The sequence below is a fragment of the Catenibacterium sp. GCM10023432 genome (genome assembly GCF_042651925.1).
Classification (GTDB): Bacteria; Bacillota_I; Bacilli_A; order Erysipelotrichales; family Coprobacillaceae; genus Catenibacterium; species Catenibacterium mitsuoka.
In genome coordinates, this window is the sequence record NZ_JBHSEB010000002.1 from 1 (window position 1) to 57671 (window position 57671).

The 57671-nt window shown below is 34.8% G+C and carries 63 protein-coding genes, 8 tRNA genes and 2 other annotated features (1 of these 73 running past the window's edge); of the genes, 16 read left to right on the top strand and 55 right to left on the bottom strand.

The features are described 5' to 3' along the window. Positions 1–146 precede the first annotated feature (146 nt). From ACFOZZ_RS00780 to ACFOZZ_RS00850, 15 genes are all read right to left on the bottom strand, one after another. Positions 147–1151, bottom strand: coding sequence for a ComEC/Rec2 family competence protein (locus ACFOZZ_RS00780; protein ID WP_376814507.1), 1005 nt, complete (start codon positions 1149–1151; stop codon positions 147–149). Between the two features lie 73 nt (positions 1152–1224). Continuing rightward, the gene (locus ACFOZZ_RS00785) at positions 1225–2910 is read right to left on the bottom strand and encodes a DUF2207 family protein (RefSeq protein WP_320803493.1); all 1686 of its coding nucleotides are present in this window, start codon (positions 2908–2910) and stop codon (positions 1225–1227) included. Further along, positions 2910–3458: a LemA family protein gene (locus ACFOZZ_RS00790; RefSeq protein ID WP_278780284.1), complete on the bottom strand. Its 549-nt coding sequence runs from the start codon at positions 3456–3458 to the stop codon at positions 2910–2912. Before ACFOZZ_RS00790 ends, ACFOZZ_RS00785 begins: the two co-directional genes overlap by 1 nt. Before the next feature lie 99 nt (positions 3459–3557). Next, the gene (carB, locus tag ACFOZZ_RS00795; protein ID WP_278780283.1) at positions 3558–6755 is read right to left on the bottom strand and encodes a carbamoyl-phosphate synthase large subunit; all 3198 of its coding nucleotides are present in this window, start codon (positions 6753–6755) and stop codon (positions 3558–3560) included. A 1-nt stretch (position 6756) separates the two neighbouring features. After that, complete coding sequence (locus ACFOZZ_RS00800; RefSeq protein WP_055233218.1) at positions 6757–7824, bottom strand: carbamoyl phosphate synthase small subunit; 1068 nt, start codon at positions 7822–7824, stop codon at positions 6757–6759. Between the two features lie 224 nt (positions 7825–8048). Then, the gene (locus tag ACFOZZ_RS00805; protein WP_055233220.1) at positions 8049–8915 is read right to left on the bottom strand and encodes an ROK family protein; all 867 of its coding nucleotides are present in this window, start codon (positions 8913–8915) and stop codon (positions 8049–8051) included. A gap of 86 nt (positions 8916–9001) precedes the next feature. Then, a complete protein-coding gene (ilvA, locus tag ACFOZZ_RS00810; RefSeq protein WP_376814508.1) occupies positions 9002–10204 on the bottom strand; it encodes a threonine ammonia-lyase in 1203 nt (400 codons plus the stop codon). 110 nt (positions 10205–10314) lie between these two features. Then, positions 10315–11517 (bottom strand): threonine ammonia-lyase, encoded by a 1203-nt coding sequence (gene ilvA, locus ACFOZZ_RS00815; protein WP_055233222.1) that lies wholly within the window; start codon positions 11515–11517, stop codon positions 10315–10317. Positions 11518–11620: 103 nt separating this feature from the next. Beyond that, complete coding sequence (locus ACFOZZ_RS00820; RefSeq protein WP_055233223.1) at positions 11621–11800, bottom strand: DUF4250 domain-containing protein; 180 nt, start codon at positions 11798–11800, stop codon at positions 11621–11623. Next, positions 11793–12611 carry a Cof-type HAD-IIB family hydrolase gene (locus ACFOZZ_RS00825; protein WP_055233224.1) on the bottom strand — a complete coding sequence of 273 codons (819 nt, stop codon included), beginning with the start codon at positions 12609–12611 and terminating at the stop codon, positions 11793–11795. Before ACFOZZ_RS00825 ends, ACFOZZ_RS00820 begins: the two co-directional genes overlap by 8 nt. Next, positions 12601–13029 carry a YaiI/YqxD family protein gene (locus ACFOZZ_RS00830; RefSeq protein WP_376814509.1) on the bottom strand — a complete coding sequence of 143 codons (429 nt, stop codon included), beginning with the start codon at positions 13027–13029 and terminating at the stop codon, positions 12601–12603. The genes ACFOZZ_RS00825 and ACFOZZ_RS00830 overlap by 11 nt, the downstream gene beginning before the upstream one ends. Next, on the bottom strand, positions 13026–13595 hold the full coding sequence (locus tag ACFOZZ_RS00835; RefSeq protein WP_215656883.1) for a rhomboid family intramembrane serine protease: 570 nt from the start codon (positions 13593–13595) through the stop codon (positions 13026–13028). Before ACFOZZ_RS00835 ends, ACFOZZ_RS00830 begins: the two co-directional genes overlap by 4 nt. Next, positions 13592–14368, bottom strand: coding sequence for a DUF5011 domain-containing protein (locus ACFOZZ_RS00840; RefSeq protein WP_055233227.1), 777 nt, complete (start codon positions 14366–14368; stop codon positions 13592–13594). The genes ACFOZZ_RS00835 and ACFOZZ_RS00840 overlap by 4 nt, the downstream gene beginning before the upstream one ends. 117 nt (positions 14369–14485) lie before the next feature. Further along, positions 14486–14965 carry a 2-C-methyl-D-erythritol 2,4-cyclodiphosphate synthase gene (gene ispF, locus ACFOZZ_RS00845; RefSeq protein ID WP_055233228.1) on the bottom strand — a complete coding sequence of 160 codons (480 nt, stop codon included), beginning with the start codon at positions 14963–14965 and terminating at the stop codon, positions 14486–14488. Positions 14966–15022: 57 nt separating this feature from the next. Continuing rightward, the gene (locus ACFOZZ_RS00850; RefSeq protein WP_055233229.1) at positions 15023–16624 is read right to left on the bottom strand and encodes a CTP synthase; all 1602 of its coding nucleotides are present in this window, start codon (positions 16622–16624) and stop codon (positions 15023–15025) included. Positions 16625–16780: 156 nt separating this feature from the next. On the opposite strand from ACFOZZ_RS00850, the gene ACFOZZ_RS00855 reads away from it, so the two are divergent. Both ACFOZZ_RS00855 and ACFOZZ_RS00860 read left to right on the top strand, forming a co-directional pair. Then, the gene (locus ACFOZZ_RS00855) at positions 16781–17476 is read left to right on the top strand and encodes a response regulator transcription factor (RefSeq protein WP_022424738.1); all 696 of its coding nucleotides are present in this window, start codon (positions 16781–16783) and stop codon (positions 17474–17476) included. Beyond that, complete coding sequence (locus ACFOZZ_RS00860) at positions 17473–18597, top strand: sensor histidine kinase (RefSeq protein ID WP_270467968.1); 1125 nt, start codon at positions 17473–17475, stop codon at positions 18595–18597. Before ACFOZZ_RS00855 ends, ACFOZZ_RS00860 begins: the two co-directional genes overlap by 4 nt. A gap of 37 nt (positions 18598–18634) precedes the next feature. On the opposite strand, the gene ACFOZZ_RS00865 is transcribed toward ACFOZZ_RS00860, so the two are convergent. Further along, positions 18635–19219 carry an MBL fold metallo-hydrolase gene (locus ACFOZZ_RS00865; RefSeq protein WP_055233231.1) on the bottom strand — a complete coding sequence of 195 codons (585 nt, stop codon included), beginning with the start codon at positions 19217–19219 and terminating at the stop codon, positions 18635–18637. Between the two features lie 217 nt (positions 19220–19436). Between ACFOZZ_RS00865 and ACFOZZ_RS00870 the strand changes: the two genes are divergently transcribed. The 7 genes from ACFOZZ_RS00870 (at position 19437) to ACFOZZ_RS00900 (ending at position 20058) form a co-directional block, all read left to right on the top strand. After that, positions 19437–19512, top strand: a tRNA-Val gene (locus ACFOZZ_RS00870). A 25-nt stretch (positions 19513–19537) separates the two neighbouring features. Further along, a tRNA-Thr gene (locus ACFOZZ_RS00875) sits at positions 19538–19613 on the top strand. Between the two features lie 2 nt (positions 19614–19615). Then, positions 19616–19700 (top strand) — tRNA-Tyr (locus tag ACFOZZ_RS00880). A 6-nt stretch (positions 19701–19706) separates the two neighbouring features. Beyond that, positions 19707–19780, top strand: a tRNA-Gly gene (locus ACFOZZ_RS00885). A gap of 16 nt (positions 19781–19796) precedes the next feature. After that, positions 19797–19871 (top strand) — tRNA-Asn (locus ACFOZZ_RS00890). Positions 19872–19873: 2 nt separating this feature from the next. Continuing rightward, a tRNA-Glu gene (locus ACFOZZ_RS00895) sits at positions 19874–19949 on the top strand. A 35-nt stretch (positions 19950–19984) separates the two neighbouring features. After that, positions 19985–20058, top strand: a tRNA-Gly gene (locus tag ACFOZZ_RS00900). A gap of 76 nt (positions 20059–20134) precedes the next feature. On the opposite strand, the gene ACFOZZ_RS00905 is transcribed toward ACFOZZ_RS00900, so the two are convergent. The 3 genes from ACFOZZ_RS00905 to ACFOZZ_RS00915 all read right to left on the bottom strand — a co-directional run bounded on the left by ACFOZZ_RS00905 (position 20135) and on the right by ACFOZZ_RS00915 (position 21597). After that, entirely contained in the window at positions 20135–20380 is a 246-nt protein-coding gene (locus ACFOZZ_RS00905; protein WP_055289517.1) for a hypothetical protein, read from the bottom strand. After that, positions 20350–20535, bottom strand: coding sequence for a hypothetical protein (locus ACFOZZ_RS00910; protein WP_286696824.1), 186 nt, complete (start codon positions 20533–20535; stop codon positions 20350–20352). The genes ACFOZZ_RS00905 and ACFOZZ_RS00910 overlap by 31 nt, the downstream gene beginning before the upstream one ends. 198 nt (positions 20536–20733) lie before the next feature. Further along, positions 20734–21597: an aldo/keto reductase gene (locus ACFOZZ_RS00915; protein ID WP_376814510.1), complete on the bottom strand. Its 864-nt coding sequence runs from the start codon at positions 21595–21597 to the stop codon at positions 20734–20736. 106 nt (positions 21598–21703) lie between these two features. Between ACFOZZ_RS00915 and ACFOZZ_RS00920 the strand changes: the two genes are divergently transcribed. Together ACFOZZ_RS00920 and ACFOZZ_RS00925 are read left to right on the top strand one after the other, a co-directional pair. Beyond that, complete coding sequence (locus ACFOZZ_RS00920) at positions 21704–22102, top strand: hypothetical protein (protein WP_022425527.1); 399 nt, start codon at positions 21704–21706, stop codon at positions 22100–22102. A gap of 48 nt (positions 22103–22150) precedes the next feature. Beyond that, positions 22151–22226 (top strand) — tRNA-Glu (locus ACFOZZ_RS00925). Positions 22227–22292: 66 nt separating this feature from the next. On the opposite strand, the gene ACFOZZ_RS00930 is transcribed toward ACFOZZ_RS00925, so the two are convergent. The 11 genes from ACFOZZ_RS00930 to ACFOZZ_RS00980 all read right to left on the bottom strand — a co-directional run bounded on the left by ACFOZZ_RS00930 (position 22293) and on the right by ACFOZZ_RS00980 (position 33216). Beyond that, positions 22293–22841 carry a DJ-1 family glyoxalase III gene (locus ACFOZZ_RS00930; RefSeq protein WP_006506239.1) on the bottom strand — a complete coding sequence of 183 codons (549 nt, stop codon included), beginning with the start codon at positions 22839–22841 and terminating at the stop codon, positions 22293–22295. A 4-nt stretch (positions 22842–22845) separates the two neighbouring features. Continuing rightward, entirely contained in the window at positions 22846–23529 is a 684-nt protein-coding gene (locus ACFOZZ_RS00935) for a tRNA threonylcarbamoyladenosine dehydratase (protein WP_006506238.1), read from the bottom strand. Further along, a complete protein-coding gene (locus ACFOZZ_RS00940; protein ID WP_331900065.1) occupies positions 23529–24368 on the bottom strand; it encodes a tRNA 2-thiocytidine biosynthesis TtcA family protein in 840 nt (279 codons plus the stop codon). The genes ACFOZZ_RS00935 and ACFOZZ_RS00940 overlap by 1 nt, the downstream gene beginning before the upstream one ends. A gap of 118 nt (positions 24369–24486) precedes the next feature. Further along, positions 24487–25380 carry an N-acetylmuramoyl-L-alanine amidase gene (locus ACFOZZ_RS00945; protein ID WP_279068099.1) on the bottom strand — a complete coding sequence of 298 codons (894 nt, stop codon included), beginning with the start codon at positions 25378–25380 and terminating at the stop codon, positions 24487–24489. A gap of 71 nt (positions 25381–25451) precedes the next feature. After that, positions 25452–26306, bottom strand: a complete 855-nt coding sequence (gene argB, locus ACFOZZ_RS00950; protein WP_376814511.1) for an acetylglutamate kinase — start codon at positions 26304–26306, stop codon at positions 25452–25454. Next, positions 26306–27520: a bifunctional glutamate N-acetyltransferase/amino-acid acetyltransferase ArgJ gene (gene argJ, locus ACFOZZ_RS00955; RefSeq protein ID WP_055233247.1), complete on the bottom strand. Its 1215-nt coding sequence runs from the start codon at positions 27518–27520 to the stop codon at positions 26306–26308. The genes argB and argJ overlap by 1 nt, the downstream gene beginning before the upstream one ends. A gap of 10 nt (positions 27521–27530) precedes the next feature. Further along, a complete protein-coding gene (gene argC / locus ACFOZZ_RS00960) occupies positions 27531–28559 on the bottom strand; it encodes an N-acetyl-gamma-glutamyl-phosphate reductase (protein WP_055233250.1) in 1029 nt (342 codons plus the stop codon). Continuing rightward, on the bottom strand, positions 28552–29934 hold the full coding sequence (argH, locus tag ACFOZZ_RS00965; RefSeq protein ID WP_055233248.1) for an argininosuccinate lyase: 1383 nt from the start codon (positions 29932–29934) through the stop codon (positions 28552–28554). Before argH ends, argC begins: the two co-directional genes overlap by 8 nt. A gap of 11 nt (positions 29935–29945) precedes the next feature. Continuing rightward, positions 29946–31169: an argininosuccinate synthase gene (locus ACFOZZ_RS00970; protein ID WP_006506230.1), complete on the bottom strand. Its 1224-nt coding sequence runs from the start codon at positions 31167–31169 to the stop codon at positions 29946–29948. A gap of 116 nt (positions 31170–31285) precedes the next feature. Next, positions 31286–31491 (bottom strand) — a binding site (T-box leader). Between the two features lie 98 nt (positions 31492–31589). Then, positions 31590–32018: a hypothetical protein gene (locus ACFOZZ_RS00975; protein WP_270469047.1), complete on the bottom strand. Its 429-nt coding sequence runs from the start codon at positions 32016–32018 to the stop codon at positions 31590–31592. A 157-nt stretch (positions 32019–32175) separates the two neighbouring features. Beyond that, positions 32176–33216 carry a transposase-like zinc-binding domain-containing protein gene (locus ACFOZZ_RS00980; protein ID WP_376814512.1) on the bottom strand — a complete coding sequence of 347 codons (1041 nt, stop codon included), beginning with the start codon at positions 33214–33216 and terminating at the stop codon, positions 32176–32178. Between the two features lie 274 nt (positions 33217–33490). Here ACFOZZ_RS00980 and ACFOZZ_RS00985 point away from each other — a divergent pair, with 274 nt between their 5' ends. Next, positions 33491–33922: a hypothetical protein gene (locus ACFOZZ_RS00985; protein ID WP_376814513.1), complete on the top strand. Its 432-nt coding sequence runs from the start codon at positions 33491–33493 to the stop codon at positions 33920–33922. A gap of 57 nt (positions 33923–33979) precedes the next feature. Then, positions 33980–34201 carry a hypothetical protein gene (locus tag ACFOZZ_RS00990; RefSeq protein ID WP_100054592.1) on the top strand — a complete coding sequence of 74 codons (222 nt, stop codon included), beginning with the start codon at positions 33980–33982 and terminating at the stop codon, positions 34199–34201. Positions 34202–34271: 70 nt separating this feature from the next. On the opposite strand, the gene ACFOZZ_RS00995 is transcribed toward ACFOZZ_RS00990, so the two are convergent. From ACFOZZ_RS00995 to ACFOZZ_RS01020, 6 genes are all read right to left on the bottom strand, one after another. After that, positions 34272–34388 carry a rubredoxin-like domain-containing protein gene (locus tag ACFOZZ_RS00995; protein ID WP_022425517.1) on the bottom strand — a complete coding sequence of 39 codons (117 nt, stop codon included), beginning with the start codon at positions 34386–34388 and terminating at the stop codon, positions 34272–34274. A 102-nt stretch (positions 34389–34490) separates the two neighbouring features. Continuing rightward, complete coding sequence (locus ACFOZZ_RS01000; protein WP_329966940.1) at positions 34491–34682, bottom strand: FeoB-associated Cys-rich membrane protein; 192 nt, start codon at positions 34680–34682, stop codon at positions 34491–34493. Positions 34683–34711: 29 nt separating this feature from the next. Beyond that, positions 34712–35059 (bottom strand): heavy-metal-associated domain-containing protein, encoded by a 348-nt coding sequence (locus ACFOZZ_RS01005; RefSeq protein WP_376814514.1) that lies wholly within the window; start codon positions 35057–35059, stop codon positions 34712–34714. Between the two features lie 6 nt (positions 35060–35065). After that, entirely contained in the window at positions 35066–37189 is a 2124-nt protein-coding gene (gene feoB, locus ACFOZZ_RS01010; RefSeq protein ID WP_376814515.1) for a ferrous iron transport protein B, read from the bottom strand. Between the two features lie 2 nt (positions 37190–37191). Next, positions 37192–37413 carry a FeoA family protein gene (locus ACFOZZ_RS01015; protein WP_022425513.1) on the bottom strand — a complete coding sequence of 74 codons (222 nt, stop codon included), beginning with the start codon at positions 37411–37413 and terminating at the stop codon, positions 37192–37194. A gap of 12 nt (positions 37414–37425) precedes the next feature. Then, positions 37426–37635: a FeoA family protein gene (locus ACFOZZ_RS01020; RefSeq protein ID WP_006505528.1), complete on the bottom strand. Its 210-nt coding sequence runs from the start codon at positions 37633–37635 to the stop codon at positions 37426–37428. Positions 37636–37798: 163 nt separating this feature from the next. Between ACFOZZ_RS01020 and ACFOZZ_RS01025 the strand changes: the two genes are divergently transcribed. After that, positions 37799–38161 carry a metal-dependent transcriptional regulator gene (locus ACFOZZ_RS01025; protein WP_278780524.1) on the top strand — a complete coding sequence of 121 codons (363 nt, stop codon included), beginning with the start codon at positions 37799–37801 and terminating at the stop codon, positions 38159–38161. Positions 38162–38339: 178 nt separating this feature from the next. Here the strand turns inward: ACFOZZ_RS01025 and ACFOZZ_RS01030 are convergent, their stop codons facing one another. The 3 genes from ACFOZZ_RS01030 to ACFOZZ_RS01040 all read right to left on the bottom strand — a co-directional run bounded on the left by ACFOZZ_RS01030 (position 38340) and on the right by ACFOZZ_RS01040 (position 42275). After that, positions 38340–40919, bottom strand: coding sequence for a cation-translocating P-type ATPase (locus tag ACFOZZ_RS01030; RefSeq protein WP_279147262.1), 2580 nt, complete (start codon positions 40917–40919; stop codon positions 38340–38342). A gap of 193 nt (positions 40920–41112) precedes the next feature. Next, complete coding sequence (locus ACFOZZ_RS01035) at positions 41113–41232, bottom strand: zinc ribbon domain-containing protein (protein WP_376814521.1); 120 nt, start codon at positions 41230–41232, stop codon at positions 41113–41115. Positions 41233–41276: 44 nt separating this feature from the next. Beyond that, positions 41277–42275, bottom strand: a complete 999-nt coding sequence (locus ACFOZZ_RS01040) for an RNA-guided endonuclease InsQ/TnpB family protein (RefSeq protein ID WP_376814516.1) — start codon at positions 42273–42275, stop codon at positions 41277–41279. An 831-nt stretch (positions 42276–43106) separates the two neighbouring features. On the opposite strand from ACFOZZ_RS01040, the gene ACFOZZ_RS01045 reads away from it, so the two are divergent. Beyond that, positions 43107–44486, top strand: a complete 1380-nt coding sequence (locus tag ACFOZZ_RS01045) for an ISNCY family transposase (protein ID WP_376814522.1) — start codon at positions 43107–43109, stop codon at positions 44484–44486. 73 nt (positions 44487–44559) lie between these two features. Then, entirely contained in the window at positions 44560–44703 is a 144-nt protein-coding gene (locus ACFOZZ_RS01050) for a hypothetical protein (RefSeq protein WP_158546305.1), read from the top strand. Between the two features lie 7 nt (positions 44704–44710). Here ACFOZZ_RS01050 and ACFOZZ_RS01055 read toward each other — a convergent pair whose 3' ends face one another. The 16 genes from ACFOZZ_RS01055 to ACFOZZ_RS01130 all read right to left on the bottom strand — a co-directional run. Next, positions 44711–45205, bottom strand: coding sequence for a COG2426 family protein (locus ACFOZZ_RS01055; RefSeq protein WP_022425509.1), 495 nt, complete (start codon positions 45203–45205; stop codon positions 44711–44713). Positions 45206–45249: 44 nt separating this feature from the next. After that, the gene (locus tag ACFOZZ_RS01060) at positions 45250–45726 is read right to left on the bottom strand and encodes a DNA-deoxyinosine glycosylase (RefSeq protein WP_006505532.1); all 477 of its coding nucleotides are present in this window, start codon (positions 45724–45726) and stop codon (positions 45250–45252) included. After that, entirely contained in the window at positions 45723–46505 is a 783-nt protein-coding gene (locus ACFOZZ_RS01065; protein WP_278860503.1) for an SDR family NAD(P)-dependent oxidoreductase, read from the bottom strand. Before ACFOZZ_RS01065 ends, ACFOZZ_RS01060 begins: the two co-directional genes overlap by 4 nt. Before the next feature lie 28 nt (positions 46506–46533). Further along, positions 46534–47439: a hypothetical protein gene (locus ACFOZZ_RS01070; protein ID WP_055233482.1), complete on the bottom strand. Its 906-nt coding sequence runs from the start codon at positions 47437–47439 to the stop codon at positions 46534–46536. A gap of 53 nt (positions 47440–47492) precedes the next feature. Continuing rightward, the gene (locus tag ACFOZZ_RS01075; protein ID WP_055233483.1) at positions 47493–48434 is read right to left on the bottom strand and encodes an Ig-like domain-containing protein; all 942 of its coding nucleotides are present in this window, start codon (positions 48432–48434) and stop codon (positions 47493–47495) included. A gap of 64 nt (positions 48435–48498) precedes the next feature. Continuing rightward, positions 48499–49245, bottom strand: coding sequence for a ZIP family metal transporter (locus tag ACFOZZ_RS01080; protein WP_055233484.1), 747 nt, complete (start codon positions 49243–49245; stop codon positions 48499–48501). A 198-nt stretch (positions 49246–49443) separates the two neighbouring features. Then, on the bottom strand, positions 49444–49884 hold the full coding sequence (locus tag ACFOZZ_RS01085) for a hypothetical protein (protein ID WP_055233485.1): 441 nt from the start codon (positions 49882–49884) through the stop codon (positions 49444–49446). Positions 49885–49965: 81 nt separating this feature from the next. Further along, entirely contained in the window at positions 49966–52311 is a 2346-nt protein-coding gene (feoB, locus tag ACFOZZ_RS01090; RefSeq protein WP_278779940.1) for a ferrous iron transport protein B, read from the bottom strand. 63 nt (positions 52312–52374) lie between these two features. Beyond that, on the bottom strand, positions 52375–52881 hold the full coding sequence (locus ACFOZZ_RS01095; RefSeq protein ID WP_376814517.1) for an RNA 2'-phosphotransferase: 507 nt from the start codon (positions 52879–52881) through the stop codon (positions 52375–52377). Continuing rightward, a complete protein-coding gene (locus ACFOZZ_RS01100) occupies positions 52857–53318 on the bottom strand; it encodes a GAF domain-containing protein (RefSeq protein WP_055233479.1) in 462 nt (153 codons plus the stop codon). The genes ACFOZZ_RS01095 and ACFOZZ_RS01100 overlap by 25 nt, the downstream gene beginning before the upstream one ends. 2 nt (positions 53319–53320) lie before the next feature. Beyond that, positions 53321–53848 carry a nitroreductase family protein gene (locus ACFOZZ_RS01105; protein WP_055233478.1) on the bottom strand — a complete coding sequence of 176 codons (528 nt, stop codon included), beginning with the start codon at positions 53846–53848 and terminating at the stop codon, positions 53321–53323. Between the two features lie 84 nt (positions 53849–53932). Beyond that, positions 53933–54754 carry a MetQ/NlpA family ABC transporter substrate-binding protein gene (locus ACFOZZ_RS01110; protein WP_055233477.1) on the bottom strand — a complete coding sequence of 274 codons (822 nt, stop codon included), beginning with the start codon at positions 54752–54754 and terminating at the stop codon, positions 53933–53935. A gap of 19 nt (positions 54755–54773) precedes the next feature. Further along, positions 54774–55445 carry a methionine ABC transporter permease gene (locus ACFOZZ_RS01115; RefSeq protein ID WP_055233476.1) on the bottom strand — a complete coding sequence of 224 codons (672 nt, stop codon included), beginning with the start codon at positions 55443–55445 and terminating at the stop codon, positions 54774–54776. Beyond that, positions 55435–56472, bottom strand: coding sequence for a methionine ABC transporter ATP-binding protein (locus ACFOZZ_RS01120; RefSeq protein WP_055233475.1), 1038 nt, complete (start codon positions 56470–56472; stop codon positions 55435–55437). The genes ACFOZZ_RS01115 and ACFOZZ_RS01120 overlap by 11 nt, the downstream gene beginning before the upstream one ends. Positions 56473–56514: 42 nt before the next feature. Next, positions 56515–56750, bottom strand: a binding site (T-box leader). 147 nt (positions 56751–56897) lie between these two features. Further along, positions 56898–57407: an NUDIX domain-containing protein gene (locus ACFOZZ_RS01125; protein WP_055233474.1), complete on the bottom strand. Its 510-nt coding sequence runs from the start codon at positions 57405–57407 to the stop codon at positions 56898–56900. Beyond that, positions 57407–57671, bottom strand: the 3' portion of a protein-coding gene (locus tag ACFOZZ_RS01130; RefSeq protein WP_055233473.1) for an iron-containing alcohol dehydrogenase. Its footprint extends 950 nt past the window's final position; 265 of the gene's 1215 nt are visible here — the last part of the coding sequence; its start codon lies beyond the right edge, outside the window; its stop codon occupies positions 57407–57409. The genes ACFOZZ_RS01125 and ACFOZZ_RS01130 overlap by 1 nt, the downstream gene beginning before the upstream one ends.

Sequence of the window (57671 nt, forward strand, 5' to 3'; positions counted from 1 at the left end):
TTCTGTCTCAGCCCGTCTCCCGGACTGCCTGTCTATAATACCTAAAATACTGACACTTGTAAAGTGTTTTATGAAGAAAATTCAAAAAAATTATTTTTCTTATTTTATACCCTTTTTTTATCCCTGAATATTATAAAAAGCATGCATTAAGGATTGCATGCCTTACAAGGAATATAGCCTTCTTTTTGTGCTACTTGTGAAGAACTAAAATAGACTTTATTCTTATCACTGATAGTTTTTACATACTGACAATCTTCTCTATGATACTTCTTAGTATTTCTAGATCCTATATATTGTGTTGTTTGAGTAGTCGTGATTTCTTCTTTACCATTAAAGGTCAATTTATTCTTCTTAGAAACACAACGGATTGTACCTAATTCATCCGTACGATAGACCACCATATCATATCTAGAAAATCTTTGTAATGCTTCTTTATGAGGATGACCATACATATTGTCTTTACCACAAGACACTACGACATAACTTGCCTTCATTCTAGATAACAGATTATCGCTGTTTGAATAAGCTGAACCATGATGACCTGCTTGGAATACATCACATTGTACTTTGTTTAGTTTCTTTTCCATTGATTCTGCAGCATCACCAGTAAAGACAAAACGATGATAACCATCATCATATCTCATACATAAAGATGAGTCATTATTGTTCTGTGCCCCTTCACCGACACCAATAAACTCAATAGAACCTGCACCTACCTGAAAGGTATCTCCTACCTTAGGCACAGTAATATTCTTTTTCTTCTCTTTAATTGCATTTAATAGTTTCATATATGTATAGGAAGAAGAGGTTCTACTAGACATATATATCTTTTTTACATTTAACTGATAAATAATATTCTTTGCATCATTTATATGATCCGCATCACAATGCGTTAGGATTAATGCATCAAGTGTATTGATATAGTGTTCTTTTAAATAATTCAAGCTGGCATTTTCATATCCATCACCATGTCCAGCATCAATAAGAACTGTTTGGTTATTATTTTGAATAAGTGTTGAATCCCCCTGCCCTACATTAATATAAGTGACTTGAGATTTAATATTGTTTGATACTTCTTTATCCGGTGTAGAAGTTGTACTACAACCCGTGATAAGTATCATTGATAAGAATATACTAAATAGCTTCTTCATAAATTCCTCCTGTCACTCATTATAGACAACTATTTTTCTTCTACAAGAAAAAAAGGCAGGAAAAATCCTGCCTCTAACGGACACCGCCGCCTCCGCCACCGGAGAAGCCGCCTCCACCACCACTAAATGATGACGAACCACCTTGTCCTGCGCTTGCAGCTGAAGAAGCTGCACTCATACTATTATGTGCAAATGTATGGGTATAGTAATAAATTGGGAAATTATTGTAAGTTGTTGTTTCTTCATAACGAGGAATCACAACCTTCAATTGTTTTTCTACACGATCTGCAATGCCAAGTACTGCTGCAAAGATGAGATATTCATCCCAAAGTTTAACTTCAATGGCTGCTTTTTCTTTCATATTGTCTTCATCATCAAGGAAGTTATTAAATCCCCATACATAAAGGCATTGATCGTACGCTTTATCTGTCCATACCGTACGATCACGTGGAATATTCCAGAATAAGAAGCGTTTATAAATAGTCGCTGTTTTTGCGTAACCATTCTCATTCATAAAATTTTCTGTGACATTATCCACTTTAGCGAACCAATCATCTATCTTCTTATAATGTTTGCTGCACCATTTCTGAAATGTTTTTGTTTGAAGAACACCCTCTTTAGACGCAAGAATAAACATCTTATAAAGTGCTGTTTCCTGCTTATTCTCAAACTTTGCATCTATATCAAGATACATATCATAATTCTTTTTCTTGACAATTGCGCCGCTTTCCTTTTCTCTAATTGTGATTATACCATCACGTACCCATTTCAAGATAAATCCAGACACCAGGTTTTCACGACTCTCATCATCACCGATAATATCCAGCTTTTTAGCTAGATAATAGAACAAGAATATATCTTTATTACATGGAATTTCTCTAAATGGAGTTGCTTCTTTACCTTTGATTGTACGTCCATTCTCAAATACAACACCCGAATCCGTGAATACAATAACAGCAGCTATAACAAAGATAACCATTACAATCACAAAGATGATGAAAATAAAGAGCATAATCTTCGCTACTTTTGACATGCCACCAGAATAACTAGATCCTTCTTTTGCGTCCTTCACAACATCTTCAAACTTTTCACTTGCATGACGTTTATTAGGTGATGTATAAGAATTACTTTCAAGACCCATTAATAACTGCATCTTATTACTACCTAACGAGTCTGTTTTTAAAATAACACCACCATTATCAAAATTCACACTACCTGAATAACCAAATGCCCAGATTTTCGCATTCTCTTTACTATAGGGTGTAATACCAGTCACATGAATTGTGACATCTGCAACATCCAATGACATATCACTAATAAAAGCATAGTTAATACCCTGTTGGTCCTTATACTGATTCACAAAATGCTCAATCTGATAAACCATTGTATAAGAACGTGTCCCATAATCACCTAGACCAAAGCACAACTCATAGTGGCCGCCATCTTTAATCAAACCACATTTATTAATCTTAGATTCTCTAGAAACATCAGAATCCCATGTACCGATATTTTTGTATGTTACCCCACGATCATCAGTGACACCAATAAGTGTCAATGGCTGATCATCCATACCATTGAATATTTTGTAGCCTTCTGTCCCTTCCGATACATCCATATCCCATTTCTCTACAAATGTTGCTGTACCATTTTGATCAATCTGGCAGGTAATGCCAATATTGTTTACTTTTGTGCTTGATGCATCAACTGTCGTTGGCATTAACAGCAATAAAACTGTAAGAAATGATAATAAGCGTTTCATTAGAATTGTACCTTTGGTACTTCTTTAGATGCTTCATCCACTTCAAAGAAGTTCATCTTTTCAAAGTGGAACATTGAAGCAATGATATTAGAAGGGAACATTTCTAACTTATTCACATACTGTTTAACATCATCATTATAGAACTGTCTTGCATAACTGATCTTATCTTCAGTTTCCTTTAAATCATTCTGTAGAGACATGAAGTTTGTATTAGCCTTTAAATCAGGATAACTTTCCTGAAGCATCATTAAACGACTTAATGATCTTTCTAATTCACCAGCATTCTTAAGCTGTTCTTCTGGTGTAGAAGCAGTTACATAACTGTTTCTTGCACGAATAGCTCCTTCAAGTGTTTCCTTTTCATGCTTTGCATAACCTTTTACAGTTTCTACAATATTAGGAATCATATCTGCACGTCTTTTTAATTGAACATCAATCTGTGCCCATGCCCCGCGACACTTATTTCTAGACTTAACAAGTCCATTATATGTTGTGATTGTATATAAAACAATTAATACAACCACTACTACAGCAATAATTAAACCCATAATTATTTCCTCCTTTTATACATAATCAATTATATCAACAATTACATTTAAATACATCAAAAAAGGCTATGATGTAAAATCATAACCTTAAGGTGTTTATTACTTTAATTTTGTAATATCAACTAATGAAGTTGGACCCTGATGTCTCTTTTCTAGACAGTTGATTAATGCATGTGCTGTATCTAATGATGTATAGATAGGGATACCTGCTTCAACTGCAAATCTTCTGATTAAGAAACCATCCTTTAAGTTATCATTTCTTGTAGGAATATCGATAACTAAGTCAACAGTATCAGTTAACATTAAGTCAAAGATTGTGTTAGACTTTTCCGTAATTCTGTTAACTCTATGAACTGGTACATCATGTTCCTTTAAGAAGTTATAAGTACCTTCTGTTGAATAAAGATCATATCCAAACATATAGAACTGTTTAGCGATTGGTAAGAATTCTTCTTTAGAGCTGTCCTTGATTGTACAGATGATATTCTTCTTCTTTGGTAAGTTGATACCTGTTCCAATGAATGCCTTATAGATTGCTTCATCAAATGTCTTTGCGATACCTAATACTTCACCTGTAGATTTCATTTCTGGGCCAAGTGAAATTTCAGCACCCTTGATCTTTTCAAATGAGAAGACTGGCATCTTAACTGCAACAGTTTCTTTTTCTGGCTGTAAACCATATTCATAACCCTGATCTTTGATTGAATGACCCATGATAACCTTAGTTGCAACATCTACTACTGGAATATCTGTTACCTTTGAGATATATGGAATTGTACGAGAAGATCTTGGGTTTACTTCGATTACATAAACTTCATCTTCATATACGATGAACTGGATGTTGATTAATCCAATAACGTGTAGTGCTTTAGCTAAGCGCTGAGTATAGTCACAGATAACTTTCTTGATTTCAGGCTTGATCTTCTGTGGTGGATATACTGAGATACTGTCACCAGAATGAACACCAGCTCTTTCAACGTGTTCCATAACACCAGGAATAAGTACGCCGTTTTCATCGCATACAGCATCTACTTCTACTTCCTTACCTGATAAGTACTTATCGATAAGAATTGGATGTTCCTGGAACTGACGGTTGATGATCTTCATGAACTTCTTGATATCACCATCATTTAAGGCTATTTCCATACCTGCACCACCTAGTACATATGATGGACGTACAAGTACTGGGTAACCTAATTTATTCGCAACTTCTAATGCTTCATCTACTGTAAATACTGTTGCCCCTCTAGGACGATCGATTTCACATTTTTCTAAGACTTCATCAAAACGTTCTCTATCTTCTGCAGCATCTACGCTATCAGCTGAAGTACCAAGGATAGGAACTCCCATATCCATTAAGTCCTGAGTTAACTTAATAGCTGTCTGACCACCAAACTGAACGATTGCGCCATCTGGTTTTTCAAGTTCAACAATGCTCTGAACATCTTCCTGAGTAAGTGGTTCAAAGTATAATCTATCAGCAATGTCGAAGTCAGTAGAAACTGTTTCTGGGTTGTTGTTGACGATGATTGTTTCATAGCCAGCAGCTCTTAATGCCCATACACAATGTACTGAACAATAATCGAATTCGATACCCTGTCCAATACGGATTGGGCCTGAGCCTAATACCATAACCTTCTTACGAGTGTTATCTGGTTTAATTTCATGTTCTCCACCATATACTGAATAGAAATATGGAGTTTCAGCATCAAATTCTGCAGCACAAGTATCAACTGTCTTGAATGCGGCAGTGATATTGTTTTCTAAACGATAATCATGAATTTCATTCTTATCTTTACCAGTTAAGTCTGCAATAACTCTATCTGGGAATTCAACTCTCTTAGCAGCCTTTAATAATTCTGGAGTTAATTCCTCTGTCTTTAATTTATTTTCAATTTCTACAAGATGTTTGATCTTATCAATAAACCATGAATCAATCTTAGTGATATTATGGATTTCTTCTTCAGTAATGCCCTGTCTTAATGCTTCGGCTACTGCGAAGATTCTCTGATCATCTACATCTTTTAATTTAGTTCTTAAGTATTCTGTATCTTTACCTTCCATTTCAGGAATTGATAAATAGAATACATTCTGTTCAAGTGAACGTAATGCTTTCATTAAAGCACCTTCGAAGTTATTACAAATTGCCATAACTTCACCAGTTGCCTTCATCTGTGTACCAAGTTTTCTTGATGCACCATAGAACTTATCGAATGGCCATTTAGGAATCTTACATACAATATAGTCTAATGTTGGTTCATAAGAAGCATATGTCTTACCTGTTACAGCGTTCACGATTTCATCAAGTGAATAACCTAATGCAATCTTAGCAGCTAACTTCGCAATAGGGTAACCAGTTGCTTTAGAAGCTAAAGCTGAAGAACGGCTGACACGTGGGTTAACTTCGATAACACAATATTCAAAAGAATTTGGGTTTAATGCGAACTGTACGTTACATCCACCCTTGATATTTAATGCAGTGATGATGTTTAAAGCAGAGCTTCTTAACATCTGATATTCTTTATCACCTAAAGTCTGAGAAGGAGCTACTACGATAGAGTCACCAGTATGAACACCTACTGGGTCAACGTTTTCCATATTACATACTGTAATACAGTTACCATTGCCATCTCTCATTACTTCGTATTCGATTTCCTTCCAACCGGCAATACATCTTTCAATTAAGCACTGAGATACACGTGATAATCTTAAACCATTAGAACAGATATCATGTAATTCTTCAGGAGTTTCAGCAATACCTCCGCCAGTACCACCAAGTGTATATGCTGGTCTTACTACTACTGGATAACCAATCTTTTCAGCAAATTCTAATGCATCATCTACATGGTTAACAACTGTTGAAGCAGCCACTGGTTCATGGATTCTTTCCATTAATTCCTTGAATTCAAGACGGTCTTCTGCAAGCTTGATTGTAGTTGTATCAGTACCGATAGTACGTACATTATGTGCTTCTAAGAAACCTTCATCAGCAAGTGCCATTGCAATATTTAAGGCATTCTGACCACCAAGTGTTGGCAAGATTGAATCTGGTTTTTCTTTTAAGATTAAGTTCTTAACAACAGGAACTGTTAAAGGTTCAATATAAACATGATCTGCAATATCCTTATCAGTCATGATTGTTGCAGGGTTAGAGTTAATAAGAACGACTTCAATTCCTTCTTCTTTTAATGCACGACAAGCCTGAGTACCTGCATAGTCGAATTCAGCTGCCTGTCCAATAATAATTGGTCCTGATCCAATAACAAGAACCTTTTTTATATCTTTATTCTTAGGCATTCTACTTTCCCTCCATCATCTTAATAAACTCATCAAATAAATATTCAGTATCTCTAGGTCCAGCATTTGCTTCTGGGTGGAACTGAACAGTTTTGATATTCTTATTTAAATATTCAACACCTTCAATAGTGCCATCATTTACGTTTCTAAACCAAGCCTTAGCCACTGCAGGATCAATTGAATCATCCTTGATAACATAGTTATGGTTCTGTGTAGAGATATAAACACGGTTAGTGTCTAAATCCTTAACTGGATGGTTTGCACCATGATGTCCATATTTTAATTTTTCTGTCTTGAAGCCATGAGCAAGAGCCATTAACTGATGTCCAAGACAAATTGCGAAAATTGGCATACCGCTTTCTGATAATTTCTTCACTTCTGCGATAATATCAGTTACTTCAGCTGGGTCACCAGGACCGTTACTTAACATAATACCATCAAAGTTACCTTCTAATACTTCAGAAGCAGGTGTAGTAGCTGGGAATACTGTCACTTCACAGTTTCTCTTTGCTAATTCATTCGCAATATTATGCTTAGCACCAAAGTCATATAAAGCAACTTTCATTCTGCCTGTACCAACAGTATGTTTTTCTTTACATGTACATGCCTTTACAACACCCTGTACCTTGAATGCTTTAATCTTGTCGATGACTTCGCTTACTTCATACTTATGAGTAGTGATCATACCATTCATACAACCATCATTACGAAGTAACTTAGTAAGTGCACGTGTATCAATTCCCTGGATACCTGGAATATGATTACGTACTAAATAATCATTTAAATCTTCATTCTTTCTAAAGTTAGATCCTAAACGTGATAATTCGTTTACTACAAATCCTTCAACATATGGGTGTTCAGATTCCTGATCTTCTAAACATACACCATAGTTACCAATAAGTGGGTAAGTCATTACAACACTCTGACCTGCATAAGATGGGTCTGTCAACACTTCTACATAACCAGTCATTGAAGTATTGAAGACAAATTCGCTTATGACTTCTTTTTCATATCCAAAGCTTTCCCCTTCAAACACATGTCCGTCTTCTAAAATTAAATAAGCTTTCATAGTCAACCTCCTCAATTATGAAAAAGACATATCACCAATAGATGATATGTCCTTAAAATAAGAAATCTAAAAAATGAAAATAAGAACCCTTAAGAAACACGTTTGCGAAAACTGAAGTTGTCATAATTGTGTTTGCGTTCATATTCTCACTCCTTCTGTTGTAGTATAAACGATATTAAGATTGTAAGCAAGCAAAAAATGAATACTCAAAAATTTTTATTTTACTATTTTGAAGTTGTCAAATAGTGGTAGATTGCACCTATAATATTGGCATCATTCGCAAAAGCACATTTCTTTACAACAGGCTTAATACGTGCTGGTTCAACCTTGTCTATAATGATATCTAAACGATTATTGATTTCATCAATCATATCTTCTCTTACAGAGATGCCCCCACCAATAATAATCACTTCTGGATCATAAGAATATTGAATATTATAGATACCTACTGCAAGAGCATAATAGAAACGATTGACATACTTCTTAAATACTTCATTTTCGTTGGCATGATCAAAGATATAACGTCCATCATATGTCTCACCTAGTTCTTTTTCTACACCCTTGACGATTGCAACTGTAGAATCAAGAGACCAATTGTTAAACTCAAGTGAATCTGCATCAAAGTTATTGATCATATAACCAAATTCACCGCCATGAAGATGCTGTCCCTTATGAATCTTCTTATCTTTAACCACAGCACCACCAATACCTGTACCACATACGACAAAGCAGCAATCCTGATTATCTTTAGCGGCACCTAGCCATACTTCTGCAAGTGCTGCACAGTTGGCATCATTTTCTAATTCTACACGTGTCTGTAATCTTTCTTCTAGATCCTTCTTTATATTAGGACCATGAATATAGTCAATAGCAGACGCACCATAAATCACACCTTCATCACTTGCAACAGCCCCAGGCATACTTAACGCAATACCATCAACATCTCTTTCTTTATAAATAGTTTCAATAGCCTGATACATGTCTTCTAAAGTATCAGGTGTTTTAAATGACCCCTTATCAAATAAATGACCCTTTTCATCGCATGTTGCGTATTTGACAGAAGTACCTCCTACATCAATTCCTAGTAACATATGCATCACCTCCTATCTATAGGATATCACAAAAGAAATGCAAAATAGTAAAATAGATAAAAAAAGGAATAACGTTACGTTATTCCCTAGTTAACACGATGAATATCTAAACCATTCTGTTTAAATGTTTCAATTATTGTATCGATATGTGCTTCACCATTTGTTTCACATGTCACTCTTAATTCTACTTCAGAGAATCTTGCGAAGTTCTTGAACTGGTTATGATCAACCGCTACAACATTCGCATTACATTCATTTAATAGATGTGCAACTTTTTCTAACTGTCCAGGAATATCTGGAAGCTGTACTGAGAATGAGAAGATTCTACCTCTTTCAATAAGTCCCTTATTAATCATGGAAGAAATAGAAAGTACATCGATGTTTCCACCTGATACAAGTGAAACAACCTTCTTATTCTTTTCATTGAGTTTCTTTAATGCAGCAAGTGAAAGAATACCTGAGTTTTCAGCTACAAGCTTATGTTTTTCTACTAATACTAAGAATGCATCCATTAACTCATAATCACTGACTGTGATGATACCATCTACATATTGTTTGATATATTCAAAAGGCTTTTCACCAATTGTCTTAACTGCAGTACCATCCGCAATAGTCACTGCTTCATTTAAGGAAACGATACGATCTTCATTAATGGCAGCAAGGGCGCTGGCAGCTCCTTCTGGTTCTACACCGATAATCTTAACTGTTGGTTTAATAAGTTTAGCGGCACAGGCAATACCTGAAATCAATCCTCCACCACCAACTGGTACAAGAATAATATCTGTATCTGGTAATTCTTCGAGAATTTCTAAGGCAATGGTTCCCTGACCTTCAATGACATCTTCATCATCGAATGGATGTACAAATGTATAGCCATGTTCCTTCTGCAATTCTACTGCCTTATTATATGCATCATCATAGACTTCACCATGAAGTACAACATCAGCACCTAATGCCTTAGTAGCATCTACTTTAATAAGTGGAGTATGGGCAGGCATAACAATTGTAGCCTTAACACCTAGCTGCTGTGCGGCATAAGCCACACCCTGAGCATGGTTTCCAGCACTTGAGGCAATAAGTCCTCGAGACTTGGATTCATCATCCATCTTCATGATCTTATTATAAGCACCTCTAATTTTAAATGCGCCTGTTCTCTGTAAGTTTTCTGGTTTGATATAAACAGTATTTCTACTTTCTTTAGAAAAAGCTGGGCTATAAATCAAAGGTGTAGGAAGAATGACTTCATTCACTCTCTTCTTTGCCTCTTCAAAATTCTTTAGTTCTAACACTTAAATCCCCCTCTCAAAAATCTGTTTTTCACATTATAGCACCATTATTATTCTATTAAAACTAAATATTTGCTTAATTTTATAAAAAAGGAATAGCTGATTGCTATTCCTTAGTTGATACGCTGTATTTCAAATCCATTCTTTTTAAATGTTTCAATAATAGATACAATATGCGCTTCACCATTTGTTTCACATGTCACTCTTAATTCTACTTCAGAGAATCTTGCGAAATTCTTGAACTGGTTGTGATCTGCAGTCACAACGTTCGCATTACATTCATTAAGAATATGAGCCACCTTCTCTAACTGACCTGGACTATCTGGAAGCTGTAATGAGAATGAAAAGATTCTACCTCTTTCAATAAGTCCCTTATTGATCATAGAAGAGATAGAAAGTACATCGATGTTACCACCAGAGATGAGTGAGACAACCTTCTTATTCTTTTCATTGAGTTTCTTTAATGCAGCAAGTGAAAGAATACCTGAGTTTTCAGCTACAAGCTTATGTTTTTCTACTAATACTAAGAATGCATCCATTAACTCATAATCACTGACTGTGATAATACCATCTACATATTGTTTAATATATTCAAAAGGTGTTTTACCAATTGTCTTAACAGCTGTACCATCCGCAATAGTCACTGCTTCATTTAATGATACAACACGATCTTCATTAATGGCAGCAAGAGCACTTGCAGCTCCTTCTGGTTCTACACCGATGATCTTAACTGTTGGTTTAATAAGTTTTGCGGCACAGGCAATACCTGAAATCAATCCTCCTCCACCAACTGGTACAAGAATAATATCTGTATCTGGTAATTCTTTAAGGATTTCTAAGGCAATGGTTCCCTGACCTTCAATGACATCTTCATCATCAAATGGATGTACAAATGTATATCCATGTTCCTTCTGCAATTCAACTGCTTTATTATATGCATCATCATAGACTTCACCATGAAGTACAACATCAGCACCTAATGCCTTAGTAGCATCTACTTTAATAAGTGGAGTATGGGCAGGCATAACGATTGTAGCCTTAACACCTAGCTGCTGTGCGGCATAAGCCACACCCTGAGCATGGTTTCCTGCACTTGAGGCAATAAGTCCTCTAGACTTAGATTCATCATCCATCTTCATGATTTTATTATAAGCACCTCTAATTTTAAATGCGCCTGTTCTCTGTAAGTTTTCTGGTTTGATATAAACCATATTTCTACACTCTTTAGAGAACGCTGGACTATAGATCAAAGGTGTTGGAATGATCACTTCGTCTACTCTCTTTTTTGCTTCTTCAAAATCTTTTAGCTCTAACATTTTTCATTTTTCCTCCATATATTTATATTTTTAACGTTATCGCGTTATTTTTGTTCTAAATAAGACAAATTTTAAGCAAAATAATAAGAGTGCTTATACACTCTTATTTGAACTGATTTGATTTGTATGTGTAATGGTAACCAATAGCTTCCATCTTATCCACGACGTCCTGCATAGGAATATGATAGTCATAGCATAAATCTGCAAGATCTTCATATTGATCTCTCAGTTTCATATTTAACCAGCTAAGTAACATCACTGGATCTTTAGGCATTTCACTCATCTCTTAATTCCTCCTCTAGTTTCTTCAACATATAAGCAATACCATCTTCATCATTTGATAAAGTGACAACATCGGCTCTTTCTTTCACTTCATCTACTGCATTGGCCATAGCGACACCACAGCCTGCATATTCAATGAGTGATAAGTCATTGAATCCATCACCAAAGGCAATCACTTCTTCTTTTGTAAGATGAAGCATCTTTACTAGCTTATCTAAAGAAGCTGCTTTATCGATATTTGGTGCCATAACTTCAATAAAGAATGGTGCAGAACGATAAATACTTAAGCCTGGGAATGCACTCTTATAGTCTTCTAATACAGAAGCCACATGTTCGGGATCACCTGTACATAATACTTTATTAATAGGATCTCTTAAAATTGATTTAAAAGATTCAGCCTTTTTAATTTCGATATCGTTAATATGTCCTTCTATATTCACATACTGATCATCTACATCTTCAGTATAAACAGCATCATCATAATATGTCATAATCGCAAGATTATGTTTCTTTGCTTCATCATATGCTTTTTTAGCCTGTTCAACAGTCAAACGCTGTTCAAACATAGTCTGTCTTGTTTTCGCATCCATTACCTTAGCACCATTGAATGATAATAAGTAACCTTCATACTTTTCTAATTCAAGTGCGGCTGCTTCATGTCTTAAACCAGGTGTTGGTCTACCTGATGCAAGTACAATTGTTGCACCTAACTGCTGTGCTTTAATAAGTGTCTTACGTGTTTCGTCAGTAATTTTATTTTCTGAATTCTTTAATGTACCATCTAAATCTAATGCAATTAACTTATATTTCATTTGATATAATCCCTTCTATTGTTTTTAAAAATCTCTCTCTTGTTTCTTGTGTACGTTTCTTTGGTCCTTTGACAAGTTGATGCTTACGCATCTTTCCATTGATATAGCGCGTCATTAAAAGAGAGTCTATATTATTAGAATCAATAATAAACCCTGAAGGATGAACAACAATCGCACCTTTTGTAAGAAGCATACCTGCTTCACCATAATCCTGTGTGATCACTAGATCACCCTTCTTCACATATTTTAAAATAGCATAATCCACACTATCATTTCCCTGATCACACATAATAACTGATTCATAATCAAAGAAATGATTCATATCACAATACACTATCATCTTTATATCATATTTATCACACAAAAAAGCGATTTTTTCAATATCTGGTGTTGCATCTCCATCAATTAGTATTCTCATATCACTTTTAAGAGATACATAATATACATAGTGAGGTATCCACCAACTAATCCACCTACATGTCCTGTCTTAGAAATACGAGAATTCATAAGAGTAAAGGCAAGGTTAATCGCAATACAAGGTAAATAGCCTCTTAATAAATCAAAGAAAGCACCACCTTTAAATAAACCTAGTCCAATAATAGCTCCTAAAAAGCCATAGAATAAACCACTTGCACCAATTGTGATAGAGTTATCCACACTAGAATCTCTAAAAGAATAGTAATAAGTAGCCAATGAACTCATTACAATAGAAACTAAGACAAGTATTAAATAACGTACTGGACCTAGTATTGTTTCAAACAAACGTCCTAAATAGAAAATACAGTACATATTCATAAATAAATGAAGAAATTCTGTATGAATAAAGGCAGATGTAATAAATCGCCAATATTCTCCTCTATTTTTTACATAAGGTGTATATAAAGCACCTAAATGCATTGCTTCTGAAGTTTTATTATCCTTAGAAAAATAATTAATATAGACAAAAACTGCTATACATATCGCCATAAAGATATATGTGATCATTCAATAACCTCCACTACTCTTGTAACCTTAGCCATATTCTTAGAACTATCAGTGACTGTATATGTTAGAGTATAACGTCCTACAGTATTAGTCTGTACTTTACCTGTGACAACAATTTTATTTGTTAAATCACCATCTTCATTATCATAGGCTATAACACCTTCTCTTGCATTAAAGTTATCACCTAAATGAATGACTTTATCTTCTGCCCCTTTAATCACAGGAACAACCAACTCATTGGCTACAATCACTTTAATACGCATTGGAAAAGATGTATTACCTTGTTCATCTCTTACTACAACACGTTCAATATATGTACCTACTTTTTCATATGTTTTCTCTTTCACAAGTTCTTCACTATTTTCTTTCTTTAAGAAATAGATTTGTGTTAAAGACGCATCATTGACTTCAGCGACTGTATTTTTTGCATATAGCGGCTGATTAGGATTTACATAATAAACAAGCTTTTTAAGTTTTACTGTTGGTTTTTTTGTATCTACAATCTTAATCTTAAAATCATAGTCACGTCCTGCATATTCAATACTTGCATTATAGTTACCTACTTTATTCAAATTCACACGGTTTAAGTTTAAAGTAAGTGATTTTTTTATTCTATCTGGACAGATAACATAATCCTCTATATTCTGTGATACTTCCTGTCCTAATTCATAAGTAAATACTGTCTGTTTCAATTCAAAAGTTGCCATAGTCACAATCTTATAAATAGAAAATAATTCAAGGAAAATAAATAATAGTAAAATGACAGTAATCAATTTGTTCCTCCATTTCACTAGTATCACCTCTTTCGTTTCTCCATTATACTATAAAAGATATCTGATTGACAAAAAAGATGATGCGAAACATCACCTTGTTTAAAAATTACATAACTATTACACATTTTCAAGTAAACAGACTGCCTGAGAAACGATTCCTTCTCCTCTTCCTACAAAACCAAGCTTTTCACCACGAGTGGCTTTCACATTAATCTGTGTCACATCACAATGAAGTGCTTTCGCAATATTATGTCTCATTGCAGATATATGAGGTGCCATCTTTGGCTGTTCTGTCATAATAATCGCATCCACATTACCAATCTTATAACCTTTTTCATTCATCAGCTTATATGTTTCTTCTAACAAAATCATTGAAGAAATACCTTTGTAGCGATCATCTGTATCAGGGAAATGTTTACCAATATCTCCTTCACCTAATGCCCCAATGATTGATTCAATAATCGCATGTAGAAGAACATCGGCATCACTATGTCCCTTCAACCCTTTTTCATAAGGAATTTCCACACCACCTAGAATAAGCTTTCTTCCTTCTACTAATTGATGAATATCTATTGACTGTCCTATACGCATAACCATACCTCCATGCCTTTTATTGTAACACAAAAGGCATGAGGTTACCCTCATGCCAATGTATTAATTGTATTTCTTTTTATGTGCTGCATCTATAAGTCCCTGGAATAGAGGATGTGCTCTATTTGGTCTAGAATTGAATTCTGGATGGAACTGACATGCAACAAAATATGGATGGTTAGGCACTTCAACGATTTCTACTAAATCTCTCTTTGGATTACGTCCAGAGATAACAAGTCCTGCATCTTCTAACATCTGACGATATGTATTATTGAATTCATATCTATGTCTATGTCTTTCCTGGATAAGATCCTTTCCATATAACTTATGCGCAATTGTACCTTCTTTTAATTCACAAGTGTAGTTACCAAGTCTCTGAGTACCACCCATGTTTTCTAAAGACTGATCGTGCATTAATGAAATTAATGGAGTCATACAGTTCTTATCGAATTCTAATGAGTTAACATCATCAAGTTTACATACATTTCTTGCATATTCAATAGAAGCACACTGCATACCTAAGCAGATTCCCAAGAATGGAATATCATGTTCTCTTGCATACTGGATAGCAACAATCATACCTTCAACACCTCTGTTACCAAATCCACCTGGTACTAAGATACCATCAGCATCTGCAAGCTTAGAAGCGATATTTTCCTTAGTTACTTCTTCAGAGTTAACCCAGTCAATTTCAACTTCACTATTTGCATAATAACCTGCATGTTTTAATGCTTCATTGACTGATAAGTAAGCATCTGGGAATTCACAGTACTTACCAACCATCTTGATTTTAACTGTATCCTTTAAGTTCTTAACTCTTTCAACTAATTCACGCCATTCAGTGAAATCAGCTTCAGGAGCTTCAATTCTTAAATGATCAAGTACAACATCATCCATATGCTGATCTAATAATTCTACTGGTAATTCATAAAGAACATCTACATCATAGTTAGAGATGATAGCTTCCTTAGGAACATTACAGAATAAAGAGATCTTGTCCTTTAATTCATCAGAAATAGTATGTTCACTACGACATACGATAATATCTGGCTGGATACCATATCCTAATAATTCCTTAACACTATGCTGTGTTGGTTTAGTCTTTACTTCATGGCTGGCACCAATATATGGAAGTAAAGTTGTATGTATATAAAGAGTATTCTTGTAGCCTCTATCGAGTCTTACCTGTCTAATTGCTTCAATAAATGGTAATGATTCGATATCTCCTACAGTACCACCGATTTCTGTAATAACGATATCTGCCTGAGAAGATTCTTCTGCAGCATAAATCTTGTCCTTAATCGCATTTGTGATATGAGGAACAACCTGCACTGTTGCGCCTAAATAATCTCCTCTTCTTTCTTTAGAGATTACATCGCTATATACTCTACCAGTTGTCACTGAAGAGTTTTTGTTTAAGTCTTCATCAATAAAACGTTCATAATGACCTAAGTCCAAGTCTGTTTCTGCACCATCAGCTGTCACATAAACTTCACCATGCTGATAAGGAGACATAGTTCCTGGATCCACATTGATATAAGGATCAAGTTTCTGCATGAATACCTTTAATCCTCTTTGTTTTAATATTCTACCTAAAGATGCAGCTGTTAAACCTTTTCCTAGACCTGATACGACACCACCTGTGACAAATATGAATTTTGCCATTCTCTTCACCTCTTTCTCTATATTAAACAAAAAAAGACACCTACGGAAGACCCGTTTGTGCCCTTTACAACTATAGCAAATTCCCCCGTCGCATGCAATTCTTTTCTTTATTTTATTAATCAATTATATTATGATATGGCTTGGGAGGATAAACATATGGAAACACCTCGTATATTAGTTATTGATGATGAAAAAGAAATTTGTGATCTTATTGAAATTTATTTAAGTCAAGAAGGTTATCATGTTGAAAAGCGTTATAATGCCTATACATTATTACGTGATCTTGAAAAGTTCAAGATTGACCTTGTAATTCTAGATATGATGATGCCTGGGGTAGATGGTTTACAGGCATTAGAGATGATCAGAGAAAAGTACAATATCCCCGTTATCTTTGTATCAGCTAAGACAGCAGATCAGGATAAGATTGAAGGATTATTAAAGGGTGCTGATGATTATATTGCAAAACCTTTTAATGCAATGGAATTAGTGGCACGTGTTAAGTCACAATTAAGACGTTATCAGGTATATAGTAAGCCTATTGGTGTAGATAATTCTATTATTCAGGCCAACGACCTTCTTATTGATACAAATAAGAAGATGGTTTCTGTAGATAATCGTCCAGTAGCTGTGACTAAGATTGAATATGAAATCTTAGTATTACTTGCCTCACATCCTGGTACAGTATTCTCTACTGAAGATATCTATACAAAAATATGGCATGAAGAAGCAACACATGCCAACAATACCATCATGGTACATATTAGAAAACTAAGAGAAAAGATTGAAAGACAGCCACGTACGCCAAGACATATTATTACTGTCTGGGGCATTGGTTATAAGTTCGAATTATGATGCAGAAACTAAGAAAGCTGTTTATTTCTTCTTTTAAATGGCGTTTGTTGATTAATATTACATTAAGTTATCTTGTCGCATTTCTTATTTATTCTATTCTAGGAATTATATTCGATAGAATTATTCCTATTGCGGTACCTAATGAAATGCGTTATGCATTATGTTATGCGATTTCTTTTATTGTCTTTGTAGAAATCTTCTTTAAACTGATTGATTTTACAATTGAATATATTAGAAAGCTGAGACGTTCTATCCAGCAGGTAACAAGTGGTAATTATGGTGTACAGTGTGAAGTAGAATATGATGATGAATTAGGTTCTCTTGCTGCAAACATCAATGTCTTATCAAAAACATTGCTTGCGAAAGAAAAAGAAAGTGAAAAGCTAAAAGAAAAAGAAAGAGCTGCATTAGATATAGAACGTAATGCAGAAAGACAAAAGAATGAATTAATCACAAACGTAGCCCATGACTTGAGAACACCTCTTACAACTATTGTAGGATATCTTGAGTTGATTAAAGATGATACAGCTTTATCTAAAGAAGATGTACATAAGTATTCTGGCATTGCGTATGAGAAATCAATACGTCTACAGGAAATGATGGATGACCTCTTTGAATTCACTAAACTTGATAATGCAGATATCAAGTTGAATAAGAGTATGATTAATCTATCTGGATTAATCATGCAGATGACAGACGAGTTCTATCCTTCATTTAAAGACTGTAATATTACACCAATAGTAGATCTACCTGAAGAGAATATCTATGTTCAGGGAGATGGTCAGTTATTAGCCCGTGTATTTGATAATCTTATTTCTAATGCACTCAAGTATGGCTATCATAACACCGATTTAAAGATAGAAGTATCCGGTGATGAGAAATATGCAACTGTTAAAGTCATCAATCATGGTGATACTATTGCACCAGAGGATATCCCACTTCTATTTAATAAATTTTTTCGTACAGACTCATCACGAAACTCTAAAACAGGTGGTACTGGCTTAGGACTAGCAATCACTAAGAATATAGTAGACCTTCATCATGGTGATATTTCTGTTACAAGTGATGATCAAATTACAACATTCATCGTCAAATTCAACAGATATTTCGATCAGAACTAACATAAAAGACCACATCAAGTGGTCTTTTCATTTTGGACTATAATTTCAACCTTTCACCTGGCTTTATATATAAAGCATGAGGTGACTTAAAGCTTTTCGCAATATCTTCATCATATAATTGAGTAGGTGAAGTATGAATAGGAATAAAATAACGAGAATCAATCACATGTGCACAACGACTCGCTTCCTGTGCACTCATATTATAAATACCATCTACTGGTAATAATGCATAATCTAAATCATTGAAGCTTTCCATTTCAGGATAATAGTTTGTATCTCCTGCACCATATAATGTAATACCATCTACAGTCATAATAAAACCAACACATTCTTCTCTTGTATGATTCTTATTTTCTGCAGGTGTTCCTTCAATCATTACTTTCTTGATCTTCTTAATAGGATATTCACCATCCACAAATAAATCTCCATGTCTTAAAATCACACCATCATCTTTTAATGTGACAAGATCAACCTGATTATGATCACTATGTTCATGCGTTACAATCACAATATCTGCAGGCATCTCATAACCTTCACCTGCATAAGGATCAACATAAATCACTACACCCTCATTAGACACAATGCGATAACTTCCATGTCCTTGATACAATAATTCTGCCATTTTTTATATCTCCTTTATCACTTATTCAATTATAACTTTTCTTATTGCACAGTGCGATAGAATGGCAAAAAATAAAAAAATTAAATTTAGTTAAAAAAATTGTAAAAACCTGTTGACGAATCGCATAACACTTGGTATATTATATGAGCGTGCTTGGTTGGGATATGGCACTAACACTTAAGCATCGGTCTAATGGCCGGTATATCCCAAGAATATTGGAGGTTTAGCTCAGTTGGGAGAGCATCTGCCTTACAAGCAGAGGGTCAGCGGTTCGAGCCCGTTAACCTCCACCATTTTTATTAAAATTTAGCAACACACGCCGACTTAGCTCAATTGGTAGAGCAACTGACTTGTAATCAGTAGGTTGGGGGTTCAATTCCTCTAGTCGGCACCAGTGGGGAGGTAGCGAAGTGGCTAAACGCGGCTGACTGTAACTCAGTTCTCTACGAGTTCGATGGTTCGAATCCGTCCCTCCCCACCATTCCATGCGGGTGTAGTTCAATGGTAGAACTTCAGCCTTCCAAGCTGACTACGTGGGTTCGATTCCCATCACCCGCTCCATTTTATATTTAAAAGTGCTTGAATAGCTCAGCGGTAGAGCAATCGGCTGTTAACCGATCGGTCGGGGGTTCAAATCCCTCTTCAAGCGCCAGTGGCCGGTTGGAGAAACGGTTAACTCACATGCCTTTCACGCATGCATTCACGGGTTCGAATCCCGTACCGGTCACCATTTCTCAAAATACGATCGAAAGATCGTTTTCATTTGCGGGTGTAGTTCAATGGTAGAACTTCAGCCTTCCAAGCTGACTACGTGGGTTCGATTCCCATCACCCGCTCCATACGATTAGAAGATAGACTAAGGTCTATTTTTTTATTATCTAAATACCCACAGTTACGAGCTGTGGGTATTTTCATTTATTCTAATAATTCAAAACTATTAATTAATTCATTTTTAGATTCATACAATAATTCAGTTTTACCTGAATCAACATCATATGTATATATACCTTGATGTTTATTATTGCGCCCAAGAAGAATAATCTGATGAGAAGAACTAAAACAAGCATACTGTGTTACATCCATAATTTCATCAATATTAATTCCTGCTTTCTTCTTAATTGTTTTTGTATCTAAATATATGTATGATATTGAGGATTCCAAGCTGGAATGGTGTCACTTTCAGTAAATGCAAGATTTCCACTTTCCATTGGAAGCATTCTATAGACTAACTTGCGATTTGTAGAATAGATACATTTGAGTTGATTATTCTTTAAACGATAAATATGCGTATTAGGTGCAATATACTTATAATTCATTGTCCCTTTTGTATTTATACATATAGACACCAAAAAATTATCGACACAATTTTAGTGAAATACCTCGGCTTCTACATTATAAATATTCTCTTATGTCACATACAATCATGCGACACCTGTTAGATGTAGATCCATATTTAATTTTGTCATGTGAACTACCTTGACTTCAAATACGGAGTATTAAGTCGAGATAGTTCACTATTCATTAGTTCTTCTTTCTTTCACAATCTTGTCGAACCATTCAACCATATTAGGATCATTATGAGAGAAGAATAAGCTATTACTAGTATCTAATGTTTTAATAGAATTCATGTCTTCTTCTGTTAATTCAAAATCAAAGACATTGATATTTTCCTGCATTCTTTCAATATGAGTAGACTTGCAGGCAACAATAACACCTCTTTGAATAAGCCATCTCAACATAACCTGGGCAGAACTCTTATTATATTTCTTACCAATAGAAACTAATGTTTCATTAGTAAATAGATTATTTCTTCCTTCACCAAATGGAGCCCATGCTTCCATCTTTACACCATGTTTTTCCATGTTTTCCTGAGCACACCATTGTGCATTAAAAGGATTGACTTCTACTTGATTCACTGCAGGAATAACCTTTCTATCAAACATACAAATATCTGTCAAACGATCAGGATAGAAATTAGAAACACCAATTGCTTTAATTTTACCTTCCGCATATAATTCTTCTAAAGCACGATAAGCACCATAATAATCACTAAAAGGCTGATGAAGCAAACACAAATCTAAATAATCTGTTTTTAGTTTTCTTAATGATTCTTCTACTGAAGCCTTACACTCTTCATAACCATAATGATCAATCCACACTTTAGTAGTAATAAAGAGTTCTTCTCTAGGTACACCACATTCCACAATCGCATCTCCTACTTCACTTTCATTGAAGTAGCTCTGTGCTGTATCAATGCCTCTATATCCTGACTTAATTGCATCTAAGACACATCTCTTAGTATCTTCTTTAGGAATCTGATAGACTCCAAAACTGATGAGTGGCATTTCTATGCCATTATTTAATTTTACATATTCCATAACGAATACCTCCTACACTTACTGTACTAGACGGTAGTTACTCCCTGTCAAACTTCTCTTGCAATTTCTTATTAAAGTTCTAATATAAAGACAAGGAGGTATACATATGAAAAAGATTCTATTATTACTATGTCTCTTATTATGTGCATGTAGTGCTCAAACTGATATAAAGGACTATACAGTCATTTATAAGAATAAAGAGGTCTATCCTGGTGTGAGTGCATCAAAGATGTCAGATGCTTTATTTGATTCTAATATTCAATATTCAGAAAAGGATGGAAAAATCCAAACAATCACTCTCTTTACTAAGAAGTATAAACTTAAGAATAATATTACTGTTGGGACTGATTATTCTACAGTAAAGCATACTTATTCTTCTCCTACTTCTAACCATTACAATAACGGAAAAGGTACAATAACCTATAAATATAAAGAGAAGAATATACAAATTAAGTTTACCTTTAAAGACAAAAAAATTTCTGCATTTTCATTATCAAAATATTAAGATAACTATTGACGTGTTCGTTTCTCCTATGATATACTCAATTCCGCTGGCCGGTTGGAGAAACGGTTAACTCACATGCCTTTCACGCATGCATTCACGGGTTCGAATCCCGTACCGGTCACCATATTAAATACTACGATCCTTCGGGATCGTTTTTTTTATACCTAAATAAAAAAAGATAGCACAAAGGCTATCTGTATAAATCATACAACATTCCATGCTTAAGGCTTGATGAATCAATACCTAATACATCTAAAAGCTTATAAGCAAACGCAAATGCTGTAGCTGGTCCTCTACTAGTAATAATATGACCATCTACAACCACTTCTTCTTCAACATATTTACCTGCTTTTAAATAGCTTTCTATTTCTTCTCCTGGATAAGAAGTGACTTTCTTATTAGTGATTACACCTGCTTTACCTAAAGCCATAGGTCCTGCACATATAGCGGCAATATATCTTTCTTCATGATCATATTTCTTAATGAGTGAAATAATACGATCATCATCTCTTAAGGTCCATGCACCTGCTCCTCCAGGAATCACAATCATATCATAATAATCCATGTCTGTAAGTGTCTTATCGGCACGTACAGGAATGTTTCTAGAAGAAATGACAACCTGCTCCTCTTTAATAGAAACAGTGTCTACATCCACCTCTGCGCGTCTTAAGATATCTACTACACCTAAGGCTTCTACTTCTTCAAAACCATCTGCCATTAAAACTGCAACTTTTGCCATACTGTTATCCTCCTATCAATGATTGAAACACATATCCTGCAATCATTAATCCTGCACTCGCTGGCACAAATACACTACTACCTGGTGTTCTCTGTCCTGTCTTTGCAGGAATCTCATCTGAATAAGCAACTAAACACTTCTTAATTCTTCTTGCTTTTAATTCTCTTCTCATTACTTTCGCAAGAGGATCAATCTTTGTCTTATAGATATCAGTAATCTGTAAGTGAGAAGGATCAAGCTTATTTCCTGTACCCATAGAAGAGATAATAGGTACATTCAATTCTGTACATCTCTTAATCAATTCTATCTTTGCAGTTACTGTATCAATTGCATCAATTACATAATCATATTGAGATAAATCTATTGTATCAGCATTCTCTGGTAAATAAAATGTATCAAACGTATTTATATTTAAATTTGGATTAATATCTAACATACGTTCTTTAATAATATCTACTTTCTTCTTACCTACTGTAGAATGTAAGGCAATTATCTGTCTATTGAGATTTGTGATATCCACTGTATCATGATCAAATACATCAATTGTTCCTATACCAGAACGAACCAATCCTTCAATGACATAGCCTCCAACACCACCACAGCCAAACACTGCAACATGTTTAGTCTTCATGATATCAATAGACTCATTACCTGCCACCCATCTTAATCTTGTAAACTGATCATCCATTAGTCCTGCTCCTTATAGAAATCTAAAAAACTCTTCTTTGATTCATCCCAGTCAGTATAGGCAATAATTGTTTTAAGATTGACATTCTCTACACTCTTAAAAATATTCTGTTCTACTTTAGGATTGATTTCTCTTAGTTTCTTAATCAACATCTTAGTTTCTGCACGTTTAGATGTATGTTCAATTTCTCCACGCGCTTCAGATTCTTCTGTAAAACGACATGCACACTGTAAGAACTTTAAATTAAACTTCTCAGCCCAGGCAATAATATCTTCTTCATGAATCAAATACATAGGGCGAATTAATTCCATACCTTTAAAGTTCTTACTATGAAGTTTAGGCATCATAGTCTGGACCTGAGCCCCATACATCATACCCATTAATATTGTTTCTATTACATCAGAATAATGATGGCCTAACGCAATCTTATTACATCCTAATTCCTGTGCTCTATTATATAAGAACCCTCTACGCATTCTTGCACATAAATAACAAGGATTCTTTTCTATTCCATGTACGACATTGAATATATCTGACTCATAGAACTGAATAGGAATACCTAGCTTTTCCGCATTCTCTTCAATCAATTTTCTATTGGCAGGATTATAGCCTGGATCCATACAGATGAACTCTAAATCAAAATGAAACTTACCATGTCTCTGTAATTCCTGTAATAGCTTTGCAAGAAGCATTGAATCCTTCCCACCTGAAATACATACCGCAATCTTATCACCAGGTTCAATGAGTTCATAATCCTGAATACCCTTAATAAATCTACGCCATAAAGGTTTTCTAAAATTTGTAATAATACTACGTTCTATCGCTTTTATGTTATCCATTATTTCACCTCTTGTCCCTACTAAACCAATAGGAATATACTCTAAAATTCAAGGTTATCCTCTAAGGATAACCTTATCAAAAAACATTATAAACATTTAATAGGCATAAATGCAATTATTATCGACCAAAATACGCATCAATACCATTCGCAATACCTTCCGCAATTTTCTGCTGGAAATCACTGTTGTTTAACTTTCTATCTTCATCACCATTAGAAATGAATCCCATCTCAAGTAAGCAGACAGGTGTCTTACACCAGTTGATTCCACTTAAGTCATTACGTGCAGCCATTCCTCTATTTCTAATACCTGTAGTACTGCAATAATGATTAAGTACTGTTCTTCCTAAAGATTGTGAAGCAGACACATTACCTGCACTCATATAAGGATTTCCATTAGCTGGTTCCTGTACACTTGCACCAGTCACACTGCTATTATCGATACCATCACAATGTAATCTAATAAAAGCACCTGCTCCTGCATTATTAGCCATTTCAGCTCTTTCTCTATTAGAAATATTTACATCATTGGTTGTACGGATCATAACAACCTTATACCCTCTAGACTGTAATACATTTCTTAGTTTCAAACTCACATTAAGCGTTGTCTGGTATTCAGGAATACGTGTCGCAGTACCTGTTGCCCCTCCTGCGACCTTAGCCTTTTGTGTTGAAGCACCAGGACCAATCGGTTCCAATTGTGAATTACCTCTTGCTTGATGTCCTGCATCAATGGCTACCACATTATTATTTGTTGCAACAGATGCCTGTTGTCTTTTTAATTCTTCCTGTTTTTTAGCTTCCTCAGCTTTCTTCTGTTCCTCTATTTTTTTCTGTTCTTCTAGTTTCTTAGCTTCTTCTTCCTTTTTCTTTTGTTCCTCTAACTTCTTAGCTTCCTCTTCCTTTTTCTTTTGTTTCTCTACTACTGCCGTATCTTTCTTTTTTGTCTCTTTCGTAGTACCACATGCCACAAACAATATACTACATAATAATAAGCATAATAATCTTTTCATCGTCTTACCCTTCCTTATCTTTAATAATATACTATTTTAGACGTAAAAAAAAGATAACAGATGTAACTCTGTTATCTTGTGAATAGTGTCCCACTACCATCCTTAGATAATATTTCAATAAGAATAGAATGTGGAATACGACCATCAATAATGACTGCTTTTGACATATTACCTTTTAATGCATGAGTAATACAATCCACTTTAGGAATCATACCTCCTGCAATAATACCTTCTGCTTTTAAGTTTTCTACATCCTGGATAGATACCTCTGGAATCAATGTCTTTTCATCATGAGGATCTCTTAATAAACCAGGGATATCACTAACTACAATCAAGTTTTCTGCTTCTAGACTATCCGCAATAGCTGCTGCTGCATAATCTGCATTCACATTATAGCTATTACCTTCATCATCCATTGCGATAGATGCAATAACTGGAATATATCCACTCTTGATTGCATTCTTAATGATTTCATTGTTCACCTGTGTAACAGTGCCTACATAACCTAATTCGTCTTTAATCTTCTTCGCCTCTAATAACTTATTATCAATACCACAAAGACCTACTGCACGGCCTCCCCCATTCATAATCAGCTTTACAAGATTTTTATTGACTTTACCGGCTAATACTTCCTGGACAATATCAATTGTTTCTTCATCAGTATAACGCAACCCATCAATAAACTTTGATTCTATACCAGAACGTTTTAATGCCTTATTGATTTCAGGGCCCCCACCATGAACCAATACCACATTAATACCAACTAAAGTCATTAGACATATATCAGAAATGACATTGTTCATCAATTCTTCATTGATCATCGCATTTCCACCATATTTTACTACTACTGTCTTACCATTGTATTCCTGTAAATAAGGAACAGCTTCAGATAAGATTTTTGCTCGATATATTTCTCTTTCTTCCATTATGTTCTATATTCCCCATTAATCTTCACATAATCATAAGTAAGATCACAGCCCCATGCTGTTGCATCCCACATACCATCATTTAAATCAATATTGATATCAATCTCATCTTCAGATAAGACCTTTAATGCTTTGTCTTCATCAAAGATAACACCCATGCCCTTCTCACAAACATGAATATCTCCTGCAGATGAAGCTAATGTCACGGATACTTTGTTGATGTCTAAATCAGCATCAGAATAACCAATAGCACATAAGATACGACCCCAATTCGCATCTCTACCAAACATCGCTGCTTTAAATAAAGTAGAAGTGATTACACTCTTTGCAACAATCTTGGCATCCTGTAATGTCTTCGCATTCTTGACATTACATGTAAGAAGTTTAGTTGCTCCTTCACCATCTTTCGCAATACCACGAGATAATTGTTCACAAATATGATATAACGCATCCTTCATAATATTATAAGACTGATCCTTCAAGACAATCTTATTATTCTGTGCCATACCATTTGATAATACACATAACATATCATTAGTAGATGTATCCCCATCAACACTGACCATATTAAATGTATCATCTACAACTTCATGTACCATTGCTTCTAGACATTCTTTAGAAATAGCTACATCACTTGTTACAAAAGCAAGCATTGTTGCCATATTTGGATGAATCATACCAGAGCCCTTTGCGATAGCCCCAATATGACATTTAGCATTACCTAGTTTAAACTCTACTGCATATTCTTTAGGCTGTGTATCAGTTGTCATGATTCCATAACATGCATCATGAGACCCATCTACATTTAACCCTTTTACAAGTTCTTTCATATGATCTTTAAAAGGATCAATAGACATAGGCTGACCAATAACACCAGTAGAAGCGACAATAATATCATCTTCCTTTAAACCTAATTCCTTTGCAGCTAAAGCACATACTTCATTTGCAAGCTCAATACCATTTGAATTACATGTATTCGCATTACCTGAGTTACAGATAATAGCTCTTGCACGACCATTCTTTAAATGCTGCTTTGTAACTATCAAAGGAGCACCTTTTACTTTATTTTGTGTATATGTTGCAGCTGCTGTACATAACTCTTCACTCACAATAAGAGATAAATCCTTCTTAGATTTATTCTTTCTCATTCCTGCATGAATACCATTTGCACTAAATCCTATTGGTGCACATACACCACCAAGTATATCTTTCATAACATCCTCCTTAAAATGATGGAGCAACAAGATTTAAACCTGTGTTCTCATCGAGTCCATACATAATATTCATATTCTGTACTGCCTGACCAGCAGAACCTTTCACCATATTATCAATTGTAGACACTACAATTAATGTATGATCACGTTCATCCATATGTAATGAAATATCACAATAGTTAGATGCTTTCACAAACTTTAAGTCTGCGACCTGTCCAAGAGGTAATACTCTCACAAACTGTTCATCCTTATAAGCCTCTACATATGTTTCATAGATTTCTTCTAGAGACTTATCTACAGGAACATAAATAGTAGAAACAATACCACGGTCTACAGGAAGCAAATGAGGGACAAATGTGATATGTACATCTTTTTCATTCATCTTACTTAATTCCTGCTCAATTTCTGGTGTATGTCTATGTACACCTACTTTATAAGGATGGAACGATTCATTACATCTTGGAAAATGCATACCATCACTTAAGTTCTTACCAGCACCTGTTGTACCTGATGCTGAATCAATAATAATCTTCTGTGATACATTGAGCTTATTCTTTAATAAAGGATAGAGGCCTAAAGTAATAGTTGTAGGATAACAACCAGGATTTCCAATGATAGAGGCATCCTTGATCTTATCTCTATTGACTTCAGGTAAACCATATACCTGATTCTTATGAAGTTCTGGTAAGTTATAATCTAAACCATACCATTTCTGATAATCTTCTTCTTTATCAAGTCTGAAGTCAGCCCCTAAATCAATAAACTTCTTACCCTTTTCTACACATGTCTTGGCATACTTTTCAGATAAGCCATGAGGAAGAGATGCAAAAATAATATCTGCTTTCTCAATGACTTCTGTATCCTCAATAAACTCTAAATCACATACCTGATAGAAGTTAGGATAAAGATCATAAATCTTCTTACCAGTATAGCTATGTGAAGAAATAGCTGTTACTTCTGCTTCAGGATGCATTAATAAGATTCTTAATAGTTCACATCCTGCATAACCACTTGCACCAATAATACCTGCTTTAATCACAATATCCACTCACTTTCTGATTGATTCTATGAATATTCTCCATCTCAATTTTAGGAGAAGGTCCACCAACAACTGCTCTGTTGTTAAGACATGTTTCTAATGAAATAGCCTGATAAACATCTTCACCAAACATATCTGTATAACCTGTATAAACATCTAGAGGAAGTGTTTCTAATGTTTCTCCATGTTCAATACAGTATCTTACAAGTTCCCCAGTAATCTTATAAGCATCTCTAAATGGCATACCCTTCTTAGTGAGATAATCTGCACAATCTGTTGCATTAATAAATCCTCTTGCAGCAGCATCTCTCATCTTATCTTTATGAACAGTAATAGTTGCCATCATATCTGTAAAGACTGGAAGACAAAGCTTGACTTCATCAATTGCATCAAATAAAGCTTCTTTATCTTCCTGCATGTCTTTATTGTAAGCAAGAGGGAGTCCCTTCATCATTGTAAGTAATGTATTCACATCACCAATGACTCTTGCACTCTTACCTCTTACTAATTCTGCAATATCTGGATTCTTCTTCTGAGGCATAATAGAAGAACCTGTTGCATAGGCATCATCAAGATCAATGAATTTGAATTCCCATGAACACCATAGAATCACTTCTTCTGAGAATCTTGATAAATGCATCATGATTGTGGCTAAGGCACTTGATAACTCAATCGCATAATCACGATCACTCACACCATCTAAAGAGTTATACATAATATCATACATACCTAATTCTTCTGCCACAAATGGTCTATCTAATGGATAAGTTGTTGTTGCAAGTGCACCACTTCCTAGAGGTGATACATAAAGTCTCTTATCAACATCTTCTAAACGATCAATATCTCTTAAGAACATTGATGCATAAGCCATTAAATGATGTGCAAAAGTAATAGGCTGTGCTCTTTGTAAGTGTGTATATCCTGGCATGATTGTATCAAGGTTATGTTCAGCTAAACCTGTTAATGTATGAATCAGGTTCACTAACATTTTCTTGATTTCTAGAATTTCATCATGTGCATATAAACGAAGATCTAATGCAACCTGATCATTTCTAGAACGTCCTGTATGTAGTTTTTTACCAGCCACTGGATAACGCTTTGTGAGTTCACTTTCCACAAACATATGAATATCTTCAGCTTCAGGATCAAAGAGGAGTGTACCCTCTTCAATCTCTTTTAAAATTGCATTTAAACCTTCTACAATCTCTTCATAATCTTTCTCTTCAATAATACTCTGTTTACATAACATCTTTGCATGAGCAAGAGATCCTCTGATATCCTGCTTATACATACGATGATCGAATGAAAGAGATGAATTGAATGCATTGACTTCATGATTCAATTCTTTAGAAAATCTACCTTTCCACAATACCATATCTTAAACTCCTATTTCTTTTTCTTCTGATCTAACTTAGCTTTTACCTTGATTGGTAAACCGTATAATGTGATGAATCCTTTAGCATCATACTGATCATAATCATCATCTTCATCAAATGATGCTGTCTGTAAATCATGTAATGTATCAGGAGATGTTACACCAGCACCTACGATATTCCCCTTATATAATTTAAGTTTAACATCACCATTTACGTTTTCCTGAGTCTTATCTACGAATGCAAGTAATGCTTCAGTAAGAGGTGTATACCACTGACCGTTATAGATATTATCAGCAAGCTTTAAGCTTACCTGCTGTTTGAAATGCTGTGTTTCTTTATCTACAGTAATTTCTTCTAGGTTCTGATGTGCTGCATATAAAATAGTTCCACCTGGTGTTTCATATACACCTCTTGACTTCATACCAACAAGTCTGTTTTCAACCATATCTGCGATACCAACACCGTTCGCACCACCGATTTCATTTAACTTAGCTAACATTTCTACTGGTTCAAGTTTTTCACCATTTAATGCTACAGCTTCACCCTTTTCAAAAGTTAAAGTGATATATGTTGGAACATCTGGTGCTTTTTCTGGTGAAACACCCATTTCTAGGATTTCATCATACTTAGGTTCATTAGCTGGATCTTCAAGATCTAAACCTTCATGAGATAAATGCCATAAGTTCTTATCTTTAGAGTAGTTTGTTTCTCTATTGATCTTTAGAGGAATCTTTCTTGCTTCAGCATATTCGATTTCTTCTTCTCTTGATTTAATATCCCATTCTCTCCAAGGAGCTATAATAGGCATATCTGGTGCGAATGCTTTAATAGCTAATTCAAATCTTACCTGGTCATTACCTTTACCAGTACATCCATGACAGATTGCATCTGCACCTTCTTCTAAAGCGATATCTACTAACTTCTTCGCAATAATTGGTCTTGCAAGAGAAGTACCTAACATATACTTACCTTCATATAATGCATTGGCTTTAACTGCTTCAAAACAGAAATCCTTAACAAATTCAGGTTTACAATCTACACAAATATATTTAGAAGCACCTGTCTTTGCAGCCTTTTCATCAAGACCATCAAGTTCTCCAGCACCCTGTCCCACATCAGCAGCGACTGCAATAACTTCACAACCATAATTTTCCTTCAACCAAGAAATAATAATTGAAGTATCTAATCCTCCACTATAAGCTAATACAACTTTCTTAAATGTTTTCTTTTCCATAATTTTCTTCTCCTTTAAATGTTTGATGTTTTATTTTAATGCCCCACTACTTAACTAAATCGTCGTTCCTTCATATCAAACACCCCTTTAATAAACAAAAAACGCCTCTGGATTAATCCAGAGACGTATATAAACGCGGTACCACTCTAGTTGCTTGTATCATACAAACCACCTCTTCATTAACGCAGATTCACGTTCTGTTATACTCAATTCCAACAGACTCTCCCGAGTGCGTTTCTCTTATATCTTCCTGATGACCTTCCACTCTATGTCATCTCGCTGTAGGTGATTGTAAGATACTCTTCTCGTTCATCGATTTGTTTATTTGACTTGGGCTTATAATACAATCACTTTTTTACTTTGTCAATAATTTTTCTTTAAATATAAACAAAATTGTTTACTTTCTGTTTTTCGTAAATTTTAACTCTTCTTTGTGATTTTTTTCATTTTCGCAATATATACAGGACTGCCATCATATTGATCATAGCTAGAAATATAAACAGTTTCTTCACCTAAGTAAACTGCAATACCTAACTGTTTTTCACCTTCATAAAGGTTGTATTTGATGAGTGCTTCAGGAACTTTTTCTTTCTCATCTTTTGAAAGTTCAACCTTCTTATACTGGATATTCTGATACTTTAAATCACTTTCAAATGTACATGTATCTTTATTGATTTCATAAACAAGATACGCATTATAAGCGTCCTTCTTCTTTATGTAATTCTTCTTATTTGCATATACGATTTTCTCCTGTTTGTACTGTCCAAAGCTGTCTTTGAGTGGCATAGGTTCTGCAGGTGAGCAGGCACATAACATCATTGTCACTAATAAAATTAATATTTTCTTCATATTCACCTCTCCATTCCACACTACTATATCATATCAAACAACTAAATAAATCAAACCTAATCAAAATACACAACACTTACATATTCATTAAAAAATTAGTAGTGTTTTTATTTTTATTCGCTCTTTTTAAGTAAATTGTTGCTTTAGGTTATCTTATTCAGCAAAAATACCATAACGATTCGTAATATGCTTCCTTGAGTGAAATAGGCATAGGTGTAGCTCTTACCATTTCATTACTGAAAGCCTCAGTATCCATCATCATTCTTAGAATCTCAGATGCCATTTCCTTTCTCTTGAATGTATACTTAGCCTGCTTCTTAAGAAGCAGGAAATCTAGATAACCTTGTATGTATCTGGTTCCAACGCCTCTTGTTGTCTGTATCATTGAGCTTACTTCTGTCATCATCTCATTGACAGTTCCTAATGATTTACCATCATCAGTAAGATATCTCTTCTCTAAAGGAGATGTCTTTATCTTATTGTTTACTGCTTCAAGATAGTTGGCAAACTGTTGTATGCTCGCCTTTGAATCTGATATGAACTCTTCCACATCCTTAAAGTAGTCTTTATTCGCTTTATATTTATCGAATGACTCACTTCCAAGACCTGATACCTGCATCATCATATGATCATTTTCATCTGTAGCACAGACAATAGCAACCTTGTGATGAGGTATTCCTCTATATGCAGCCTGTTTACCTCTTTTCTTTGAGTATCTAGGCATATTTTGAGGACGTGTTCCCTTTAGGTTTATACTTTTATACTGTGTATCTATTTCAACTTTGTAGAATAATTTCTGATGACCCATGATTTCAGAGGCTGCATGATAAAGTTTATGACGCATATAGAAGCAGGTTGTCTTGCTTGTCCCCAAGACTTGAGCCTCACCCTCTAGAGGCATTTTATATAATTCCAGTTCAATGAAGTGAAACCACTGGTCCAAAGTAAAATGAGACCAGTAGAATAAGGTGTTGGTTCTATCACTAAAAGACCTGTGACAGTCAAGACAGATATATCTCTGATGTCCGTTCTTATCTTTTCCATTCTTCTTGAAATGAACTGAACCACATATAGGGCATGCCTTATGAGATAGATCAACGTCTTCATCATCCTGTTCATATAATGATTCGATAAGTTTATTTACATAATCCTTATCCTTAGATCTTAAATAGTTTTTTACCTGGTTTTCAGTTATCATAGCACTCACCTGACCTTTTAAGATCATTTTACAACTATTCGAGAAATGATGATTTGAGTTAGGCGGCTATAAAGTAGAAAAATAGGCGTTAAGCTAAACTTAATGATCTAGTAGCAACACTTTTCATGAACTTAGCGAAAAATTAAAAGAAAAACATTCTGAATTATGTCGCATCAATGCCATAAACAGACAGCTTGCAATAAATGAAGACGCTAACCATTTAAGAAGTCTTGGAGATGTATTTATCACAGAACCCAAAAATGCAGGCAGGCTTATGAGACGAGCCAAAGAAACTACGGTCAATAGTAAAGTCAAGTTTAATAGGAAAAAGCGTTCTGGCAGATCCATAAAGAATAGATGTCCTTCTGGGTTTCAAGCTGCTCTAGAACAGAAATTCAAGTTATCAGGCGGTATATATATTGAAGTATCTAATGATTACAGATCAAGTCAATATGATCATACTGTTGATGACTATATTAAAAAGAGATTATCTGACCGAATGTATAAGCTGCAAGATGGTACTGAAGTACAAAGAGACTGGTATTCATCATTCTTATTACACTGTTACGATTACAGAACCAAAGATATAGATAAAAACAAATGCATTTCTGAATTTGATAAGTGTTACAGCAAAGAAAAAGACCTAATCGAATGGATTAAGGCTAACGAGATCAAGGTATCAAATAGCGGAATTAAGATAGCGTAAAACATATTCAGGGAGATTGATTATACTTCCCTACGAAAGTAGAAATTTACCGTCAATGTGGTCGCTGGACTGCTTGGTAATGAAAGTTCTGATTCAAATAGATTTACACTTGTAACTTCAAAGTCTGAAAATGATGTACGATTACAAGCTACACTTGGCAATCAGAACCCCACGGGCTTGTCCGTGGGAGTAGTCAGGCTAGGTATTTACTTCTATTGCAGACATAAGAAGAATACACATGTTGAGTTGAAACGTATGAGAGCAAAAGAACTCTTTTAAATTATTAAAGGCTGTAACGAATAGATAACCTTAAACGTTACAGCCTTTTTTACTTTGAAGAATAATTATATTATTCTTCTACTTTTTCAAATTCTTCTGGTCCTACACCACATAGTGGACATACATAATCTTCAGGTAATTCATCACCTTCATACACATATCCACATACTTTACATACCCATTTCATATTATAATACCTCCTTTAGTATATAGTAATTATTACTACTTATACTATAGTACTTTTGAGATATAATTCAATAAATATGCTCAAACTAAAAAAAGAAGTACACTAAACGTGTCCTTCTTTACGCATCTCTTTACGATACATTTTATAGAGATCAGCATGACATAGATTATTTGTGCCACATGTATTACAATTATGTCCACAGACACCTATGCCTTTTTTCTTATTTTTATATATAGTTCTAAGGACAAGACAAATCCAGATAACTAATAAAATACTTACTATAATTGTACCCATAATATCTCCTCCTCGCTTCTATTATACAATTATCTTGGTGTATAACCAAGTTTGATGATCATCTGTTGATATATTTCTAGATCAGGTTGATTCATAGAAAGAATAGTGATTTCTTTCTTATTCATGTTTACTGATGCTAGATATTCTTTATGTTGATTAAATGCGTTTTCTATTGTTGCTGCACAGTTCTTGCAGAACATATCGTCAATATGAAGAGTAGTACGATAGGGATAAAGATTTTTATCTTTATCCCCCGTACCTATTTTCTTTATTTGATCATGTTCCCCACAACAGTCAGACTGCAAAGTCTTCTTGTAGTGAAGAGCACCTATAATGAGCAACACAACAACAATAGCCACAACTATGATGTTACCCATAATTGATTAGGCTCTCTGTGTCTTTAATTCTGGTTTAGGTGCTGGTCTTACAATGAAGTAGATCATTACTAGAACACATACGATTGATAAAATCTGACCTAATCCGAATGGTGCACCATAGAATAACCATGAACCTAACTGATAAGTGATCATAGCTAATACATAACCTAATACCATCTGGTATAATACTGCAAACCATCCCCAGAACTTAGAACCCATTTCTCTCATGATTACTCCAATAGCGGCAAAGCATGGTGGATCGAATAAGTTCAAGATCATGAATGAGAAGCCACCCATTGCAGAGAAAGTATTCACCATAGCATGAATTGCCTTAGCACCTGAATCTGCATCACCCATGTGATTCAAGATAGAGATAGTAGAAATAGCCTGTTCCTTAGCAGCTAATGCTGAAATAACAGCTACTGAACCTTTCCAGTTTTCAATACCTACTGGTGCGAACAATACTGCAAATAGATGACCAATAGATGCTAACATTGAGTTTTCAATTTCGACCATCTGGAATGAGAAGTTAAATGTAGATAATAACCATACAACGATACAAATACTAAAGATAATAGTTCCTGCTTTAAGCATGAATGCTTTTGCACGTTCCCATACATGGATGAATACACCCTTAAAAGTAGGAAGATGATATGCTGGTAATTCCATTACGAATGGTGCTGGATCACCGGCAAAGAAACGAGTCTTCTTTAATGCGATACCTGATAAGATAATAACTAAAATACTTAAGAAATACATTGCTGGCGCAATCCAAGTGTTACCTGGAAAGAATGCTGAACTGATCATACCAATAATAACAGTCTTCGCACCACAAGGAATAAATGTACATAATAGAATAGTCATTCTTCTATCTGCTTCATTTTCAATAGTACGTGTACCCATAACGGCTGGAACACCACATCCTGTACCAATTAAGATAGGGATAAATGATTTACCAGATAAACCGAATTTACGTAATAGTCTATCCATAATGAATGCAATTCTTGCCATATATCCTGAATCTTCAAGAATAGCTAAGAATAAGAAGATAAGTGCCATCTGTGGTACGAAACCTAATACTGTACCAACACCAGCGATAATACCATCATTGATTAAGCTGATTAATGGAGCTGCACAACCAATTGATTTAAGGAAAGTTTCTACTGCAGGTGGAATGATTTCAGTAAATAATACATCATTCACCCAGCTAGTCATCCAGTCACCTACTGTAGATACTGAGATAAAATAAACAAACCACATAATTAATACAAAGAGTGGTAAAGCCAAGAATCTGTTAGTCACAATCTTATCAATCTGATCTGATGTAGATAATGTCTGATGGGGATTCTTCTTTGTAAGAACCTTGTTAATAGAATTCTTAATAAATGTATATCTCTGGTTTGTGATAATAGATTCTGAATCATCATCCATTTCTTTTTCACAATCCGCAATATGACCTTCGATTTCATTTAATACTACCTGATCTAATTTAAGTTCAGCCAATACCTTTTCATCTCTTTCAAATACCTTAACCGCAAACCATCTTAACTTAGATGCATCTACTCTATCTTCAATAGATTCTTCAATATGTGCTAAAGCATGCTCTACTGAACCAACAAATACATGAGGATGTTCTGATGCTTTATGGTTATGTGCAAGTTTAATTGCTTCTTCAGCAACTTCCTGAGTTCCTTTATTCTTTAATGCAGATAAAGTGACTGCTTTACAACCAAATAACTGACCTAACTGATCTAAGTCAATCTTATCACCCTTCTTTTCTATGATATCATACATATTGACAGCTAAAACCATTGGAATACCTAATTCAGCTAACTGAGTTGTTAAATATAGGTTTCTTTCTAGGTTAGTTCCATCAATGATATTAATGATTGCATCAGGTGTTTCATTAATTAAATATCTTCTTGTAACAACTTCTTCAAGTGTATAAGGAGATAATGAATAAATACCAGGTAAATCCTGGATAGTCACATCTTTATGACCTTTTAGTTTCCCATCTTTCTTTTCAACTGTAACCCCTGGCCAGTTACCAACATACTGAGTACTCCCTGTCAGTGCATTAAATAACGTTGTTTTACCAGAGTTAGGGTTACCCGCTAACGCTATCTTCATAACTATTCCTCCACTTCAATCATCTGCGCATCTGCTTTACGCAAAGATAATTCATAACCACGTACTGTAATTTCTACTGGATCTCCTAAAGGTGCAACTTTCCTTACATAAACACTCTGTCCTTTAGTTAAACCCATATCCATAATTCTTCTTTTTACTGGACCTGTACCAGTTACTTTTTTAATAGTTACTGTTTCGCCCACTTTTACATCTTTTAAGTTCATGTTACTCCTCCCTCAAAATAATATACGATTGGCCATCTGTTCAGAAAGCGCAATCCTACTACCTTTCACATTACAAATAATTCCGTTATCCACTTTACTGATAATAGTTACTTCTCCATCTACCACAAAACCTAATTCTGCAAGATGATTCTTTACTTTATCAGTTCCTGTAATACGTCTAATAATGACTGTATCTCCAGGATTTGCCATACTAATTGGCATATAATCCGCCTCCTTAGATGATTAGACTAAACTAATTAGTCTTTTCTAACTTCGATGTTAGTATAGCCTTACTGTTTTTATATGTCAACAAAAATGTTAGTAAAGCCTAACTTTTTCATTATTTGAATTTTTATGCTATAATGATGGAAATGAGGTGAATAAGATGAGTGAGTCAACAGAAATGTACTTAGAAACTATATTAGTTATTCAAAAGAAGAAAGGACATGTGCGTTCCATTGATATCGCCCGTGAAATGAATTTCTCTAAACCTACTATTTCACAACAGATGAAAAGATTAAAAGAGAAGGAACTCGTCAACATGGATGAAGGTGGTGCCATTACATTAACAGACGCTGGTGCTAAGATTGCGAATATGATATTTGAAAGACATACTGAATTAAGAAATATCTTAATTCATATTGGTGTTAGTGAATCAACTGCTTCACAGGATGCTTGTCGTATCGAACATTATATTTCACCAGAAACTTTTGAAGCTTTAAAAACATATTTCAAAGATAAGATTTAAATAAAAAATCACAGGTGTGTGCTGTCCTGTGATTTTTTATTTCCTCTGTTTTAAGGAACTGAGAATATGAAAGGATATGTTATGTTTAGTAAAGGGTTAGCCTTTACTAACTTAATGATACTACTCATATGAGATAAATGCAATAGAAATAGCAAAAAAAACACCTGCAAAGCAGGTGTTAACGTTTATTGAAACGTTTAGAGATTTCTACGATTGGGATAACTGAGAATGCAAGTAATGCTGCAATCGCGAAATGAGATGGATTAAGAGGCACTAAACTAAATAAATGAGAAAGAGGTGTAAAGATGATGGCTAACTGTAATATAAGACCTAAAGCTGTTGCACCCCATAAATACTTATTGTTGAATACCTGTTTATTAAATACTGAATGATGACTCTTTACGTTAAAAGCATGACATAATTCAGCGCCTGACATAGTAATAAAGGCCATAGTCATCGCATATTCATGATTACTGAAATACTGACCAATTGAATAAGATGCTAAAGTAAGTAAACCTACCATAACACCCTGCCAGATGACTTTCACCATTAAACCATTCGCAAAGAAACCTTCATCCTTTTCTCTTGGTTTTCTATCCATGATATCATCTTCAACTGGTTCTAAACCAATCGCAAAGGCTGGTAAAGCATCTGTGATTAGGTTAATCCATAATAAATGAATAGGTAATAGTGGAACACCAAATCCCCATGAAGGATTAATTAACGCAATAATAGAAGCTAAGAAGATTGCAAGTACTTCACCAATATTACTTGATAATAAGAACTGTACATCCTTCTGGATATTATCAAAAATACCACGACCCTGTTTAATAGACTGAATAATAGTCGCAAAGTTGTCATCTGTTAGGATCATAGTAGCAGCATTCTTCGCTACATCTGTACCTGTAATACCCATAGCACAGCCAATATCTGCAGTCTTTAAGGCTGGTGCATCATTAACACCATCCCCTGTCATAGCAACAATTTTATTCTTTGATTTCCATGCTTTGACGATATTTACTTTATGTTCAGGAGCCACACGTGCATAAACACTATATTTTTCTACATTCTTTTCTAATTCTTCCTGAGACATCTGAGATAATTCTTCACCAGAAATAACTTCCTGTCCCTCACTTAAAATACCTAAATCCTTCGCAATAGCAGTCGCTGTTGTCTTATGGTCACCAGTGATCATAATAGTGCGCACACCTGCATGCTTAGCAACTCTAATGGCTTCTTTTGCTTCTGGACGAGCTGGGTCAATCATACCTACAAACCCAATAAAGTCCATATCATTTTCTATTTCTTCTACTGTAATGTTAGTAGGCATTGTATCATATTTCTTTACTGCCACAGCTAAGACTCTTAAAGCGTCTTTAGCCATTTCATCATTGGCAGCCATCGCCTGATCACTATCTACATTACGACATCTACTTAAGATCACATCAGGTCCACCTTTAGTAATAGACACATAATGATCTCCATCCTTAAGAATAACACTCATCATCTTACGATCAGAATCAAAAGCTAATTCTCCTACACGTGGATACTTTTCCATGAGTGCTTTCTTTTCAAAGTTCATCTTTTTACTTGCTTCTACGAGTGCAACTTCAGTAGGATCACCAAGTACCTTACCATCATCAATAGAAGCATCAGAACATAGAGTAAATGCATTCAACATATCAATAGTTTTAGAATCTGCATCTCCTAAGTCTTTCACTTCTTCACCATCTAAGCAAGTCTTTAAGATAGTCATCTTATTTTGTGTTAATGTGCCTGTCTTATCAGAACATACAATAGAAGTACTACCTAATGTTTCTACTGCAGGTAGTTTACGAATTATGGCATGCTGTTTAACCATCTTAGTCACGCTGACAGCTAAGACAATAGTAACAGTAGCTGCAAGACCTTCAGGTACAGCTGCAACAGCTAAGGCAACAGCTGTCTCAAATGATTCTAACCAGCTAATACCGCTCAATGATTCAAGAATAAATACAATCACACAGATTACAATACAAAGTAATCCAATTGTTTTACCTATCTCATTTAATTTGACCTGTAAAGGTGTTAATTCCTTTTCACTCGCATTCAACATGCCAGCAATCTTACCTACTTCATTCTTCATACCAGTAGATGTAACTATTGCCTTACCACGACCATAAGTGACTACTGTAGAAGAGAAGACCATATTTGTCTGGTCCCCAATCACAACATCCTGACTAATAGGATCAGTTGTCTTTTCTACAGGAACAGATTCACCTGTTAAGGCAGATTCATCCACCTTTAAGTTATAAGCTTCAATTAAACGTGCATCACTAGGAATCATATCCCCTGTTTCAAGAATAATAATATCACCAGGCACTAATTCCTTAGAAGCAATAGTCTGTTTCACACCATCTCTTAATACCTTAGATTGTGGTGCAGATAATTCCTGTAATGATTCAAGACTCTTTTCTGCATGACTCTCTAATACAACGCCTAGAATCGCATTCATCATTACTACGATTACGATAATAAGAGAATCAATCCAGTCTCCTGGTTCTACAATAATAGATATCACTGCTGCAATAATTAGAATAATAATCATTGCATCCTTAAACTGATCTAGAAAACGTAAAAGAAGAGACCTTTTCTGTGGCTTTTCTAGTTCATTGGTACCATATATGCCTTGTCTCTTATTTACTTCAGAAGAAGTGAGTCCTTCTTCTATATTTGTATCTAAAGAGTTTACTACTTCTTCAATTGTTTTTTTATACATTTGTATTCCTGCCACTCAAAATGTGATTGAATATACTCACATCGAGATAATGTAAGTTCTCACGAACATTACTTACTATTTTATTGTGTATGCTTTCGATTGACCGAAATCATATCTACTCACAAGTTCATGTACACTCCATAGTCGTTAATTCCCAAAGTAGCCTTCGGCACATACCTACGTTTGCGTTCATTTATGCAACTTCGTAGATCGTAGCATCTTTCAAATTAAGTGCAGCATTGAAATCTCTGTCTTCGATATAGCCACAATCACATTCAAAAATTCTATCTGAAAGCTTTAAATCTTTCTTGATGCTTTTACAGCAATGACATGTCTTAGATGATGGGAACCATCTATCTACAACTCAAAGTTCAATTCCATTCTCTTTGCATTTAGCTTCAAGCTTTGTTTAAATTCATAAAACTTCTGCAAAATAACTGCCTTTGAAAGATGTCTGTTCTTCATCATTCCTGATACGTTTAGACCTTCAATCGTTATATAAGATGGCTTGGTTTTCACTATCTCTGCGATTATCTTATTGATGTAATCAGTACGAATATTGTCGATTTTATGATGAAGCTTCTGTATCTTAAGCCTTTGTTTCTGTATATTTCTTTTTTGAGTGGACTCTCCTTTCTTTAGATTTTCATACTTTCGAGAAAGACTTCTCTGTTCTCGAATAAGCTTTTTTTCAAGTTTCTTTAATTTTGCAGATTTATTGATGTTCTTATAAGTCTTTCCATTAGAGACAATCGCAAAGTCCTTTAATCCAAGGTCAATGCCAATTCCTTCACTGGAATGACTTGCTATCCTTTTATTCTTGATTTCTATAAGAACTGAAACATAGTATCTGTCAGCTTTTATTGAGACATGACCGCTCTTAATTACGTATCCATCTTTTGTTGTGGGAATATGCCCTTTCTCTTTGATGCGGACCCAGCCAAGTGACAGAATCTTGATTCTGTGTCTTTCGCAAAGGCAATCTTTTGGATTATTCCTCACAAAATACATCTTCACATCAGATCTGCCTTTCTTCTTGAATTTTAGAAAGGCGCTCTTGTGATTAAAGAAGTTTTCAAATGCGGTCTGTCCGTTATCTACTGCCTGTGTTACCGATTTTGAATAAGCTTCCTTGATCCAGGAATATTCTGGATAACTAGGAAGATACTCATTGTTGAGCCATACTCTAAACTGGCTGCTGCTCATAAACTTTTTGCCTCTTTCATGAAGCTCCTTATTATGAGCAAGATGGAGGCTATAGATAAATCTGCAAGTACCTATTGTTTTACGAATCTTGACTTTCTGCTCCTCTGTTGGATTTATTTCCGTCTTGAAGCTCTTCAGCAATGTCCTCATCCCTTTCTATCTTTTTTAATACTTCAGCCTGGATGAGAACAAATGGAGTATTGAAACAATATCCCACATGAGTCCTCCATCTGATTTCTAATCTAATTATAGAACAGATGGAAAATTCATGTATTCAGTTCTGCTTCATGAACGCTTATTAATCGACGTTTATAAAATTTAATTTTCACTAAGCTGTGGTCTGTGGGTATTCAAATTATAGTTTTGATTTTTTCCATTACTTTATCTAATAAATCGTTACACGCTTTCCATAATCTTCAATACATTGGTCTACAATAATTCTTTTGCATCACAAGACTATCTTAAAAATGTAACTTGATTTAGTAAATGCTGATTATAAGTATAATAATGCCTATTAGTTTAGGTTCGGTTTGCCTTTAAAGTTCCTTTTCTATCTCAACGTTATAATATCTTAACAGATACGCCTAAAAGTCAATAAAATCTGTTGGTTTACGATTTGTGATATTTAATGTGTTCATTTTAACGCTCTTCTTTGAGCAGATTTGTACACATTTAATCACAACAGTCAATATCTTTAGTTGCTTATATTTTCCTCCTTTAATAAAAACAATCGTTTTATTAAAGGTCTCGCTGATCATAAATGACCAAAACAATCCGGTTATGTAAAACATAACGTGTTGACGAACGGTTCTGTAAGAGCTACTCCCCTTTAATTAATTTCATTCTACCAAATTCATATCGCTTGTCAATCAAAGAAAGTTATTCTTATAATACCTCTGATTTTAATGTGATAATGTATCAACTTGCCGTGTTAAACTATAGCCTCCGAGGGAGGTTATTATGAGAAAGGTTGAATTGAGAATGAATGAGCAGAATAAGTACGAAATAATCAAGAAGCTTATAGAAACAAACGGAAATAAGAAGAGAGCAGCTACTAGACTTGGCTGTACTGTAAGAACTATCAATAGACTTATCATTAAATATAAGGAGCAGGGAAAGAAGGGTTTCGTGCATGGCAACCGTAGAAGACTGCCTGCTTCTGCAGTTCCTTTGGACATAAAGAATAAGATCATCTCTCTTTATATCAATGATTTCTCTGATGCAAACTTCACTCACTTCTGTGAAATTGTAGAAAGTGACTTCGGTATAAGGATAAGTGATACTACTCTCAACAACTGGATGAGAGCTGAAGATGTACTTTCTCCAAAGGCCAGAAGAAAAACAAAGAAAGCATTGAAGAAAAAACTTAAGGACAGAATGAATGACACCGCTTCAGAAAAGGTGAAGAATGAGATAAAGGAAGCAATCAATATACTTGATGAACAGGATGCACATCCTAGACGTCCTAGATCGAAGTATGCGGGTGAGATGATACAGATGGATGCATCATCATTCCACTGGATTGAAGGAGAAGTGTGGCATCTGCATGTTGCGATTGATGATGCAGACGGAAAGGTTGTAGGAGCCTACTTTGACCGTCAGGAGACACTTAAAGGGTATTATGAGGTTCTTTATCAGATTCTTATTAATCATGGCATTCCTGCAATGTTTTATACGGACAGACGCACTGTATTTGAATATAAAAGAAAAGACAAGCCTTCAGATGCTGAGGATACATTCACTCAGTTCTCTTATGCCTGTCATAATCTGGGAATTGAAATAAAAACTACGAGCGTACCCCAAGCAAAAGGCAGAGTCGAAAGACTCAACCAGACACTCCAGTCACGATTACCAGTCGAACTAAGGCACGCTCATATTACCAACATAGAGGACGCTAATGTATTTTTAAACTCCTACATAAAAAAATACAATAATCAGTTCACTCTACGCCTTAATAGTATCAAATCGGTATATGAGAAGCAACCATCTATGGAGAAAATCAATCATACTCTTGCAATACTTTCAACTAGAACCATTGATAGTGGCCACTGCATTAGATTCCAGAGTAAATTCTATTTTCCTGTGACCGAAAATGGAGACAGAATATTTTTTGCAGGAAAGACTAGCTGCATGGTCATAGAGACATTTGATGGACAGCTTCTGGCAAATATCACTGATAATCTTTATCTGATGGAAGAAGTAGCTGAACATGAACTAGTATCAAAGGAATTTGATGCTCCTAAGGAGGCACCTAAGAAAGAAAAGGAAAAGTATATTCCTCCAATGGATCATCCATGGAGAAAAGCCAGCTTTGCGAATTATGCTGCAAAACAAAAGCAACGTTATGGTGCTACTGTTTGATTATTTTTGAGACATTATCAGTTTCGATTGACATCAAAGAAAGTTATTCTTATAATACCTTGAGGTGAAGATTATGAAAGAAGAAGAACTGAAACTATTAGAAAATGAATTCTGTTTAGGATGTGCAAGAAGCTGTGATCTACTTCATCCAAACTGCGAAAGAGGATTAGTGAAGATGCAGGAAATATTAGAGGAATATAAAAAGAGAGATGACTAGTCTCTCTTTAAAAGGCAGCTAATAAGCCATATGATAATGAACCAACAATAAGTGTTGCAAGTAAGATACCTAAGAAGATAGCTGTAATAGCCTTCTTGAAGTCCATATCAAGTAATGCAGCCACTAAAGAACCTGTCCATGCACCAGTACCTGGTAATGGGATTCCTACAAATAATAAGAGTCCTAAGAATTCGCCATTACTCATATTCTTACTCTTATTCATAGCACGGTTTTCTAGTTTTTCAATTAATGGTCTAGAGAAGTTAAACTTCTTAAGCCATTTAAATATACGTTTAATAAATAATAAAATAAATGGAATTGGTAAGATATTTCCTAGAATACATAGAGGAACTGCATAACGAATATCTACTTTTAGTAATGCCGATGCAATTAATCCTCCACGACATTCAAGAATAGGAACTAAAGATACAATAAATACTGCAAGCTTAGATGAAATGTATTTACCTAATGTTCCTGCAAACCATAATGCGATTGATTCCATATTTATCCTCCTTGATTAACATGATTAATCATACATAAAGGATTTTATAAAGTCAATTTCTTCTTCCATATATCAACTAAATCACATAATCGATAACGGGCATTGGCAGGAGAAGAGGAAGGTAAGAGTATCGCTTTGATTCCTGTTTCTTTTTCCTGATATTTCTTATAAAGTTTTAATGATGTGCCTCCATTACAATATATCCTCTTGATATTTGTACCTTGTATTAATGTCTTAATATCGTTGGGTACAACATCCTTAATAGAGGCATCACTGCTTCCTATAATCGTACATGAGTGGATAATATCCCATATCGCAATATGATGTTCCAGTAACATCTTTTTCTTATCTTCTATTGTTTCATAGTCTGTTTGTGTGATAGTACCAATAATCTTCCAGAATCTATTTTGAGGATGTCCATAATAGAAAGAAATTTCCCTTGATTTAACTGAAGGGAAACTCCCTAGTATCAATACTTCACATTGTTCATCTATGATTGGTTCTAATGGATGTTCAATCATACTTTTCTCTTTCCATTCACAAATCCTGTACATGAGCTCAAAAATGAACGTGGTAAGAGTCTTGCTACAAGATTTAATAAGTGTCCTGATAAACCAGTAAACTGAACTAAACGATTATCAAACAATCCTTGAATGCCTATTTCAGCCACTGCTTCTGCAGACTGTGGTTTAAATAATTTAAACATCGGAGACTGGCCTAAGTTAGCTACATCCATAAATCCTGTTTTAGTAGGACCAGGACATAAACATGATACTTCTACATTATAATCCTTTAACTCATACGCAATGGATTCACTAAAAGACAATACAAAAGCTTTCGTTGCATAATAGGTAGACATATAAGGTCCTGCACAAAGTCCTGCAATAGAAGCCACATTCAATATACGGCCTTTCTTTCTCAATTTCATTGACTGACCAAATACATAAGTCATCTGCATTAAAGCCATTATATTCAATAAAACCATCTTCTTCTGTTTTTCCCACGATGAATCATGGAATGCACCATGATCTCCAAAACCTGCATTATTTACTAGAATATCAATACTTATATCATCAAGAACTAAGTTATTATATAAATCTACAGCAGCATCTTCTCCTGTAAGATCCATCGCAACCACTTTAACATTTACATCATATTCTGATAATTCTGCTTTTACTGCTTCTAGTTTTTCTCTATGACGTGCAACAAGTACAAGATCATAACCTTTTCTCGCAAACACACGTGCACAAGCTTTCCCTATTCCATTAGAAGCACCTGTAATCAATACTGTTTGTGACATCTATTTCACCCCTTTCTACCATCATACTTTATCTTGACAGATTGTCAAATAAACTGTCTTTACTTATACTCTCCATACCTAACATGACCTCATCAATAAAATCATCAATATATATCAAGTGTGGCATATCATTCATTTTAAAGATCTTTAATAATTCTTCTTCTACATAATGTTGATCAATACCTTGAGCACATATCATAATGGCTTCAGGATTCAACATACCAATAATATTCTGTAGTTCTATGACGAGTAATTGGCTTCTGCCTTTCATAGAACGTCTATTCTTATTTTCTATCAAAGGCATATAACGAATCTGTCCAGCAATAGAACTCTTTCCTTCTACAAGATGACCATGTACCACTATTCCTAAACGTGAATTGATTTTTGAATCTAATAAGACTATAGAATCATACTGTATATGCTTAATATAAGCGCCTATAACTCCCATATACACATCATTCTTTACAAATACTCGTTGTTTATAACGATGCTTTATATCTATATCACAATCAGGTAAAGAGAGGCATATTGTATGCACCTGTTCATTCAACATCTCATCTATAAAAGAACACAATACATCACAATCTAACTTAGGTATATCCCTTCTCTTTTCTTCCATCATCTCACTATAAAGATTATAAAGACGTCCTATAATTGTTATTGTCTTATCATGCTTATATGCATAAATACATAAAGTCTGTGAAAAATCTCCATTCACCTTATAAGACATACTTGGTCTTCCACCTGTTGATTCTCTATAGCCTGCCTTAATCACTCGATTACTTTTCAACATTTCTTCTAAAAGACTATCAATCGTAGACAAAGATAAACCTGTATAGAATACTAATTCATTCTTAGTACAACCACCTTGTTTCACTAATGATTGAATAATCTTCATCACATTCTTTTTTCTAACACCCCTTATTTCATTCATATCCTACCCTCCGGCAAGCGCTTACTATATAAATAAAAATAGAAAGAGAATCCTTAACGATTCTCTTGAATTCTAATCTTTCTTTTAATAAAAGAAATTAATGTAATAAACCCAAATACAAAAGCCATAAATACAGCTAAAGCCATCACATAAGAGAACGATGACTTCTCTTCTTTTTGAACCTTCTTCTTTTTCTTTGTCTTTTTTACAGGTTGTTTCTGTTCTGGTGTTTGTGTATTGTCTTCATTTTTCTTTACTTCTACACGAATAGATACCTTATGTGTAGAATGAGACAGTTTCCCATAAACTGTATATTTACCTGGTTCATTAAAAACTTGATTATCCCAGATGATTTTTACTTTCTTACTTGTTTTATTGGAATATCTAACTGTCGCATATTGTGGTAATTCTGCTTCTACACCCGCTGTAGTAGAAACAACTGCAGGAACACTCACACTTGTAACAGATGCATCCTTCACATGAACCGTCTGTATAATTGTACTGTTATACACATAGCCCTTTAATGAAAAAGTATGCACATACTTCAATGCATTTCCATCATAGTTATCCCATTTAATCACTTCATTTGTATGATCTCCATTAGACCAAGTCACAGAAGCTGTTGCAGGCAAAGAAAGTGCACTTCCTATAATCACTGTCTTATTAGACAATTCATCGATATGCGTTATTTTAGCTGCTTCTACATTCACTATACAATTTGTAGTAAGCTGCAAGTCTGAAATAGAACCTGTGACAGTAAATTGACTTGCATTTCTTGTCTTATATAAGCTTTCATCATATGTATTCCAGTCGATATTATAATCCTTCTCACTCCCATCATAGAAAGTAATCCTTGCCTTGAGTGGAAGTGATGGTGCTGTTCCAGAAGCCGTTGTTACTTCACCATCATAACTTACATTGACTACATGATTATCTGCATAAACTGGGCTTATAAAAAACAAAGATATCAATAAAACTATGAGTATCTTTCGCATTCATTTCACCTCTTGTCTCTATCTTATGCATAATTCAAATAATAGTAAAGATGAATACTACGAATTAACCTAATGCCACATCTAGAACCATCATCAAAGTAAAACCTACTGAGAAAAACAAGACACCTAGGTGTGAATGTTCTCCCTGACTCATCTCAGGGATTAATTCTTCTACTACCACATACATCATCGCACCTGCTGCAAAACTAAGTAGATAAGGCATCACCGAAATAATATAACGCGCAAGTAAGATTGTAATAAGACCTCCGATAGGTTCTACAATACCCGATAATGTGCCATACATAAATGACTTCAATCGAGACACACCTGTACTTCTTAAAGGCATGGATACAATAGCACCTTCAGGAAAATTCTGTATTGCGATACCTAGTGATAATGCGAGTGCCCCCATGGCCGTAATTGTAGGATTTCCTGATAAGTAAGAGGCATAAACAATACCGACTGCCATTCCTTCAGGAATGTTGTGAATCGTTACTGCAAATACAAGCTTGATTGTTTGAGATAAGTGACTACGTGGTCCTTCCTGACTATGGTCTAAATGCATATGAGGAATCAAATGATCAAGTAGTAGTAAGAATAGAATACCAAACCAAAATCCAATAAGGGTAGGAATAAAGGTAGATGCCTGCTCAAGTGAAGGAATAATTAAACTCCAAATAGAGGCAGCAACCATTACACCTGCTGCAAATCCAGTAAGTGCTTTTTGTATATTCATACCTAATTCTTTTTTCATAAAGAACACACAAGCTGCACCTAATGTTGTTCCAATAAAGGGTATAATTAAAACCATATAAAATACCTCCTATACTTCATACTACATAAATTAGTTAGTAAACACAACTATATGATAAAGAAAAAAGATAAGCATGGGGAACACTTATCTTCTTTCTCTATACTTACATTTGTACTTTGTAGTCTAACGAAGGGAAGGGATTGCTTGACTACGATATATATAATACTTAATGATTGTGTTAAGATTATAATTCGATTATGTCAAATTATGTGAATCCTTTTTCCCAAATAAGTACATATCTTCTATAGGAATAATATTCCTCATATATTGTGTCATATCAATTTCTTTGAGAATAACATCTCCTACGACAGATACATTATAGTTGTATTCATGTCCATCTTCATCAATTAACTGAATACGCCACCAGTCACGATTTGTAGATGATGGATGATTAGATGTTTCAAGAAAGAATTCTCTTAATAGTTCTAAGAGTGTTTCTGCTTTTTCCTGACCTATATTCACTCTTTTACGTCTAATGATTCTTCTAGAGTTAAATCCATCTCCATAATCATATCCAGTAAACCAGATGTGTCCATCACGCATGATTGTTAAACGCTGACTGACTTCTACGCAAGCATCAGGTTTTACTCCACGTCCTTTCGCATCTGAATAAAGTATGATTTTAGATAATTTCATGACGAACACCTCCTTCAATACTTTTATTATAATTAATCACAATAAATGTATCAAACATTACAACTATTTTGAGAAAAATAATTATATAAAGAGTAATCCAATAGTATGTACGATAAAGGCACAAATCCAGGCAATAACACACTGGAAGATGACTATCTTCACAGCCCATGTAGCGCCTAGTTCTCTTCTAATAGAAGCGATAGCTGCCACGCAAGGTGTATATAATAAACAGAATATTAAGAGTGATAATGCACCTAGAGGTGTAAGTATTGTCATTAAAGATTCTGTTCCTTTAAATAATACTGAGAGTGTAGAAACAACACTTTCTTTTGCCATAAATCCTGCAATAAGTGATGTAGAAATTCTCCAATCACCAAAACCTAAAGGTTTGAAGATTGGCGCAATAAATCCTGCCACCATTGCAAGAATACTATCCTGTGAATTAGAGACTAAATCTAATCTTAAGTTAAAGCTCTGTAAGAACCAAATGACAATAGAAGCAATAAAGATAATACCAAACGCTCTTTGTAAGAAATCCTTGGCTTTTTCCCATAATAACTGGAAAGTAGTTTTTGCGCTAGGCATACGATAGTTAGGGAGTTCCATCACAAACGGAACAGCCTCACCTTTGAATAAAAAACGCTTAGAAATGAGGGCTGTAATAATACCCATCACAATACCAAAGATATATAATCCAACCATAACCAATCCAGCTTGTTTTGGGAAAAATGCAGCTGAAAAGAATGCATAGATTGGAAGCTTTGCAGTACAGCTCATAAATGGTGTCAACATGATTGTCATCTTACGGTCACGTTCTGAAGGGAGTGTACGGCTGGCCATAACACTTGGTACAGAACATCCAAATCCAATCAACATTGGCACAATACTTCTTCCTGATAAACCGATCTTTCTGAGTAGTTTATCACTTACAAAAGCGACACGAGCCATATATCCTGTATCTTCTAATAATGATAAGAAGAAGAATAAAATAACAATAATAGGTAAGAAACTAATAATAGAACCAACACCCTGGAATACACCATCAATGACTAATGAATGAAGGACTGGGTTAATATCCCAAGTAGTGAGTCCTTTATCTACAACTTGAGTCAAAGCATCAACACCTATTTCTATAAGTGACTGTCCCCAGGCACCAAATACATTAAATGTTAAAAAGAATACTAGTCCCATAATAATGATGAAAGCTGGAACACCTGTATACTTACCTGTTAAGACTTCATCAATCTTACGACTTCTTTCTCTTTCTTTACTTTCATGTGGTTTAACCACTGTTTCTTTAACTAATTTATTAATAAAGGTAAAACGCATATCCGCAATAGCGGCAGTACGGTCTAATCCTCTTTCTTCTTCCATCTGTGAAATGATATGTTCAATCATTTCTTTTTCATTTGTATCAAGGTCTAAGGCTGCTTCTACTCTTGCATCACCTTCTACTAATTTATTAGCTGCAAAACGTAATGGAATACCAGCTCTCTTTGCATGGTCTTCAATTAAATGCATGATGGCATGTAAGCATCTATGCACTGCTCCACCTTCATCATTTTCATCACAAAAGTCCTGTCTTAAAGGTGCTTCTTGATATTTCGCTACATGGATAGCATGATTCACTAATTCATCAATACCTTCATTCTTAGCAGCTGAAATAGGAACAACTGGGATACCCAATAATTCTTCCATCTTATTTAGATGAACATAACCACCATTACCTCTTACTTCATCCATCATATTCAGTGCTAGAACCATTGGTACATCAAGTTCCATTAACTGCATAGTGAGATATAGGTTTCTTTCTATATTTGTTGCATCTACGATGTTGATGATTCCTTTAGGTTTTTCATCTAAGATATACTGTCTAGATACTAATTCTTCACTTGTATAAGGAGATAAAGAATAAATACCTGGTAAATCAGTTACAAGTGTTTCTGGATGTCCTTTAATAGACCCGCTCTTTCTATCAACAGTCACACCAGGGAAGTTCCCTACATGTTGATTAGAACCTGTTAATTGATTAAATAATGTAGTTTTACCACAGTTCTGGTTACCTGCTAACGCAAAGGTAATCTGTGTTCCTTCTGATAAAGGGTTTTCAGTCTCTTTATCATGATATTTACCACCTTCACCGAGTCCTGGGTGAATATGGTGTTGAATAGGTGGAATAGGTGTATGATCTTCTACACCTTTAGTTGTCATACCTATTCCAATCTTTTTTGCATCATCTAAACGTAATGTTAGCTCATAGCCATGAATACGTAATTCCATTGGATCACCCATAGGGGCGAATTTTTCCAATGTTACAACAGAACCTGGTATTAAACCCATATCTAGGAAATGTTGTCTTAATGACCCAGAGCCCCCTACATAAGTCACTGTAGCACTTTCCCCAATCTTTAACTCATCTAGAGTCATAAAAACCCCTCCTTTATATTCTCTCAACAAGTATAGCACAAAAAAGCTTCCTTAAGTGGAAGCCTATAAGTATTTTGTAGGTATAATCTTTGTAAGATAGATATTGTTTTCTGAGAGATAGAACTTGTATCCATCTTCATACATCTGTTTAGTATCAATAGTAAAGACATATGGTTTCCCGTGTCTTGAACCAACCGTCATTGCGGTTTCTATATCTTGAGATAAGTGAACATATATACGTGTCTGCCTTAATATACCTTCTTCTAGAATAGAAGGTACAAAACAAGTCGCTGTACCATGATAAAGAATATCAGGTGGTTGTACTTCTTTTAAATCTACATTCACAGGAATAGAATGTCCTTGATTCGCACGTATTCTTGTATGATCACCATTATATGAATAACGCTGTTTTTCATCTTCTCTCACAATCATATCTAAGTCTTCTATTGTGATATTTAACGCTTCTAATATCTTTTGCACATCACCATAAGCATGTTCATCAAGTTTAATACCTATACTTTCTGGATGATGTCTCAAAATATAACTTAAACGTCTGCTTTTTCGCTCCATAATGATTTCTCCAATACTTTTCCAAGAGCTTCAAATAACTCCTGTTCCTTGTCTCCAAAACGACCTAAACTATTAGAATCAACATCCAATACCGCAATCACTTTACCTTCTTCATCATGTAAAGGGACTACAATTTCAGACTTCGCTTCTGCATCACAGGCAATATAGCCAGGGAATGTAGTCACATCTTCAATAAGAATTGTCTGATCTCCCTGCACACATACACCGCAGGCTCCTTTACCTACTTTAATATGTGTACATGCTACTTTACCCTGGAAAGGACCTAAGACAAGTTCCCCTGCTCTCATCATATAAAATCCTACCCAGCTTAAATCATCAATCGCATCCATGAGTAACGCACTTGCATTAGACAAGTTAGTCACAAACCATTCGTTTGGTGAAATAAGCTCTTCTAATTGTTTTATTAATAACTCCATTATTATTCCCCCTCTGTATATTCCTCATAAGATGCAATCGCATTGATTGGTTTTCTCTTATCATGCATTGGTCCAGGTACACAATCCTCTCTTGGATAACCAATAGGTAAGATCATCACTGGTACATAATTTTCAGGAATATTAAACTGTTTGATTAACTCCTTATAATCAAAAGAACCTACATAAGTAGACCCTAATCCTAAATCAAAGAGTTTAAGCATCATATATGTAGCAACAATAGACACATCTACTTCACCACATTCTCTATTATACATATCTTTCCATGATACAGTCTTGTCATAACACAAGATCATCGCAAGAGGCGCATGGAAATGATATCTAGTACATTCCTTTAGTTTTGCAAGATTATCTGGATCTTCTATTACAAGAATTCTTTGTGGCTGATAGTTTACAGCTGTAGGTGCTATTCTTGCAGCTTCTAATATTTTATCTATTTTTTCTTTTTCTACCTTCTGATTAGAAAACTTTCTAACAGAATATCTTTCCTTTAATAACTGATCAAATTCCATAAAGATTGACCTCCTTATAGAACTATTATATAAGAAATACTCTTCTAGATAAATAAAAAGCGGTCAATTGACCGCCTCAATTCATTATTCTGCAGGTTTTACAGATACTCCGAATTTCTTTTCAATCCATTTCTTAGTGCTATCGCTCTTTAAGATTTCAACTAATTTCTTAACTGCTTTATTGTCTTTATTTGATTCTTTTACAGCGATGATGTTCTGGTAAGTCTTTGCTGCTTCAGAATTTGAATCTTCAGAAGTGATGATCTTATCAGTTACTTTTGCATCTAATGCATAGTTACCATTAATAATACCGAAATCAACATCAGGTAATTTAGAAGCTACCTGTGCAGCATCTACTTCTACTAATTCTACTTTTTTGTTGTAAGATAATACATCCTTCTTAGTTGCAGTTACACCTGCATCTTTCTTTAATGTAAGAACACCATTATCTGCAAGTAATAATAAAGCTCTTGCTTCATTTGTTGCATCATTAGGAATTGCAATCTTAGAACCATCTTTAATATCAGATACTGCTTTATATTTTGTTGAATATAATCCTAAAGGTTCAAAGTGGATAGCACCAACTGATACTAGATATCCATCATCACCCTTCTTATAACCTTTGTCTTTGTTGTAAGAAGTTAAGTATGGCTGATGCTGGAAGAAGTTTGCATCTAATGAATCATCTGAAGTAGATGGGTTGATGTTAGGATAATCTGAGAATTCCTTAATTTTTAATTTATATCCTGCTTTTTCAAATTCTGGCTGGACATGCTTTAAGATAATAGCATGAGGTGAAGTTGTTGCACCAACTGTAATAGTTTTAGAATCTGACTTACTTCCACATCCTGCTAATGAGAAAGCTAAAAGACCTGCTGTAAATACCTTTAAAATGTTTTTGTTCATAATATTCTCCTCCAATATTTTAGTGTGTTGTTTTTTCTACGAGTTTGTCACCAATTGCCTGAACAATTGAAATTAAAATAAGAATTAAGATAATAACGACGAATGTGATATCTCCCATTGATCTCTGTAGACCATATCTGATTGCCATATCACCAAGTCCGCCTGCGCCAACAGAACCAACAATCGCGATCTGTCCAACTAACGCAATAAATGAAATTGTAAGACCTCTGATCATCCCTGGAATGTTTTCTCTTAAATAAACATCAAAGATAATTTCTTTTGTACTGAGTCCCATCGCAATACTTGCTTCAATGATTCCTGGATCAATTTCCATAATAGCTGATTCCATCTGTCTTGCGACAAATGGTGCTGTTCCTATAACTAGAGGAACAAGTGCACCTTCGATACCAATAGTTGTACCAAATAAGGCACGAGAGAGTACTGCAACAGTAGGAATCAAGATAATGAATGGGATAGATCTAAATAAGTTAATAATCTTATCTAAGATCCAGAAAACGGGTTGATTTTCTTTTAAACCATCTTTTCTAGTTACTACTACAATAACCGCTAAGAAGATTCCAATAACCACTGAGATTAAACCACTGATTACCAACATTAATAATGTATCAATAATAGCTTGTGGGAAATCTGAAGCAAACTCTATAACGTTTGGAAATAGCTTAGTTACCACGTTTAATCACCTCCACTTTAACTCCCTGTTGTTTTGTGAATTCTAATGCTTTCTTGATATCTGCATCAACACCTGTAAAGATTGTAATAAGTGTACCAATTGGCTGTCCCTGGATAATTTCTACATTCCCAAAGATAATAGAACAATCAACACCGTAATCTCTTGATAATACTGAAATTAATGCGATATCTGTATTAGAACTCTGATACTGTAATTTTACCATCTGCTGGTTTTCATTTAACTGTGTAATACGATGATTGTCTTTGATCAATTCATCAATCTTATTAAGATTATTTGTAGTAGCGATAAAGTTCTTAGTAATCTGATGCTGTGGATTAGAGAAGATATCAACAATACTGCCCTGTTCTACCACACGGCCATCTTCCATGACTGCTACCTTATCACATACTTCCTTGACTACAGCCATTTCATGAGTAATTAAAACAACTGTTAAGCCAAGTTCTTTATTTACTTTCTTAATAAGCTGAAGAATACTTTGTGTTGTCTGAGGGTCTAAAGCACTTGTGGCTTCATCACATAGAAGTACTTTAGGATTGTTGGCAAGCGCTCTTGCGATTGCGACTCTTTGTTTCTGTCCTCCAGATAACTGACTTGGATAAGAATCTTTTCTTTCTACCAAATCGATAAGTTCGAGTAATTCTAAGACTCTCTTTTGAATCTTATCTTTACTCCAGCCTAGATGTTTTAATGGAAAAGCGATATTGTCGTAAATAGTACGACTGTTGTAAAGATTAAAGTGCTGGAAGATCATTCCAATCTTTTCTCTTTCTTTTCTTAAATCTGCATCGGATAGTTTTAATAAATCTTTATCCCCAAATACAACAGCACCACTATCAGGTTTTTCTAATAAGTTGATACATCTTACTAATGTAGATTTACCAGCCCCTGAGAAACCAATAATACCGTAGATTTCACCTTCTTCAATATTCAGACTGACATCCTTGACAGCATGGACATCGCCATCTTTAGTCTTAAAAGTCTTTGTAACATGTTCTAAGTGGATCATGTTTTCACTCCTTCCCTTAAATAAAAAACGTTCTCATCCATATAATAGGACGAGAACGTATCGTTTCGTGTTACCACCTAAATTCATTATTAAGTCACCTTAATAACCTCTTCGAGTACATGCATACTCTATCGCTGTAACGGGCGCTCCCGTCATGACTTACATTTCAGCCATGCAACTCCAAGACCATCTTCCTATAACTTCCCTTCATTCCTTCTCAGCTAACGGAACTCTCTGTATAAGTTTCATTACAGTACTCTTCTTTTCACTGTCTTTTCTTGATGTGTTATCATCTTAGCACCACAAATTTAGTGCGTCAACACAAAACACGATAATATCTACTATTTTAGTAGGATTATAGTTTTATAAAATAGGGTAGCATAGTTTTAAACTATATCAATGTGCAAAAAAAAGGATCTGTATTTCTACAGACCCTTATCTATAGCATCATGAATAATATCACCATGATCAAAAGCAAGATCATTCATACCTATATTGATATCACCACATCTTAAATGTGTTTCATCGACAATAGTGAACCATTTTGCTTCTTTAGCATCATCACCAGCTTCTGGATGAATACTCTTCTTATCTACATCTGCATAAAATGCGGTAGATACAACCCATCCACGAGGATCTCTTCCCGGCTGACTATAAACACCTACAAGCTTCATAGACACATCTTCTATACCTGTCTCTTCTTTAAGTTCTCTTGAAGCCGTCTTTTCAATCGGTTCATTCTTATTAGCGAAGCCTCCAGGCAGTGCCCATTTACCTATATAAGGATGTCCACCACGTTTAACCAATAGAATCTCTGTCACATCAGAATGAGCAAAGATACAAATATCAGCTGTCAGAGAAGGTTTAGGATATTTATCAGGATTATAGCTTTTTAAAAATTCTTCTTCTGTAAGACCGTTCTTATCTCTACACATTAGAAATCAACTTCTGTATCGTAGTAGCAAGCCTTTAATAAGTTTTCCATTTCTTCCTGAGTTGGAATACGTGGGTTAGAACCTGTACATGCATCAGCAATAGCGTTCTTAGCGATTTCTGGTAATCTTTCTAAGAATACATCTTCAGGTACAAATCCAACTTCAGCTGGTAAACCATCAGCACCATAGTGGTTGATACTATGTGGGATATTTAATGCATCATTCATACCTCTTAAGTATTTAATTAATAATGCAACCTTTTCA

Excerpts from the sequence above, each read along its gene's own strand:
- ACFOZZ_RS01085 (WP_055233485.1), bottom strand. The coding sequence starts at position 49,884 with ATGAAATTATCTAAAATCATACTTTATTCAGATGCGAAAGGACGTGGA.
- ACFOZZ_RS00785 (WP_320803493.1), bottom strand. The coding sequence starts at position 2,910 with ATGAAACGCTTATTATCATTTCTTACAGTTTTATTGCTGTTAATGCCA.
- ACFOZZ_RS01100 (WP_055233479.1), bottom strand. The coding sequence starts at position 53,318 with ATGGAGTTATTAATAAAACAATTAGAAGAGCTTATTTCACCAAACGAA.
- ACFOZZ_RS01000 (WP_329966940.1), bottom strand. The coding sequence starts at position 34,682 with ATGGGTACAATTATAGTAAGTATTTTATTAGTTATCTGGATTTGTCTT.
- ilvA (WP_055233222.1), bottom strand. The coding sequence starts at position 11,517 with ATGTTAGAGCTAAAAGATTTTGAAGAAGCAAAAAAGAGAGTAGACGAA.
- ACFOZZ_RS00820 (WP_055233223.1), bottom strand. The coding sequence starts at position 11,800 with ATGAGTGAAATGCCTAAAGATCCAGTGATGTTACTTAGCTGGTTAAAT.
- argJ (WP_055233247.1), bottom strand. The coding sequence starts at position 27,520 with ATGAAAGATATACTTGGTGGTGTATGTGCACCAATAGGATTTAGTGCA.
- ACFOZZ_RS01105 (WP_055233478.1), bottom strand. The coding sequence starts at position 53,848 with ATGGAATTTGATCAGTTATTAAAGGAAAGATATTCTGTTAGAAAGTTT.
- ACFOZZ_RS00830 (WP_376814509.1), bottom strand. The coding sequence starts at position 13,029 with ATGAGAATACTAATTGATGGAGATGCAACACCAGATATTGAAAAAATC.
- ACFOZZ_RS00985 (WP_376814513.1), top strand. The coding sequence starts at position 33,491 with ATGAGACGAGCCAAAGAAACTACGGTCAATAGTAAAGTCAAGTTTAAT.
- ACFOZZ_RS00920 (WP_022425527.1), top strand. The coding sequence starts at position 21,704 with ATGAAAAAGATTCTATTATTACTATGTCTCTTATTATGTGCATGTAGT.
- ACFOZZ_RS01055 (WP_022425509.1), bottom strand. The coding sequence starts at position 45,205 with ATGGAATCAATCGCATTATGGTTTGCAGGAACATTAGGTAAATACATT.
- ACFOZZ_RS01070 (WP_055233482.1), bottom strand. The coding sequence starts at position 47,439 with ATGAATGAAATAAGGGGTGTTAGAAAAAAGAATGTGATGAAGATTATT.
- ACFOZZ_RS00940 (WP_331900065.1), bottom strand. The coding sequence starts at position 24,368 with ATGGATAACATAAAAGCGATAGAACGTAGTATTATTACAAATTTTAGA.
- ACFOZZ_RS01030 (WP_279147262.1), bottom strand. The coding sequence starts at position 40,919 with ATGTATAAAAAAACAATTGAAGAAGTAGTAAACTCTTTAGATACAAAT.
- ACFOZZ_RS00915 (WP_376814510.1), bottom strand. The coding sequence starts at position 21,597 with ATGGAATATGTAAAATTAAATAATGGCATAGAAATGCCACTCATCAGT.
- ACFOZZ_RS00975 (WP_270469047.1), bottom strand. The coding sequence starts at position 32,018 with ATGAAGAAAATATTAATTTTATTAGTGACAATGATGTTATGTGCCTGC.
- ACFOZZ_RS01005 (WP_376814514.1), bottom strand. The coding sequence starts at position 35,059 with ATGGGTAACATCATAGTTGTGGCTATTGTTGTTGTGTTGCTCATTATA.
- ACFOZZ_RS00910 (WP_286696824.1), bottom strand. The coding sequence starts at position 20,535 with ATGAATTATAAGTATATTGCACCTAATACGCATATTTATCGTTTAAAG.
- ACFOZZ_RS01050 (WP_158546305.1), top strand. The coding sequence starts at position 44,560 with ATGAAAGAAGAAGAACTGAAACTATTAGAAAATGAATTCTGTTTAGGA.
- argB (WP_376814511.1), bottom strand. The coding sequence starts at position 26,306 with ATGGAAGAAAGAGAAATATATCGAGCAAAAATCTTATCTGAAGCTGTT.
- feoB (WP_376814515.1), bottom strand. The coding sequence starts at position 37,189 with ATGAAGATAGCGTTAGCGGGTAACCCTAACTCTGGTAAAACAACGTTA.
- feoB (WP_278779940.1), bottom strand. The coding sequence starts at position 52,311 with ATGACTCTAGATGAGTTAAAGATTGGGGAAAGTGCTACAGTGACTTAT.
- ACFOZZ_RS01075 (WP_055233483.1), bottom strand. The coding sequence starts at position 48,434 with ATGCGAAAGATACTCATAGTTTTATTGATATCTTTGTTTTTTATAAGC.
- ACFOZZ_RS00850 (WP_055233229.1), bottom strand. The coding sequence starts at position 16,624 with ATGGCAAAATTCATATTTGTCACAGGTGGTGTCGTATCAGGTCTAGGA.
- ACFOZZ_RS01020 (WP_006505528.1), bottom strand. The coding sequence starts at position 37,635 with ATGCCAATTAGTATGGCAAATCCTGGAGATACAGTCATTATTAGACGT.
- ACFOZZ_RS01065 (WP_278860503.1), bottom strand. The coding sequence starts at position 46,505 with ATGTCACAAACAGTATTGATTACAGGTGCTTCTAATGGAATAGGGAAA.
- ACFOZZ_RS00860 (WP_270467968.1), top strand. The coding sequence starts at position 17,473 with ATGATGCAGAAACTAAGAAAGCTGTTTATTTCTTCTTTTAAATGGCGT.
- ACFOZZ_RS01015 (WP_022425513.1), bottom strand. The coding sequence starts at position 37,413 with ATGAACTTAAAAGATGTAAAAGTGGGCGAAACAGTAACTATTAAAAAA.
- ACFOZZ_RS00930 (WP_006506239.1), bottom strand. The coding sequence starts at position 22,841 with ATGGCAAAAGTTGCAGTTTTAATGGCAGATGGTTTTGAAGAAGTAGAA.
- ACFOZZ_RS00995 (WP_022425517.1), bottom strand. The coding sequence starts at position 34,388 with ATGAAATGGGTATGTAAAGTATGTGGATATGTGTATGAAGGTGATGAA.
- ACFOZZ_RS00945 (WP_279068099.1), bottom strand. The coding sequence starts at position 25,380 with ATGAAAAGATTATTATGCTTATTATTATGTAGTATATTGTTTGTGGCA.
- ACFOZZ_RS01120 (WP_055233475.1), bottom strand. The coding sequence starts at position 56,472 with ATGATCCACTTAGAACATGTTACAAAGACTTTTAAGACTAAAGATGGC.
- ACFOZZ_RS01125 (WP_055233474.1), bottom strand. The coding sequence starts at position 57,407 with ATGTGTAGAGATAAGAACGGTCTTACAGAAGAAGAATTTTTAAAAAGC.
- carB (WP_278780283.1), bottom strand. The coding sequence starts at position 6,755 with ATGCCTAAGAATAAAGATATAAAAAAGGTTCTTGTTATTGGATCAGGA.
- ACFOZZ_RS00835 (WP_215656883.1), bottom strand. The coding sequence starts at position 13,595 with ATGATCACATATATCTTTATGGCGATATGTATAGCAGTTTTTGTCTAT.
- ACFOZZ_RS01080 (WP_055233484.1), bottom strand. The coding sequence starts at position 49,245 with ATGGTTTTAATTATACCCTTTATTGGAACAACATTAGGTGCAGCTTGT.
- ACFOZZ_RS00805 (WP_055233220.1), bottom strand. The coding sequence starts at position 8,915 with ATGTTACTAGGAATTGATGTAGGAGGTACTTCTGTCAAATACGCAACA.
- ispF (WP_055233228.1), bottom strand. The coding sequence starts at position 14,965 with ATGGTTATGCGTATAGGACAGTCAATAGATATTCATCAATTAGTAGAA.
- ACFOZZ_RS00825 (WP_055233224.1), bottom strand. The coding sequence starts at position 12,611 with ATGAAATATAAGTTAATTGCATTAGATTTAGATGGTACATTAAAGAAT.
- ACFOZZ_RS00800 (WP_055233218.1), bottom strand. The coding sequence starts at position 7,824 with ATGAAAGCTTATTTAATTTTAGAAGACGGACATGTGTTTGAAGGGGAA.
- ACFOZZ_RS00935 (WP_006506238.1), bottom strand. The coding sequence starts at position 23,529 with ATGGATGATCAGTTTACAAGATTAAGATGGGTGGCAGGTAATGAGTCT.
- ACFOZZ_RS01040 (WP_376814516.1), bottom strand. The coding sequence starts at position 42,275 with ATGAGGACATTGCTGAAGAGCTTCAAGACGGAAATAAATCCAACAGAG.
- ACFOZZ_RS00855 (WP_022424738.1), top strand. The coding sequence starts at position 16,781 with ATGGAAACACCTCGTATATTAGTTATTGATGATGAAAAAGAAATTTGT.
- ACFOZZ_RS00790 (WP_278780284.1), bottom strand. The coding sequence starts at position 3,458 with ATGGGTTTAATTATTGCTGTAGTAGTGGTTGTATTAATTGTTTTATAT.
- ACFOZZ_RS01060 (WP_006505532.1), bottom strand. The coding sequence starts at position 45,726 with ATGATTGAACATCCATTAGAACCAATCATAGATGAACAATGTGAAGTA.
- ACFOZZ_RS01025 (WP_278780524.1), top strand. The coding sequence starts at position 37,799 with ATGAGTGAGTCAACAGAAATGTACTTAGAAACTATATTAGTTATTCAA.
- ACFOZZ_RS00780 (WP_376814507.1), bottom strand. The coding sequence starts at position 1,151 with ATGAAGAAGCTATTTAGTATATTCTTATCAATGATACTTATCACGGGT.
- ACFOZZ_RS00980 (WP_376814512.1), bottom strand. The coding sequence starts at position 33,216 with ATGATAACTGAAAACCAGGTAAAAAACTATTTAAGATCTAAGGATAAG.
- ACFOZZ_RS01045 (WP_376814522.1), top strand. The coding sequence starts at position 43,107 with ATGAATGAGCAGAATAAGTACGAAATAATCAAGAAGCTTATAGAAACA.
- ACFOZZ_RS00865 (WP_055233231.1), bottom strand. The coding sequence starts at position 19,219 with ATGGCAGAATTATTGTATCAAGGACATGGAAGTTATCGCATTGTGTCT.
- ACFOZZ_RS01110 (WP_055233477.1), bottom strand. The coding sequence starts at position 54,754 with ATGAACAAAAACATTTTAAAGGTATTTACAGCAGGTCTTTTAGCTTTC.
- ACFOZZ_RS00970 (WP_006506230.1), bottom strand. The coding sequence starts at position 31,169 with ATGGAAAAGAAAACATTTAAGAAAGTTGTATTAGCTTATAGTGGAGGA.
- argH (WP_055233248.1), bottom strand. The coding sequence starts at position 29,934 with ATGGTATTGTGGAAAGGTAGATTTTCTAAAGAATTGAATCATGAAGTC.
- ACFOZZ_RS01095 (WP_376814517.1), bottom strand. The coding sequence starts at position 52,881 with ATGGAGCGAAAAAGCAGACGTTTAAGTTATATTTTGAGACATCATCCA.